This window comes from Paraburkholderia sp. A1RI_3L (genome assembly GCF_048957895.1).
Lineage (GTDB): Bacteria > Pseudomonadota > Gammaproteobacteria > Burkholderiales > Burkholderiaceae > Paraburkholderia > Paraburkholderia kururiensis.
The window spans coordinates 56,960-114,277 of sequence record NZ_JARCHA010000014.1 but is presented as its reverse complement, the minus strand read 5'-3'; the positions used below and the strand labels follow the sequence as shown (position 1 = coordinate 114,277).

General features: G+C 66.0%; 49 protein-coding genes and 1 pseudogene (2 of these 50 only partly in view). 31 read left to right on the top strand and 19 right to left on the bottom strand.

Features of this window, described 5'->3' with window-relative positions; translation table 11 throughout:
• On the bottom strand, positions 1-25 hold the 5' portion of the coding sequence (locus PXJ20_RS28085; protein ID WP_017774235.1) for a GntP family permease. The gene continues 1,379 nt to the left of window position 1, outside the view; only the first 25 of its 1,404 coding nucleotides appear in the window; its start codon is at positions 23-25; its stop codon lies off the left edge, out of view.
• A 387-nt stretch (positions 26-412) separates the two neighbouring features.
• On the opposite strand from PXJ20_RS28085, the gene PXJ20_RS28080 reads away from it, so the two are divergent.
• The 3 genes from PXJ20_RS28080 to PXJ20_RS28070 all read left to right on the top strand — a co-directional run bounded on the left by PXJ20_RS28080 (position 413) and on the right by PXJ20_RS28070 (position 3,013).
• Complete coding sequence (locus PXJ20_RS28080) at positions 413-1,915, top strand: sigma-54 interaction domain-containing protein (RefSeq protein ID WP_421032615.1); 1,503 nt, start codon at positions 413-415, stop codon at positions 1,913-1,915.
• Between the two features lie 144 nt (positions 1,916-2,059).
• Positions 2,060-2,635, top strand: a complete 576-nt coding sequence (locus PXJ20_RS28075; RefSeq protein ID WP_421057455.1) for a BON domain-containing protein — start codon at positions 2,060-2,062, stop codon at positions 2,633-2,635.
• A 141-nt stretch (positions 2,636-2,776) separates the two neighbouring features.
• A complete protein-coding gene (locus tag PXJ20_RS28070; protein ID WP_017774238.1) occupies positions 2,777-3,013 on the top strand; it encodes a hypothetical protein in 237 nt (78 codons plus the stop codon).
• 97 nt (positions 3,014-3,110) lie between these two features.
• Here PXJ20_RS28070 and PXJ20_RS28065 read toward each other — a convergent pair whose 3' ends face one another.
• Positions 3,111-3,953, bottom strand: a complete 843-nt coding sequence (locus PXJ20_RS28065) for a helix-turn-helix transcriptional regulator (protein WP_421031479.1) — start codon at positions 3,951-3,953, stop codon at positions 3,111-3,113.
• 816 nt (positions 3,954-4,769) lie between these two features.
• Between PXJ20_RS28065 and PXJ20_RS28060 the strand changes: the two genes are divergently transcribed.
• From PXJ20_RS28060 to PXJ20_RS28050, 3 genes are all read left to right on the top strand, one after another.
• Positions 4,770-4,970, top strand: a complete 201-nt coding sequence (locus PXJ20_RS28060) for a hypothetical protein (protein WP_017774240.1) — start codon at positions 4,770-4,772, stop codon at positions 4,968-4,970.
• A 125-nt stretch (positions 4,971-5,095) separates the two neighbouring features.
• The gene (locus PXJ20_RS28055) at positions 5,096-6,295 is read left to right on the top strand and encodes a serine hydrolase domain-containing protein (RefSeq protein WP_421031478.1); all 1,200 of its coding nucleotides are present in this window, start codon (positions 5,096-5,098) and stop codon (positions 6,293-6,295) included.
• Positions 6,296-6,427: 132 nt separating this feature from the next.
• A complete protein-coding gene (locus PXJ20_RS28050; protein WP_026121323.1) occupies positions 6,428-6,715 on the top strand; it encodes an H-NS family nucleoid-associated regulatory protein in 288 nt (95 codons plus the stop codon).
• Between the two features lie 3 nt (positions 6,716-6,718).
• Here PXJ20_RS28050 and PXJ20_RS28045 read toward each other — a convergent pair whose 3' ends face one another.
• Positions 6,719-6,967 carry a hypothetical protein gene (locus PXJ20_RS28045; protein ID WP_126875584.1) on the bottom strand — a complete coding sequence of 83 codons (249 nt, stop codon included), beginning with the start codon at positions 6,965-6,967 and terminating at the stop codon, positions 6,719-6,721.
• Positions 6,968-7,289: 322 nt separating this feature from the next.
• Here PXJ20_RS28045 and PXJ20_RS28040 point away from each other — a divergent pair.
• The 3 genes and pseudogenes from PXJ20_RS28040 to PXJ20_RS28030 form a co-directional block, all read left to right on the top strand.
• A pseudogene (locus PXJ20_RS28040) lies at positions 7,290-7,468 on the top strand (formaldehyde-activating enzyme); the annotation flags it as partial.
• Positions 7,461-7,781 (top strand): hypothetical protein, encoded by a 321-nt coding sequence (locus PXJ20_RS28035; RefSeq protein WP_421032692.1) that lies wholly within the window; start codon positions 7,461-7,463, stop codon positions 7,779-7,781. The pseudogene PXJ20_RS28040 and the gene PXJ20_RS28035, both read left to right, overlap by 8 nt.
• A gap of 56 nt (positions 7,782-7,837) precedes the next feature.
• Positions 7,838-9,439, top strand: coding sequence for a peptide chain release factor 3 (locus PXJ20_RS28030; protein ID WP_277599040.1), 1,602 nt, complete (start codon positions 7,838-7,840; stop codon positions 9,437-9,439).
• 74 nt (positions 9,440-9,513) lie between these two features.
• On the opposite strand, the gene PXJ20_RS28025 is transcribed toward PXJ20_RS28030, so the two are convergent.
• Positions 9,514-10,035, bottom strand: a complete 522-nt coding sequence (locus tag PXJ20_RS28025; protein ID WP_421031477.1) for a hypothetical protein — start codon at positions 10,033-10,035, stop codon at positions 9,514-9,516.
• A gap of 179 nt (positions 10,036-10,214) precedes the next feature.
• Here PXJ20_RS28025 and PXJ20_RS28020 point away from each other — a divergent pair, with 179 nt between their 5' ends.
• Together PXJ20_RS28020 and PXJ20_RS28015 are read left to right on the top strand one after the other, a co-directional pair.
• Positions 10,215-11,444 (top strand): MFS transporter, encoded by a 1,230-nt coding sequence (locus PXJ20_RS28020; protein WP_421031476.1) that lies wholly within the window; start codon positions 10,215-10,217, stop codon positions 11,442-11,444.
• Between the two features lie 40 nt (positions 11,445-11,484).
• On the top strand, positions 11,485-13,914 hold the full coding sequence (locus PXJ20_RS28015) for a GNAT family N-acetyltransferase (protein WP_421031475.1): 2,430 nt from the start codon (positions 11,485-11,487) through the stop codon (positions 13,912-13,914).
• A gap of 115 nt (positions 13,915-14,029) precedes the next feature.
• Here PXJ20_RS28015 and PXJ20_RS28010 read toward each other — a convergent pair whose 3' ends face one another.
• The gene (locus tag PXJ20_RS28010) at positions 14,030-14,572 is read right to left on the bottom strand and encodes a hypothetical protein (protein ID WP_199540685.1); all 543 of its coding nucleotides are present in this window, start codon (positions 14,570-14,572) and stop codon (positions 14,030-14,032) included.
• A gap of 183 nt (positions 14,573-14,755) precedes the next feature.
• Positions 14,756-15,631 (bottom strand): IclR family transcriptional regulator domain-containing protein, encoded by an 876-nt coding sequence (locus PXJ20_RS28005; RefSeq protein WP_017774248.1) that lies wholly within the window; start codon positions 15,629-15,631, stop codon positions 14,756-14,758.
• Between the two features lie 215 nt (positions 15,632-15,846).
• On the opposite strand from PXJ20_RS28005, the gene PXJ20_RS28000 reads away from it, so the two are divergent.
• From PXJ20_RS28000 to PXJ20_RS27975, 6 genes are all read left to right on the top strand, one after another.
• Complete coding sequence (locus tag PXJ20_RS28000) at positions 15,847-16,170, top strand: UxaA family hydrolase (RefSeq protein ID WP_017774249.1); 324 nt, start codon at positions 15,847-15,849, stop codon at positions 16,168-16,170.
• Between the two features lie 33 nt (positions 16,171-16,203).
• Entirely contained in the window at positions 16,204-17,550 is a 1,347-nt protein-coding gene (locus PXJ20_RS27995; RefSeq protein ID WP_421031474.1) for a UxaA family hydrolase, read from the top strand.
• A gap of 20 nt (positions 17,551-17,570) precedes the next feature.
• Positions 17,571-18,617, top strand: a complete 1,047-nt coding sequence (locus PXJ20_RS27990; protein WP_126875590.1) for an aldo/keto reductase — start codon at positions 17,571-17,573, stop codon at positions 18,615-18,617.
• Positions 18,614-19,513: an amidohydrolase family protein gene (locus PXJ20_RS27985; protein ID WP_421031473.1), complete on the top strand. Its 900-nt coding sequence runs from the start codon at positions 18,614-18,616 to the stop codon at positions 19,511-19,513. The genes PXJ20_RS27990 and PXJ20_RS27985 overlap by 4 nt, the downstream gene beginning before the upstream one ends.
• Before the next feature lie 71 nt (positions 19,514-19,584).
• Positions 19,585-20,328 carry an SDR family oxidoreductase gene (locus tag PXJ20_RS27980; RefSeq protein WP_421031472.1) on the top strand — a complete coding sequence of 248 codons (744 nt, stop codon included), beginning with the start codon at positions 19,585-19,587 and terminating at the stop codon, positions 20,326-20,328.
• An 82-nt stretch (positions 20,329-20,410) separates the two neighbouring features.
• Positions 20,411-21,259 (top strand): ureidoglycolate lyase, encoded by an 849-nt coding sequence (locus tag PXJ20_RS27975; protein WP_421031471.1) that lies wholly within the window; start codon positions 20,411-20,413, stop codon positions 21,257-21,259.
• A gap of 133 nt (positions 21,260-21,392) precedes the next feature.
• Here PXJ20_RS27975 and PXJ20_RS27970 read toward each other — a convergent pair whose 3' ends face one another.
• Positions 21,393-21,830, bottom strand: a complete 438-nt coding sequence (locus PXJ20_RS27970) for a PaaI family thioesterase (RefSeq protein WP_199540689.1) — start codon at positions 21,828-21,830, stop codon at positions 21,393-21,395.
• A gap of 258 nt (positions 21,831-22,088) precedes the next feature.
• On the opposite strand from PXJ20_RS27970, the gene PXJ20_RS27965 reads away from it, so the two are divergent.
• Positions 22,089-23,711, top strand: a complete 1,623-nt coding sequence (locus PXJ20_RS27965; protein ID WP_421031470.1) for a methyl-accepting chemotaxis protein — start codon at positions 22,089-22,091, stop codon at positions 23,709-23,711.
• A gap of 177 nt (positions 23,712-23,888) precedes the next feature.
• Here PXJ20_RS27965 and PXJ20_RS27960 read toward each other — a convergent pair whose 3' ends face one another.
• Positions 23,889-24,971, bottom strand: a complete 1,083-nt coding sequence (locus PXJ20_RS27960; protein ID WP_421031469.1) for an AGE family epimerase/isomerase — start codon at positions 24,969-24,971, stop codon at positions 23,889-23,891.
• Between the two features lie 358 nt (positions 24,972-25,329).
• On the opposite strand from PXJ20_RS27960, the gene PXJ20_RS27955 reads away from it, so the two are divergent.
• The 3 genes from PXJ20_RS27955 to PXJ20_RS27945 all read left to right on the top strand — a co-directional run bounded on the left by PXJ20_RS27955 (position 25,330) and on the right by PXJ20_RS27945 (position 28,104).
• The gene (locus PXJ20_RS27955) at positions 25,330-26,748 is read left to right on the top strand and encodes a hypothetical protein (RefSeq protein ID WP_421031468.1); all 1,419 of its coding nucleotides are present in this window, start codon (positions 25,330-25,332) and stop codon (positions 26,746-26,748) included.
• Positions 26,749-26,838: 90 nt separating this feature from the next.
• On the top strand, positions 26,839-27,078 hold the full coding sequence (locus PXJ20_RS27950) for a DUF2442 domain-containing protein (RefSeq protein ID WP_017774259.1): 240 nt from the start codon (positions 26,839-26,841) through the stop codon (positions 27,076-27,078).
• A 360-nt stretch (positions 27,079-27,438) separates the two neighbouring features.
• Positions 27,439-28,104 (top strand): hypothetical protein, encoded by a 666-nt coding sequence (locus tag PXJ20_RS27945; RefSeq protein ID WP_421031467.1) that lies wholly within the window; start codon positions 27,439-27,441, stop codon positions 28,102-28,104.
• Positions 28,105-28,218: 114 nt separating this feature from the next.
• Here the strand turns inward: PXJ20_RS27945 and PXJ20_RS27940 are convergent, their stop codons facing one another.
• Positions 28,219-29,304: a DMT family transporter gene (locus PXJ20_RS27940; protein WP_421031466.1), complete on the bottom strand. Its 1,086-nt coding sequence runs from the start codon at positions 29,302-29,304 to the stop codon at positions 28,219-28,221.
• A gap of 335 nt (positions 29,305-29,639) precedes the next feature.
• Here PXJ20_RS27940 and PXJ20_RS27935 point away from each other — a divergent pair, with 335 nt between their 5' ends.
• Positions 29,640-29,795: a hypothetical protein gene (locus PXJ20_RS27935; protein ID WP_017774262.1), complete on the top strand. Its 156-nt coding sequence runs from the start codon at positions 29,640-29,642 to the stop codon at positions 29,793-29,795.
• Between the two features lie 599 nt (positions 29,796-30,394).
• Positions 30,395-30,697, top strand: coding sequence for a hypothetical protein (locus PXJ20_RS27930; RefSeq protein WP_126875596.1), 303 nt, complete (start codon positions 30,395-30,397; stop codon positions 30,695-30,697).
• A gap of 119 nt (positions 30,698-30,816) precedes the next feature.
• Here the strand turns inward: PXJ20_RS27930 and PXJ20_RS27925 are convergent, their stop codons facing one another.
• From PXJ20_RS27925 to PXJ20_RS27915, 3 genes are all read right to left on the bottom strand, one after another.
• A complete protein-coding gene (locus tag PXJ20_RS27925; protein ID WP_017774264.1) occupies positions 30,817-31,974 on the bottom strand; it encodes a porin in 1,158 nt (385 codons plus the stop codon).
• 206 nt (positions 31,975-32,180) lie between these two features.
• A complete protein-coding gene (locus PXJ20_RS27920) occupies positions 32,181-34,202 on the bottom strand; it encodes a Cache 3/Cache 2 fusion domain-containing protein (RefSeq protein WP_421031465.1) in 2,022 nt (673 codons plus the stop codon).
• A gap of 274 nt (positions 34,203-34,476) precedes the next feature.
• A complete protein-coding gene (locus PXJ20_RS27915) occupies positions 34,477-37,092 on the bottom strand; it encodes a heavy metal translocating P-type ATPase (protein ID WP_421031464.1) in 2,616 nt (871 codons plus the stop codon).
• Positions 37,093-37,479: 387 nt separating this feature from the next.
• On the opposite strand from PXJ20_RS27915, the gene PXJ20_RS27910 reads away from it, so the two are divergent.
• Together PXJ20_RS27910 and PXJ20_RS27905 are read left to right on the top strand one after the other, a co-directional pair.
• Positions 37,480-38,901, top strand: coding sequence for a DUF1254 domain-containing protein (locus tag PXJ20_RS27910; RefSeq protein WP_126875599.1), 1,422 nt, complete (start codon positions 37,480-37,482; stop codon positions 38,899-38,901).
• Between the two features lie 358 nt (positions 38,902-39,259).
• The gene (locus tag PXJ20_RS27905; RefSeq protein ID WP_421031463.1) at positions 39,260-43,207 is read left to right on the top strand and encodes a DUF748 domain-containing protein; all 3,948 of its coding nucleotides are present in this window, start codon (positions 39,260-39,262) and stop codon (positions 43,205-43,207) included.
• A 64-nt stretch (positions 43,208-43,271) separates the two neighbouring features.
• Here the strand turns inward: PXJ20_RS27905 and PXJ20_RS27900 are convergent, their stop codons facing one another.
• Positions 43,272-45,059, bottom strand: coding sequence for a PLP-dependent aminotransferase family protein (locus tag PXJ20_RS27900; protein ID WP_421031462.1), 1,788 nt, complete (start codon positions 45,057-45,059; stop codon positions 43,272-43,274).
• 140 nt (positions 45,060-45,199) lie between these two features.
• On the opposite strand from PXJ20_RS27900, the gene PXJ20_RS27895 reads away from it, so the two are divergent.
• The 4 genes from PXJ20_RS27895 (at position 45,200) to PXJ20_RS27880 (ending at position 49,668) form a co-directional block, all read left to right on the top strand.
• On the top strand, positions 45,200-46,300 hold the full coding sequence (locus PXJ20_RS27895; RefSeq protein WP_126875602.1) for an ABC transporter ATP-binding protein: 1,101 nt from the start codon (positions 45,200-45,202) through the stop codon (positions 46,298-46,300).
• A gap of 53 nt (positions 46,301-46,353) precedes the next feature.
• Positions 46,354-47,403: an ABC transporter substrate-binding protein gene (locus tag PXJ20_RS27890; protein WP_017774271.1), complete on the top strand. Its 1,050-nt coding sequence runs from the start codon at positions 46,354-46,356 to the stop codon at positions 47,401-47,403.
• Positions 47,404-47,533: 130 nt separating this feature from the next.
• Positions 47,534-48,805 carry an ABC transporter permease gene (locus PXJ20_RS27885; RefSeq protein WP_421031461.1) on the top strand — a complete coding sequence of 424 codons (1,272 nt, stop codon included), beginning with the start codon at positions 47,534-47,536 and terminating at the stop codon, positions 48,803-48,805.
• 23 nt (positions 48,806-48,828) lie between these two features.
• Complete coding sequence (locus PXJ20_RS27880; protein ID WP_017774273.1) at positions 48,829-49,668, top strand: ABC transporter permease; 840 nt, start codon at positions 48,829-48,831, stop codon at positions 49,666-49,668.
• A 51-nt stretch (positions 49,669-49,719) separates the two neighbouring features.
• On the opposite strand, the gene PXJ20_RS27875 is transcribed toward PXJ20_RS27880, so the two are convergent.
• The 3 genes from PXJ20_RS27875 to PXJ20_RS27865 form a co-directional block, all read right to left on the bottom strand.
• Positions 49,720-49,926, bottom strand: coding sequence for a ChaB family protein (locus PXJ20_RS27875; RefSeq protein ID WP_017774274.1), 207 nt, complete (start codon positions 49,924-49,926; stop codon positions 49,720-49,722).
• 132 nt (positions 49,927-50,058) lie between these two features.
• Positions 50,059-51,282: a YncE family protein gene (locus PXJ20_RS27870; protein WP_233411362.1), complete on the bottom strand. Its 1,224-nt coding sequence runs from the start codon at positions 51,280-51,282 to the stop codon at positions 50,059-50,061.
• 72 nt (positions 51,283-51,354) lie between these two features.
• Positions 51,355-52,176: a creatininase family protein gene (locus tag PXJ20_RS27865; RefSeq protein ID WP_421031460.1), complete on the bottom strand. Its 822-nt coding sequence runs from the start codon at positions 52,174-52,176 to the stop codon at positions 51,355-51,357.
• A gap of 633 nt (positions 52,177-52,809) precedes the next feature.
• Between PXJ20_RS27865 and PXJ20_RS27860 the strand changes: the two genes are divergently transcribed.
• Positions 52,810-54,564 (top strand): ABC transporter permease, encoded by a 1,755-nt coding sequence (locus tag PXJ20_RS27860; RefSeq protein WP_421031459.1) that lies wholly within the window; start codon positions 52,810-52,812, stop codon positions 54,562-54,564.
• Between the two features lie 23 nt (positions 54,565-54,587).
• Positions 54,588-55,937, top strand: coding sequence for an AAA-associated domain-containing protein (locus PXJ20_RS27855; protein WP_421030543.1), 1,350 nt, complete (start codon positions 54,588-54,590; stop codon positions 55,935-55,937).
• 9 nt (positions 55,938-55,946) lie between these two features.
• Here PXJ20_RS27855 and PXJ20_RS27850 read toward each other — a convergent pair whose 3' ends face one another.
• The 3 genes from PXJ20_RS27850 to PXJ20_RS27840 form a co-directional block, all read right to left on the bottom strand.
• The gene (locus PXJ20_RS27850; protein ID WP_233411937.1) at positions 55,947-56,375 is read right to left on the bottom strand and encodes a lytic transglycosylase domain-containing protein; all 429 of its coding nucleotides are present in this window, start codon (positions 56,373-56,375) and stop codon (positions 55,947-55,949) included.
• A 139-nt stretch (positions 56,376-56,514) separates the two neighbouring features.
• A complete protein-coding gene (locus tag PXJ20_RS27845) occupies positions 56,515-56,970 on the bottom strand; it encodes a hypothetical protein (RefSeq protein WP_017773220.1) in 456 nt (151 codons plus the stop codon).
• A gap of 14 nt (positions 56,971-56,984) precedes the next feature.
• Positions 56,985-57,318: the 3' portion of a hypothetical protein gene (locus tag PXJ20_RS27840; protein WP_017773221.1), read on the bottom strand. 44 nt of this gene lie beyond the right edge of the window; only the last 334 of its 378 coding nucleotides appear in the window; the start codon falls outside the window, past its right edge; its stop codon occupies positions 56,985-56,987.

The window sequence follows — 57,318 nt, the reverse complement described above, 5'->3', positions numbered from 1 at the left end:
CGGCAAGGACGATGACAAAGGACATTGAGTCTCCTGGTTGTTTTACGTGTACGCGCCGGCTTCGCGGGTGCGGTGGGGCATGTTGCGGCGCGATGAAGCGCGCCGCTGTATGCAGGTTCCGTGCCTGTCGGCCTGTAAACGGTGCCGCTGGCATTCGGGTACCGTCGGGCCACCCCGCCTGAGGCGGCTGTGCGGTGTTTGGCACAGCGAGCCACCCGTCACGTCGAGCGGCGAGTCACATCGCTGACCGTACCAGGTTGTCTCCATAGAGAGACGCCGCGGAGCATACGCGGGCCACAGATTACACCGATATCCGTGTATTTACGGGCTTGCTGCCTGTCTCCGCTGCGGGATACGATTTTCTCGAACTGGAGACAACGGGACATCCAGCATGCCGGGAGACGCTGACAGCATGATGAACGACTGGGCTGGCCTGCCTGCCACCTACGGCGATGTGCTGCGCCGCGCCATGGATTCGCTTTTCCGCACCTTCGAAAACTTCAGCGAAGGCACGTTCATCGTGGATGCTGATGCGCGCGTCGTGTGGATCAACAAGCGCTACGCCGCGCGCTTCGGTTTTGCGGACCCGCAGCAGGCCATCGGCCTCGACTGCGAGACCGTGATTCCCAACAGCCTCATGCGCGAGGTCGTGAACACGGGCAAACCGATTCTGCTCGACATCCTCGAGACGGACCGCGAACCGCTCGTCGTCACGCGTCTGCCGCTGAAGGACGATGCGGGCACGACCATCGGCGCCGTGGGTTTTGCGCTCTTCGACGAACTCAAGGCGCTCACGCCGCTCTTTTCCCACTATTCGAGGGTCCAGCAGGAGTTGATCGCGACGCGCCAGTCGCTCGCCCAGGCGCGGCGGGCCAAGTACACGTTCGCGAGCTTTGTCGGCACGAGCCCCGCGAGCCTCGAGGTGAAGCGTCAGGCGAGGCGTGCGGCGCAGGTCGACTCGCCGGTTCTGCTGCTGGGCGAAACTGGCACGGGCAAGGAACTGCTTGCGCATGCCATTCACGGCGCGTCGTCGCGCGCCGACAAGCCGCTCGTTACGGTAAATGTGGCCGCCATTCCGGACACGCTGCTCGAAGTCGAATTCTTCGGCGCGGCGCCGGGCGCGTACACCGGCGCGGATCGAAAGGGCCGCGTCGGCAAGTTCGAGCTTGCCGACGGCGGCACGCTGTTTCTCGACGAGATCGGCGACATGCCGTTGGCGCTGCAAGGCAAGCTGCTGCGCGTGCTGCAGGACCGCGAGTTCGAACCGCTCGGCTCGAATCGCATCGTGCGCGCGGACGTGCGGATCATCGCGGCAACCTCGGCCGACTTGCCCGCGCTCGTCACGGCCGGACGCTTTCGCGCCGATCTCTTCTATCGCCTCAACGTGCTGACCATCCACGCGCCGCCGCTGCGCGAACGGTTGTCGGATATCGAGTCGCTCGCTTACGCGATTCTGGAGGACCTTTCCACGGCGGGGCGCGGCGGTCATTTCGAACTGCAGGAGGACGCGTTGCGGCTGTTGTGCTCGCATGCGTGGCCCGGTAACGTGCGCGAGTTGCGCAACACGCTGGAGCGGGCGGTGATGCTGTCGGACAGCGAGCGCATCGATGCGCGGGCGCTCGCGCCGTTCATCGCCGTGGCCGGCGCTTCGCATGGCGCGAGCGCCGCGCCGGCCGCCGCGGCTAATGTGGCGGCTGGCGGTCGCGATGCTGCCGCGGCAACGGCAACGGCCGCGGCCGTGGCCGAAGCGCCCGCCCAGCCGTCATGGGCCGACGCGATGGCGACTTTCGAGAAGCGCTTTCTGGGCGAGGCGCTTGAGGCATGCGACGGACACGTCGCGGCCGCGGCCGCGCGTATCGGCATGGGACGCGCGACGCTTTACAAGAAGATTGCGGCATACGGCATCGAAGTGTGACCGGCGGCGTTTCCTTGCCGCCATCGGGAGACAGCGATGAGGCGAGCAGCGGCGTTGCAACGAAATGGGCAAGCGAGCGCGATTGAGCGGGGCGGGGTGAGGTCTCGTACGCGGCATCGACGACCGGGCGCGGTGGCGAACGCAATGCCGAAATCCATGGTCGCGGTGGCGCTCGTTGCGAGCGCGCTATGGGCGGTGTCTGCCGCGGTTGCTCAGGTGCCCCTTCAGACTCCCCCTCAGACGCCTGCCGCTATTTCCAGCGTTTCGGCGGCACCGTCCATCACCGAGCGCAAGAACTGGTACAACGATCCATTCTTCGCGCTCTCCCAGGACGTGCGTGGTTGCCCTCTGCCGCTTGGTCCGCTCATGACCAAAGCGGAGGCCGAAGACGACGCTCACTACCGCGTAGAACGCGGCACGACGTGCTGGCTTGCCCATAAGTGCACGAAGCCCAACTCCTATCTCTACGACGCGCCCATTGCCGACGCGATTCGCGCTTATTTCAAGGGCTCCGCGGCCCATTCGCTGGCGGGCACGAGCGTCTGGATCACCGTGCAGCGGCGCTTTGTGTACGCGGAGGGTTGCGCCCCGGCATCGTTCAACCGGCAAACGCTACAGCGCGAGCTCGAGGCCATACCGGACGTCGAACAGGTCTTCATGCGCGTGACCGATACCCCGAATGGCCCGCTGCCGTACAAAACCCTGGCGGCGCCCGAATGATGCGGTGCAGTGCGCGCGGGGCACAACGTGGCAAAATCTGCGTCGAATAACAACGAGCAGACCGGGGTCTGACATATGGCACGCAATCGTTCGTTTTGCCCACGCTGGATCAAGAGAAAGCCCACTGCAAGGATTGGCGCATTGGCAACTGCCGCGGCGCTGAGCACCCTTGCCCTGCTTGCCGGGTGCAGCAGCGGTCCGCCGCTTTTCCTCTCGGACGGCCGGCCCACCACGCAGGTGGACTGCTCGGGCACGGGTACCTGGGACTCGTGCGAGCAGCAGGCCCGCGCCCGCTGCGGTGGCGGCGCGTTCGACGCGTTGGGCCGCTCCATCGAAGGCCAAACGCGTACGCTCGTATTCGCCTGCCAGGCGAAATAGCGCGCTTCGCTTCAGCCTCTTCAGCGTTTCAGTTCAAAACTTCCGGTCAACGCTTCGGGCCATGACGTCGGTTCGAAGCGTCGTATCAAAGCTTTCGTCATAGTTTCCAGTCACGTGCGGCCTGCACGTACCCGACCGCGCTTGCGCCCGGCAGATGGAGCAGCAGCCGGACGAGATCCGGTTGGCGATTCGTGCCCGTCTTCTGGTAGATGGACTGCATCTGCTTGCGCACCGTGTCGGGCTGCACGCCCACGCGCGTGGCGATGTCCTTGGGCGTCAGGCCGTCGGCGAGCAGGTGCGCGATGCGGCTTTCCGCGGGCGTCAGATCGAAGGCGGCGGCGAGCAGATCTTCGTCGACAGGGGGCGCCGAGCGAGGGTGATAGAAGATCAGCATCGCGATGGTGCGCAGCCCGAAGGTGGCCGACACCTCGCCGGGCACGATCAGGTTGTAGAAGACGTAGAGCATGTCGCTGCTGTCGGCGCCCGGCTCCACTGCGGGCAGGCCGCTGTGGGCGGCGTCCGTGCCGCCCTGGCTCGTCATGGCGCCGTGGCCGTGGCCCTGGCATCTTGCCGGCGGCGCCGCTTCGCCGGGAATGCGCATGACGCGATAGTGGGCGGCGTCTTCATAGGCGCGCGGCTCACCGCTGCGCACGCGCCTTTCGGTTTCCGCGCAATCTTCCAGAAAGCGGCTATAGAACGGTTCGGGCAGCACGATACGCCGGCCGGCAATGCGCACGAGGGACGTGCTTTGCAGCAGGTGCTGCGCCGGTTCGTTGTGGCGCAGGAGTTCGCCTTCCGTGGAAGTCAATATGACGGGCTGCCTCGACCGGTTGACGAAAGCGTGCCCCACGAGCGCGTCAGTCGAAAACACATAGCGCTGGGCCTGCAATTGCGCTGCCCGCTCCAGATGCGGCGTGAGCCGTTCGAGAAATGCCGCCATTGCAGGAGGAAATGGTCCCTGCGCCGCTGTACGAAGACACGCGAAAATGACAGTTACCGTTTCATTTTCCAGGATTTTGCAAGCAGAGACATAGCGCCGTCCCACCGGAATCACGAATTCCTGAAAAAACCGGTTTTGCTGCACGAATACATCGTCAAAATGTTGATGACAATGGAACCATTTGCCGACCGGATACGACCAGAACAGTTCGAGTCTTGGATCGATTCGGTGATATCGCTGGATATATAGGATTTCACCGGCGGGCGGCAAGTTAAATCCGTCGCTGAATGACAGTGCCTGATGGCGTTTGTCAAACGCGAGCACGTGGATAGTGGTCGCGTCAATGAGCGCAGCAAGCTGCGCGTAAAACGCCTGCCAGGCCTGTGGATGGCCTACGGTGTCATAAATCCGGTGCAGCAGGCGATCATATTCAACCTCGCTTGGCTCCACGGTTCCCCCGATGTTGATGGCGGTCCGGCGAACACGTGCATTCCGTGCTGCTCATATTTTCCCCAAATGAGGAATATACAAGGAAATTACCGCCCGTTAATCTCTCCGCTCCTTTCCGCACATTTCCCGGCCAGTTTGGCGGAGAAAACGAGAATTTCGGTGCGGAGGCCAACGTTTGTCGCGGGGGCGCCGTTTTATAGTGGCTTACACGTGCGCCGGCAAACACAGAGAGGGCAGGTTTTTCCGCATCGCAGTTGCGGCTAAGGACAAAACGGCACAGTTTTCCGCTACGAGGGCACGGCCGAAACCTCACGAACGCACGTGAGCGTGTGTGCAGCGGTCTTGATTGCAATTCCGGGGAAAGCAATGAATCACCATCAACTCGAAAAAGACATTGAGCATCTGGAGCAAGTCATCGCAAGAATCTCGGCGGAAGACCGTATTCCGCTGTCCTACTGGCGCAATCGTCTCGCGCGGGTGCAGTCGGCCGATCTCGTGCCGTCGCAGGCGAGCCGCATCCGGCGGCTGAACGAGGCGCTTCAGGCGCTGGAAGCACGAACCAAATAGGCCGGCACGCCGCGCACCTGTGCCACCCGCGCGGCGTTGAAGACTGCACGGCCGACAAGCATCGCAGCCATACTGAAGAAAATGCCGGCCTTAGGTCGGGCGACTGGAACACTCAGGGGGCCTCGATGAGACGAGCAGGATTTTCCGCTGCGCGACTGGAAAAACTCGGCACTGTCATGCAGGGCTACGTCGACCGGGGCGACGTGGCCGGTGTCGTCACGCTCGCATGGCGGCATGGAGAAACCGCGTGGTTCGACGCGCGCGGCTCGCGCGACGAATCGTCGCAGGCGCCCATGGAGCACAGCACGCTGTTTCGTATCGCGTCGATGACGAAGCCGGTCGCGAGCGCGGCCGTGATGATGCTCGCGGAAGAAGACCGGCTCGCGCTCGACGATCCGGTGTCGCGCTGGCTGCCCGAACTCGCGTCGCCCCAGGTGTTGCGCGATCCCGCGGGCCCGCTCGACAACACCGAACCGGCGCGCACGCCGGTCACCGTGCTGGACCTGCTCACGCACCGGGCGGGCTACGCCTATCACTTCACGTCGATGGGGCCGCTCTCCGAGGCCTACAAGACGCTCTTCGATCGCCGCGATGCCTTCGCGAATGCCGATGCATGGCTTGCCGAGGCCGCGCGGCTGCCGCTGATCTTTCATCCCGGCACGCGCTGGAACTACAGCATCGCCACAGACATTCTCGGGGTACTGATCGAGCGCGTGAGCGGCACGACGCTGGAGGCATTCCTGCGCGAACGCATCTTCGTGCCGCTCGGCATGCGCGATACCTCGTTCTGGGTGCACGAGACGCAGCTGCCGCGCCTTGCCACGGCTTACGGCGTCACGCCGGGCACGATGCGGCGTGTCGTCGAAGATCATCCGTCGCGCAGCCGCTGGGCCAACCCCGCGCGCTTTCAAAGCGCCGGCGGTGGGCTCGTTTCGACGGCGCAGGACTATCTGATGTTTGCGCGCATGCTGCTGGAGCGCGGCCGTGTGGACGACATTCGTCTGCTCTCGCATCGCTCCGTGGACCTGATGCGCTCGAACTTCCTCACGCGCGACCAGCGCCGTATTCCCGCGTTCGGGCACGTGCATTGGGCCGGCCAGGGGTTCGGGCTGGGCCTCGCTGTCGTGGACGATCCGGCTCAGCAGTTGCCGCTCGGTTATCGCTCCACGGGCTCTTTCGGCTGGCCTGGCGCTTATGGCACCAGCTGGTTTGCCGATCCCGTGGAGAACATGATCGGCGTGATGCTGATCCAGTTGCGCACGGTCGAACCGTTTCCCATGGCCGCCGACTTCGAACGCCGCCTTTACGACGCAATCGACGATTGACGCGCGTTCTACCGCATGCCAATTGGTGGCTTAGCGGCGCTTAATCGTTTACGATCCGGTCCATGCCGCTTTATGGCGTACATTTGTGCGACGCATCGCGGCACTTACCTTGCAGACCGGAGATAAATGCTCATGCCAAGCTATAAGCAACTGACCGCCCAACTCGAAAAGCTCCATAAGGAAGTTGCCGTTGCACGCGAAAAGGAACTCGCGCAAGCCATTGCCGAAATCAAAGAAAAGATTGCGGAATATGGCATAACTGCCGAAGAACTTGGCTTTTCGGGCAAACGTTCGGTGGCACGCAAGCGCCCTCTGCCCGCCAAGTACCGCAATCCCAAGACCGGCGAGACCTGGAGCGGCCGTGGCCGCGCCCCCGCGTGGCTGGTCGGCAAGAATCGCGATCGCTTCCTTATCGAATAGTCTTCATGAGACGGGTTCACTCGCATGATTGCCCTGCGAGCGAATCTTGCCGGTTTTCGTCAGCAGATTTGAAGGTCCGCCGCTCGGCGAGCGAATGCGGCGGACTGTCTTTCGCGGGTTTTCCGTTATCTCGCGTAGTTTTCTCGCCTCTTTTACCCATTCTTTCCATTTCATTCTTTTCCTTTCGGGCGGATTGACCGACGTAATGGTCGATTGAGCATCAAACGGTGCGCCTCGGATGGCGTTCAGCATATTCGGGCCACGTGCGCGGAATCCCCGATTTGGTTCCCGCAAACTCTCACCTTTCGAATTCTTTCGTGATATCGCATCGCCTTTCCACCGCGCCATTTATGCGGATCATGGGGAGTTTGGGCTGATTTTCAGGCCGAATTTCGTATGGCGTTTCCCTATGCGCTGCATAGGCGCCACTCTCCCGCAAACCCTCACCTTTCGCGTGGCTGCGGGCAAACCCGGTGATGAGCGCGCCTCATAACGCGATGAGAAAACATCGATTCCTCTGGGCTCAGGGGGGAATAGCACAATCCGCGCATTCCTCTGAATTGCGGATATGACCATGAGCGCCAATACGGAAACGCAGCTTTATATCGGCGAAGGATTTGAAGGGCCCGGCGCTAATCTCGCCCCTATCAACGGGCTGGTGGGGCCGCGCGATGGCCCGGCATGCCAAAGGCGTTTGCCACGGCGCTGGCGACGCCTTCGGCTGGGCATGCGCCGTTTGTCGTGATTGCGCGCGCCGCATCAGGAAAACCGCCTCATGGAATACGTTCGTCCTGGCTGGTCCGGCCTCGAGGTGTCGCGCCTGTGCCTCGGCACGATGAACATGGGCACGCCGCGCTTGTGCCCGGACCCCGCCTTCGCTCCCCAAAATGCGTTTTCCGGCCCCACGGCGCTGTGGCTTCAGGCGCCCATGGTTTTTGCAGAACCGGCGGCCAATGACGTGTATCATCGCGCCTTTCCGGCGAATTTTCGCCGCTGGCGGCATCGTCCGGTCATGCCGCCGCCTCTTGTGCCGCAAGGCTCGCGGAGCCTGCGCCAGAACCCGTGATGCCCAAGGCCGCCCGCGCACCGGACGCGAGCGCGCCCCCGTCGCTTCCTTTGCCGATGTCACTCTCCGAACTCAAACGTCGCCGCACGTTCGCGGTCATTTCGCACCCGGACGCGGGTAAAACCACGCTGACAGAAAAGCTGCTGTTGTTTTCGGGCGCCATTCAGATTGCCGGCACCGTGAAAGGCCGCAAAAGCAACCGCTACGCGACGTCCGACTGGATGGAAATCGAAAAGCAGCGCGGCATTTCGGTGGCGAGTTCCGTGATGCAGTTCGAGTACGGCGACGCCGTGATCAACCTGCTCGACACGCCGGGCCACGAAGACTTTTCCGAAGACACGTACCGCGTGCTGACGGCCGTGGACGCGGCGGTCATGGTGATCGACGGCGCGAACGGCGTGGAAGCGCAGACGCTCAAACTGCTCGAAGTCTGTCGCAGCCGCCGCACGCCTATCGTCACATTCATCAACAAGCTGGACCGCGAAGTGCGCGAGCCGCTCGAACTGCTCGACGAGATCGAGCAGCACCTGGGCGTGGCGGCCGTGCCGTTCACCTGGCCCATCGGCATGGGCAAGGAATTCCAGGGCGTCTACGACATTCAGCGCGACCAGGTGCGGCTCTTCCGCGCGGGCCAGGACACGGCGGGCGGCGCGGTGGAAACGCTGCAGGCCATCAGCAACGAGGAAGGCGAGCGCCGCTTCGGCTTTGCATGGAACCGCGCGAAGGAAGAGATCGATCTGATCTCGGGCGCCACGCCCGCGTTCGACCGCGAGGCGTTCCTTGCCGGCCAGCAGTCGCCTGTGCTGTTCGGCTCCGCGATCAACAACTTCGGCGTGAAGGAAGTGCTGGACGCGCTCGTCGACCTCGCGCCGCCGCCGTCGGCCCGCATGACGGTGCAGCGCGCCGTGGATCCGAGCGAACCCAAGTTCACGGGTGTGGTGTTCAAGGTGCAGGCCAACATGGATCTGGCGCACCGCGACCGCGTGGCGTTCATCCGCGTGTGCTCGGGCCGCTTCGAGCGTGGCATGGCGCTCAAGGTGACGCGTTCGGGCAAGACCTTCCGCGCGAACAACGTGGTGAGCTTTCTTTCGCAGCGGCGCGAGACGGTGGCCGAGGCGTATCCGGGCGACATCATCGGCATTCCGAATCACGGCACGCTGAGTCTGGGCGACACGCTGACTGAGGGCGAAGACCTGCAGTTCGTCGGTCTGCCGTTCTTTGCGCCCGAAATTTTCCAGACCATCGAAGTGGTTGACCCGATGCGCGCGAAGCAGCTTGGCGAAGCGCTCAAACAGCTGGGCGAAGAAGGCGCGATCCAGGTGTTCCGGCCGCTGCACGGCGGGTCAATGATCCTGGGCGCGGTGGGCCAGCTGCAGTTCGAGGTGGTGTCACACCGGCTCTCGGCCGAGTACAAGGTGGACGTGCGGATCATGCCGGCGCGTTACCGCATGTCGCGCTGGGTGACCTGCGAGGACGCCGGCGAATTGCGCCGCTTCACGGACGCCTACGCGGCCCGAATGGCATTCGATGCATCGAATGCGCCCACGTATCTGGCGTCGCACGTTTCAGAGATCGAGGTGGCCCAGAAGGCGTGGCCGAAGATCGTGTTCAACGAGCTGCGCGAACACTCGGGCGCGCCGTTCAAGAAGGCGATGTAGGCGCGAGTGCCTCGCGTTGTGGGCGGCGGCATGCCGCCGCCCACCGCTGTCTGCTGCCGCAGCCCGCGTGCGTTTCAGCGCACCGCCAGCAGATTCACCTGCACGTTCCCCCCACCCGCGGCCACGTTCACACCGATGTTGCCGCTCGCACCCGCCAGCGCGCCCGCGCCGAGCGAAGCCGCCAACGCCGCGGATTTCGCCGCCGTCTGTTCGAGCCGCATGGCCGCTTCTGTCTGCTGCTTCGTATCCACTTCGACCTGCGGGCCCGACATCAGCGCGATCTGATTCGCCTGCACATTGAGCGCGCCCGCGGCCACGTTCACGCCGACGTTGCCGCTCACGCGGCTCAGGGCGTCGGCGCCCACGGCGGCAAGCGTTGGCTCGCTCCACGTGTTCCACGTAGCACTTCCCGCGCTTTCCTGCGTGACCGAAAGCCGCGTTGCGCCGAATAGCGCCTGACTGTCGGCGCCGGCGCCGGCGTCGGCATCGGAGACCGTTGCCGTTGCTGCTTGCGACGGAGTCTGCGCAAAGGCGGACGGCACACTGGCCAGACCGGGCGCGAGCGCCAGCATAAGCACGAACGTACGAATCTTCATGAGCAGTACCCCGCGTGAGCGCGTCCATCGAGGACGGATAACCGGGGTAACGGCCTCTTTCAGCACAAAGTTGAGCTGCTGCGCGACTCCGTCGCAGGGCGAACCGCGGGCGCCAGAACCGCAGCACCGGAATGCGATACTGCGCGTTCCCGTTCACGCCCAACGAGGACCGCCTTCCGATGACCCAGCCGCCCCACGCCACCGAGTCGCCCCAAGCGTCGCCCTTGCAGCGCCACGTGCCGCGCGCCATCTGGACGCTCGGCTTCGTGAGCCTTTTCATGGATGCATCGTCGGAACTCGTGCACAGCCTGCTGCCGATGTTCCTCGTGGGCAGCCTGGGTGCGAGCGCGACCATCGTGGGCGTGATTGACGGCATTGCCGAGGCGCTCACGCCGCTCATCAAAACGCTGTCCGGCCTCCTGAGCGACTACCTTGGCCATCGCAAATGGCTCGCGGTGGCGGGCTACGGACTGAGCGCGCTCAGCAAGCCGCTCTTCGCGCTGGCGCCCACCTCCGGCGTGGTGCTCGCAGCGCGCATCGCCGACCGAACCGGCAAGGGCATTCGCGGCGCGCCGCGCGACGCACTGGTCGCCGACATCACGCCGCCGCATCTGCGCGGCGCCGCGTACGGACTGCGCCAGGCGCTGGATACCGTCGGCGCGTTCATCGGCCCGTTGCTTGCCGTCGTCATCATGGAACTATCGGCGGACAACTTCCGGCTCGCGTTCTGGCTGGCCGGCATTCCGGCGCTGGCATCCGTGGCGCTGCTCGCTGCCGGCATACGCGAACCGGCCGCCACGCAGCGCGCGCCGCGCGTCAATCCGTTCGCGCGCAGCAGCCTCGCCAAACTGGGCGGCGCGTACTGGTGGGTCGTCTTCGTCGGCGCCGCGTTCGCGCTGGCGCGCTTTTCGGAAGCGTTCCTCGTGTTGCGCGCCATGAAGAGCGGCGTGCCGGTCGCGTTCGTGCCGCTCGTGCTGGTGGCCATGAACATCGTCTACGCGTTGGCGGCCTACCCGTTCGGCAAGCTCGCCGATTCCATGAGCCACACGAAGCTGCTCGCCTGGGGCTTGCTCGTCCTGATCGCCGCAGACATGGTGCTCGCGCACGGCACGCAGTGGCCCGTGGTGCTCTTCGGCGTGCTGTTGTGGGGCCTGCATATGGCGATGACGCAAGGGCTGCTCGCCACCATGGTCGCGCAGACCGCGCCCGCCGACCTGAAGGGCACCGCGTTCGGCTTCTTCAATTTGATGAGCGGCGTCGCGCTGCTGATCGCCAGCGTCGTGGCCGGCGAGCTATGGGACCGCCTGGGACCGCAGGCCACCTTTTATGCGGGCGCTGCATTTGCGTTGTTGACGCTCGCCGCCCTGGCCGCGAAAGGGTATGTACGCCACAGGGCGGATGGCTCATGATCGGGCATCGTATCGAGCCAGCCAGCGACAAGGAGAGGCCGTGACTGTACGCAATCTCGATGCCGTCTTCCGGCCGAAGTCCATTGCCGTGATCGGCGCTTCGTTGCGGCCCGGTAGCGTGGGCGCCATGGTGTGGACGCGCGTCTCCGAGGGCGGCTTCACGGGGCCGCTCTGGCCCGTCAATCCCAAATACACGGACAGCGGCAGCCTGGGCGGCCATACCGCGTTCGCCGATGCCGGCGACCTGCCGGAGGCGCCCACGGTGGCCGTGATCTGCACGCGTCCCGCCACGTGGCCCGGCATCGTGCACCGGCTGGGCGGCATGGGCACGCGCGCCGCGATCATCGTCGGCGAAGCAACCACCGACGACGACCGCGTTCACGTGCGGCACACGTTGGCTGCGGCGCGTCCGCACCTTTTGCGTATCGTCGGGCCGGGCAGCCTTGGCGTCGTGTCTCCCGCGCTGGGCGCGCACATGGGCGCGCCGTCGTGCCAGGTGAAGGCGGGCGGCGTGGCGTGGGTCTCGCAATCGAACGCGCTCACCAACGGCGTGCTGGGCTGGGCGCGTGCGCGCGATCTCGGTTTCTCGCACGCTATCGCACTGGGCGGCGAAGCGGACGTGGACGCCGGCGACGTGCTCGACTACCTCGCGAGCGACCCCGGCACGCGCGCCATCCTGCTGGAACTGGGCACGGTGCACGCCGCGCGCAAGTTCATGTCGGCGGCGCGCGCGGCGGCGCGCAATAAGCCCGTGCTCGCCTTGCGCACGGGCCGCGCCGATCCCGCAGACGCGATGTACACCTCCGCGTTCCGCCGCGCCGGCATGGTGCGCGTGGATGCGCTCGACGACCTGCTCGACGAAATCGAAACGCTCGGCGTGGGCCGCGTGGCGGCGAGCGATACGGCCACGTTGATCGCGAGCGACAGCGGCGTCGCCACACTCGCCTGCGATGCCTTCGCCGCCGCTGGCGGCACGCTCGCGCGCTGGCCCGAGGCGGCGCGGGCCGCGATCGCCGACGTCCTTCCGCACGCGAACGCGGGCAACCCGCTCGTGCTCGGCAACGACGCGCGCCCCGAGCATTTCGGCGCCGCGCTCAAGGCGCTGGCCGTGCATCGCGAGACGGGTACGGCGTTCGTCGTGCATGCGTCCACGCACAGCGCGCCCGCATCGCAGGTGGCGCAGGCATTGATGGAGAACCAGCGGCACGCCTATCGCGGCCTGCTCGCGTGCTTCTTCGGCGGCGTGGATGCCGCCACGCGCAACGCGCTGCACGCACATGGCATTCCGGTGCACAGCACGCCGGCGCGGCTCGCGCGTGCGTTCGCCCGTCTCGTGGATTACCGGCTGGGCCGCGAGCTGCTCATGCAGACGCCCGAGAGCGCACCCATTCACCACCCGGGCGCAGTGGACGCCGCGCTGCGCGAAGCGCGCGCCGCGCTGGCTGCGGGCACCACCGAGCTGACGGGCGAAGCCGCGGCGCCATTGCTGCGCTGCTTCGGCCTCGACGTGGAGGCCACCGATTCCGGGGAAGCGCAACAGAACACGCGCGACGCCACGACATCGCGTGCGTCGAGACCCATCGTGGACGTGGCCGTTTCCCTGCACGACGACGACAACTTCGGTCCCATCTTCCGCTTCGATACGCCTTCCATCGACGGCGTCTCGCCGCCGCTCTGCGTGTACGGCCTGCCGCCGCTGAATCCGGTGCTGGCGCGCGACATCGTGTCCCGCACGCCATATGCGAAGCGCGTGCCGCCGGAGCCTACGCTCGCGGCGCTCACGCGACTTTCGCAGGCCGTGTGCGACGTGCGCGAGATCGTCGGTCTGCAACTCACGCTGCGCGTGCTGCCCGAACGCACGGTGATTCTGGCGCCGCGCATCGTGCTGGCGGGCAAGCGCAGCCGCCTCGCTATCGTGCCGTATCCGCGGCGGCTGGAAGAGACCATCGACTGGCACGGCGAGCGCCTCACGGTGCGGCCCATTCGTCCCGAAGACGAGGCGGCGCATCGCGAGTTCGTGGAGTCCATGACGCCCGAAGACTTGCGGCTGCGTTTCTTTTCGGCGGTGGGGAGCTTCGATCACTCGCAGCTTGCCCGCATGACGCAGATCGACTACGACCGCGAGATGGCGTTGATTGCCACCGAGACCAAGCCCGACGGCTCGATACGCACGCTCGGCGTGGCGCGCGCCGTGGCCGACCCCGACAACGAGACGGCCGAATTCGCCGTGGCGGTGCGCTCGGACCAGAAGGGCAAGGGGCTGGGCCGGCTGCTGATGGAAAGGCTGATTGCCTATGTGCGCTCGCGCGGCACGCACTGGATTGTGGGCGAGGCGCTGCGCGAGAACACCGGCATGATTGCGCTCGCGAAAGCGGTGGGCTTCACGGTGACATCCACCGACGACCCCGGCGTGGTCGCCTTCAGACTGCCGCTGGACGAGCCGGAACAGGCGGCCCAGCCAGCGGCGTGAATGTGGCGGGGGCGGCCGGGGCCGCTTACATTGCGGCGCGCGTTACGGCCCTGGGTTACGCCGTGAGTTACGCAGCGAATCGCGCCGCAAATCGCGCCGTGGATGACGCCATGGATTACGCCGCGAGCTTCGCCGCGGCTTCGTTCACCTGGCCGCGCGTAATGGCCAGTTCTTCGAGCCATGCCGTGGCGTACTCGACGCCCGTTTCGCGCTCCAGACGCGCGATGGTCGCGGCGCAGCGCGCGCCGTCCTTCGGCGTGGCGATGAACGACTTCACCGATTGTCCCGTCTTGAACGCCTCGAAGAGCGGCTCGCGCACTTCGTCGGGCAACGCGCGCACCCACTGATACGGCTTGCCGTTGAACGTGAGCGAAGGCGGTAGCACGCGCTCCTTCTTCGCGGCCGGAATCAGGCCATAAGTGCGCGCGGCCTCGCCGATCTGCTCGGGTGAAAACAGTTCGTCGGGCGTGATCTCGAATTGCTGGATGTACGTTTCGATGGCCTGCATCGCGGCGGCGCGGTCGTCACGCTTCTTCTGCGCGCGGGCGACGATGTCGCGCAGCTCGTCCGCCTCTTCGGACGTGATCGTGAAGCTGGCCTGTTTCTGCTGGAGTTCGGAAAAGCGCTGGAATTCGTGGTCGGTGAGAAGTTTCGCCATGTCTTACGAGATGAGGCGCGCTGCCCGGCAAGGCTGCCCGGCGCGGCGCGGTTTTGGGAGGGGCGACATTCTAACCGGATTCGATGGGGCGTCGGGACGTGAAACGGCGCGCGGCGCAGGCGAGGCTGCCGATGACCGGGCGCGGCGAGCGGAACGGCCCGACGCCAGGCTCTGCGCCCCGCGCTAACCTGCCGCCGGCGCGTCCTGCTCGCGAAACATCGAAAGCGCCTCGGCCGTTTCGCGCAGCAGATTCGTGGCGTCGTCGAGCGAGGGCGCCACGTATTCGTCGATCCGCTTCAGGAACGGGCACGTGAGCGCCGCAATGGCCTGGCCCGAAGGCCCGAGCAGCGGAAAGGTGACGTCGGTCACGCCGAAGATCTGCTGGCTTTCCTTGCGCAGGAAGCCCGCGGCACGCACGCGTTCGCACGCGGCTTCCAGGGCGTCGTGGTCGATGGTTACTTCGCCCTTCACCTTGGTGTGCTCCGCAAGCATATGCGCGCGCTGCTCCGGCGCCTGAAACGCGAGCATGGTGCGGCCCGAGCCGGTGTCCACGAGGCCCACGCGCGAGCCGAGCCGCACGGCGATGCCCCACGTGCCGGGGCCGTCCACCTGCGCGATCACGAGTAGATTGCCGCGATCGTAGACGGCGAGGTGGCACGACTGCTCGGCCGTGTTCGCGAAGCGGTGCATGAGCGGCTGCGCGTAAGCGATCAGCCGCTCCATGGGCGGATGCCGGTGCGCGAGCGCGAAGAGCTTGAGCGAAAGCGAATAGCGGTCGCCGCCTTCGGATCGCACCACGTACTGGCGCGCCACGAGCCGCTCGAGCATGCGATACATCTCGCTCGCGTTGCGGCCCAGCAGCTTCGTGATCTCGGCGCGCGTGAGACCGCCGCGCTGGTCCGAGAGCAGCTCCAGTATGTCGAGCCCTTTGTCGAGCGCCGGCGCGCGGTAGCGGTCGGACTCGTCTTTCGGCTCGTCCCGCTGGTTCCTTTCCTCCGGCAGATCCCGTTCATCCCGCTCTGCCGCGCCTTCGCTGTCCTTCCCGTCCCCGTTGTTCATCGGTTGCGTTCCCGTTGCCTTGCTCATCGGATTATCCCGGCGCGTGAGTGTAGAGGCGAGGCGTCAGGCCGCCGCCAGGGAAAACACGGACGCATGGTGCGGTGCACTTGCCTTGACGTCCATAGGTTCGCCTATGAATAATAGATTCATTAATGAATTCACGCACTCATGTCCAACGTAGAGCCAAAGCGCACCCGAGCATCACGGAGAAACCCTTGAGCGGCCCACTGCCTACCGACCCGCGGCTGATCCTGCTGAGCCCGGAGGACAACTGCCTGATTGCGGGGGCGCGTCTGGAAGCGGGCACGCAGCTGGATATAGAAGGCGAGCGCGTCACGCTCGCGAAGACCATCGACGTGGGCCACAAGGTGGCCCGCCGCGCGCTGGCGAAAGACGAAAAGGTGGTGCGCTACGGCGCGCCCATCGGCCATATGACCGCGCGTGCCGAGCGCGGCGAGCACTTGCATACCCACAACCTGGAAAGCGACTACCTGCCCACTTACACCCACGACTCGGGTCACGAGTTCGTGAACCACTGACCGAATGCGGCCCGTGCCGTGCCGGATCGAATCATGAGCGATAGAGACGTAATCGAATCAGCGTCGGGCGGCGGCCCGGGCGAGGCGCGCCCCGTGCTGCAGGGCTGGCTGCGCAGCGACGGCCGCAAGGGCGTGCGCAACGTGGTGGCCGTGGCCTATCTTGTGGAGTGCGCGCACCACGTGGCGCGCGAGATTGCCGCGCACTTCCGCACGCCGCTGGGCGGCTTCGACGTGAGCGAGGCGGGCTCGACAGATGCGGCGGCCGGGGAACCGCCCGTGCATCTGATCGGCTTTCCCGGCTGTTATCCGAACCGCTACGCGGAAAAGATGATGCAGCAGCTCGCCACGCATCCGAACGTGGGCGCGGTGCTGTTCGTCTCGCTGGGCTGCGAGAGCATGAACAAGCACTATCTGGCCGACGTGGTGCGCGAAAGCGGCCGGCCGGTGGAGGTGCTGACCATCCAGGAGAAAGGCGGCACGCGCAGCACGATCGAATACGGCGTGGATTGGGTGCGCAACGCGCGCCGGCAACTCGCGGCGCAACGCACGGTGCCTATGGCGCTCGACGAACTCGTGATCGGCACCATCTGCGGCGGCTCGGACGGCACGAGCGGCATCACGGCGAACCCCGCCGTGGGCCGCGCGTTCGACCACCTGATCGCACACGGCGCCACCTGCATCTTCGAAGAAACGGGCGAGCTGGTGGGCTGCGAGTACCACATGAAGAACCGCGCGGCCCGGCCCGAACTCGGCGACGCGATCGTGGCCTCCGTGGAGAAGGCCGCGCGCTATTACACGGTGCTGGGCCACGGGTCGTTCGCGGTGGGCAATGCCGACGGCGGGCTCACCACGCAGGAGGAGAAGTCGCTGGGCGCGTATGCGAAGAGCGGGGCGTCGCCTATCGTCGGCATCGTGAAGCCGGGCGACGTGCCGCCCACGGGCGGCCTCTATCTGCTCGACGTGGTGCCCGACGGCGAGCCGCGCTTCGGCTTTCCCAACATTAGCGACAACGCCGAGATTGCCGAGCTGATTGCCTGCGGCGCGCACGTGATCCTGTTCACGACAGGGCGCGGTTCGGTGGTCGGGTCCGCGATTTCGCCGGTCATCAAGGTGTGTGCAAACCCGGTCACTTACCGTAATCTGTCGGGCGACATGGACGTGGACGCTGGCCGCATTCTGGAAGGCCGCGCCACGCTCGACGAAGTCGGGCGCGAGGTGTTCGAACAGACGCTGGCGGTGGCGCAAGGGGCGCCGTCGAAGTCCGAGGCGCTCGGTCACCAGGAATTCATCCTGACCTACAAGACGTTCGAGCCGGTTGGCCCCGCATGCCTGCCCGCCAGTGCGCAGCCGCGCGGCGCGTTTGCCGTCGCGCCCAACTGATCGAACCCGGAGGAGACACCATGACAGCAGTGCTGCACCCCAAAGTGGCCGGCACGCGGCGCATCGGTCGCCGCGACGTGGAGGTCACCGGGCTCAGCCTCGGCACCGCGCCGCTCGGCGGCCTGTATCGCGATCTTTCCGACGAAGAGGCGCAAGCCACCGTGGATGCCGCCTGGAACGCAGGTGTGCGCTACTTCGATACGGCGCCGCACTACGGACACACGAAGGCCGAGCATCGGCTCGGCACGGCGCTGCGCCGCTACCCGCGCGCGGACTACGTCGTCTCCACGAAGGTGGGCCGCCGCTTCGTGCCGCGCACCACGCCCTATGACGGCAGCGAAGGCTGGCAAAACCCGCTGCCGTTCCAGGCCATCTACGACTACACGCACGACGGCATCCTGCGTTCGTTCGAAGACAGCCAGCAGCGGCTCGGCATGGTCGATATCGACATCGTGCTCGTGCACGACATTGGCCGCTACACGCACGGCGAGCGCAACGCGCACTACTGGAAGCAACTGACCGAAGGCGGCGGCTTTCGCGCGCTGGACGAACTGCGTTCGTCCGGTGCGGTGAAGGCCGTGGGACTGGGCGTGAACGAAGGCCAGGTCATTCTCGAAGCGATGGCGGAGTTCGACATCGACTGCGCGTTGCTCGCGGGCCGCTACACGCTGCTGGAGCAGGGCACGCTGGAAGACCTGCTGCCCGCCTGCACCGCGCGCAACGTGAGCATCCTGCTGGGCGGCGCGTTCAATTCGGGCATTCTCGCGCGCGGCGTGCAGGGCGACCTGAAGTTCAATTACGGCGATGCACCGCCCGAAGTGATCGAACGCGTGGCGCGGCTCGAAGCCGTGTGCCGCGCGCACGACGTGCCGCTCGCGGCGGCGGCGCTGCAGTTTCCGTACGCGCATCCCGCAGTGGCCACGGTGCTCACGGGCGCGCGCACGCCGGCCGAACTGATGGAAAACGTGGGCTCGTTCGAGCGCGCAATTCCCGCTGCGCTGTGGCGCGCGCTGCGCGAGGAAGGGCTGCTCGACCCGCGGGCGCCCGTGCCGGGGGACGCGCCGTGACGGCCGCATCGACGCCGCCCGCGCATTCGAGCGCGGTGCCGCGCATCGACGCCCATCAGCACTTCTGGAAGCCCGAGCGGGGCGACTACGGCTGGCTCACGCCGGAACTCACCACGCTCTATCGCACCTTCGGTCCCGCCGACCTCGCGCCGCTGCGCGAGCAGGCGCACGTGGCGCGCACGGTGGTCGTGCAGGCCGCGCCTACTGTCGACGAAACGCGTTATTTGCTGGATCTGGCGCGCGAAGAGGAGTCGGTAGCGGGCGTGGTGGGCTGGGTGCCGCTCGACGATCCGAACGCGCCACAGTGGATCGCCGAACTCGCACGCGAGCCGAAATTCAAGGGCCTGCGCCCGATGCTCCAGGACCTGCCCGACGACAACTGGATAGCCACCGCGCCCATCGCGCCCGCCATCGACGCGATGATCGAGCACGACCTCGCGTTCGACGCGCTCATCTTCACGCGCCACGTGGCGGCGCTCGAAACGTTCGTGCGCCGCCATCCGCGGTTGCGCGTGGTGATCGACCACGGCGCGAAGCCGCCCATCCGCGACGGTGCCGGCGATGGCAATGGCGACGCGGGCTTTCGCGCCTGGGCCGACGGCATCGCGCGGCTCGCGCAGCTTTCGCACGTGCAGTGCAAGCTCTCCGGGCTCGCCACCGAAGCGGCGCCGGGCTGGACCGAGGCCACGCTGCGTCCGTACGTCGATCATCTACTGGCCACGTTTGGCGCCGAGCGCCTGATGTGGGGTAGCGACTGGCCCGTGCTGAATCTCAACGGCGACTATCTGCGCTGGCACGACGCTGCGCAGACGCTGCTCGCCGGCCTTTCCGCTGCACAGCGCGACGCCGTATTCGGCGGCAATGCCGCTGCGTTCTATCGTCTGTCAGCTCGCTGACGTATGTCTCGCGTGGAGCGCGTGCTGCAATAGCCAGTATGTCGCGCGCGCAATTTCGAGTGGAGCCGTGCATGGTACAAAGACTCAACGGAAAGACAGCATTGATCACTGCAGCGGGCCAGGGCATCGGGCTCGCCACTGCCGAGCTGTTTGCGCGCGAAGGCGCGCGCGTGATTGCGACCGACATTCGCATCGATGGCCTCGCGGGCAAGCCCGTGGAGGCGCACAAACTCGACGTGCTGGATGCAGCGGCCATCGAAGCGCTTGCGCGCGACGTGGGGCCCATCGACGTGCTGTTCAACTGCGCGGGCTTCGTGCACGCAGGCTCCATTCTGGAAGCGAGCGAAGAGGACTGGGACTTCGCGTTCAACCTCAACGCGAAGGCGATGTACCGCACCATTCGCGCGTTCCTGCCGGGCATGCTGGAGAAGGGTGGCGGCTCGATCATCAACATGTCGTCGGCGGCGTCGAGCATCAAGGGCGTGCCGAACCGGTTCGTCTACGGCGCGTCGAAAGCGGCTGTGATAGGGTTGACCAAGTCCGTCGCGGCCGACTTCGTGACGCGCGGCATTCGCTGCAACGCGATCTGTCCGGGCACCGTGGCGTCGCCCTCGCTCGAAGAGCGGATCGCGGCGCAGGCCAAGGCGCAGGGCATCACGGTAGACGCCGCGCGCGCGGCCTTCGTCGCGCGCCAGCCGATGGGCCGCGTCGGCAAGGCCGAGGAAATCGCGGCGCTGACGTTGTATCTGGCTTCGGACGAATCGGGCTTCACCACCGGCCAGGCCCATGTGATCGACGGCGGCTGGGCGAATTGAGCGCTTGCCGTTTGCTTTCACGGACCACTCGCATTGACCGCACTGATCTCTTCTCATCACTGAACACACAGGACACGCAACGATGAAACTGCTTCGTTATGGGCCGAAAGGCCAGGAAAAACCGGGCTTGCTGGATGCCGATGGCAAGATTCGCGACCTGTCCAGCGTAGTGCCCGACATTGCAGGCGACGTGCTCACCGACGCGGGCCTCGCGAAGCTGCGCGCGGTCGACGTCGCCTCGCTGCCCGTGGTGGAAGGCAATCCGCGCATCGGGCCGTGCGTGGGCCGCATCGGCAAGTTCGTCTGCATCGGCCTCAACTATGCGGACCATGCGGCCGAATCGAACCTGCCTGTGCCCACGGAGCCCGTCGTCTTCAACAAGTGGACGAGCGCCGTGGTGGGTCCGAACGACGACGTGGAGATTCCGCGCGGCTCGAAGAAGACCGACTGGGAAGTGGAACTGGGCGTGGTGATCGGCAAGCCCGCGAAGTACATCGACGAAGCGAATGCGCTCGACTACGTGGCGGGCTATTGCGTGGTGAACGACGTCTCCGAGCGCGAGTGGCAGATCGAGCGCGCGGGGCAGTGGGACAAGGGCAAGGGCTTCGACACGTTCGGCCCCATCGGCCCGTGGCTTGTGACGCGCGACGAAGTAGCGAACCCGCAGAACCTGGACCTGTGGCTCGAAGTGGATGGCCATCGCTACCAGAACGGCAACACGCGCACGATGGTGTTCACCGTGGCGAAGCTCGTCTCGTATCTCTCGCAATGTATGAGCCTTCAACCCGGCGACGTCATCTCCACGGGCACGCCGCCCGGCGTGGGCATGGGCGTGAAGCCGAACCCCGTGTATCTGAAGGCGGGCCAGACCATGCGCCTTGGTATTCAAGGGTTGGGCGAGCAGCAGCAGCGCACGTATGCCGCTGAATGAGCGGCCGCAATAAGTAGCGGCACGCAGTCGAGCAAGTAATCGAGTAAGTGAGCGAACAAATAAGCGAGCAAGCGTTCGCGGCGTTCGCGGCAACTGTCGCGGTCACGTGAGCGGTCACGCGATGCATGGGCGCCTACGCCGAAGCGGCGAGGCGCCCGTTTTCTTCCGGCAGCCGATTAATGGTGCCTTGCGCGACGGCCACCAGTTTTTCCTCGCCCGCATCCACCACGAACACGCTGCACTGGCACGTCGCCTGTTGACGGCTGGCGTAGACGACCTGCGCACGCGCAAGCAGCACGCCGCTCACCGCGGGCCTCAGATAGTTGATCTTGTATTCGCCCGTCACGACCTTCGGCCCCAGCGCCAGCGCGCCCGCGAACGTCAGCGCGTTGTCCGCCAGATAACTCAGCACGCCACCATGCACGAAGCCGTGCTGCTGCCTCAATTCGTCGCGCACGGGAAGGCACAGCGTCAGATCCCTCGTCCCCACATGCGTGAGTTCGGCGCCGAGCAGCATGCTGAACGGTTGGGCATGCAGCGCGCCGCGCGCGCGATCCAGTAAATCGGTCATTGTCGTTCCTCGGGGCCGGTCCGTCCGCTGCGACGTCCCTCACACTGGCCCTGTTGACGTTCTCAGGACTATAGGAGGCGCGTTGCGATCGGACAAGGACGGCTTGGTCGCAGCGTCCGCTTCGCGCACTCTCCATGCCGCCCCGTTTTTTGCGCTCAAGCCAACGTTTGCGCGGCCGTAAACCAGGGCGTGAGCGCTGGTGGCGGGTCGCGCTGCGGCGTCTCACCGCTTTCCTATTTCTCGCAAGTCAGGTGTTCAATGTTCAGCAAGATCAAGGTCGCATCCGGCCTGTTATGTGTTCTGGCCGCTTTTTGCGTGTTGCAGGTGGTCACCGAGGGGCTGGGGTTCTGGTCGCTCACGCGCACGCACGATGACGTAGGCGATCTCTCCAACATCGCGCTGCGGCAGATGGATGCGGTGAACGAGACCACCCAGCATCTGATGGACGCACGCATCAACCTCTCGCGCGCGGGCACGCGGATGGTTCGCGGCGGGACCGAGCCCACCGAAATCGTTCAGCACGCGCGCGAGCAGCTCGCGCTCGCGGAAAAATCGTTCGCCACATTTACGGGCGCACGCAAGATGAGCGCCGAAAACAGCGCGCGCGCCGAGGCACTCGCCGAGCGCTTTCAGAAGCTGCATGGCGCGCTGACCGAACTCGCGCAGTTTCTCGACGCGGGCAACATCCAGGCGTTCCTCGATCAACCGACGCAGTCTTTCCAGGACGCGTATCTCGCCGAGCAACACAATTTCGTGCAGTTCAGCACGGCGGCGAGCCGCGCGTCGCTCGATTCCATCGACAGCCGTCTTGCGTTGTTCGACGGCGTGGGTCTCGCGATTCTCTTCATGCTCGTCGCGTTGACGGTTGCGGTCTACATCGCGTTGCGGCGCGGCGTGGTGGGTCCGCTCGAAGACGCGGGACGTCACTTCGAGCGCATCGCGCAAGGCAAGCTGAACGAACCGGTCGTGGCTCAGGGCACCAACGAGATCGGCCGTCTCTTCTCCGGGCTCGCGAGAATGCAGGCCAGCGTGGCGCGCACCGTGAAGGTGGTGCGTGAAGTGGCGGACTCCATCCATATCGGCGCCGACGAAATCGCCACGGGCAACGCGGATCTTTCGGCGCGCACCGAGAACCAGGCGGCATCGCTGGAAGAAACCGCCGCAAGCATGGAGGAGCTCACCTCCACCGTGCGCCGCAACGCCGACCACGCGCGCGAGGCGAACGAACTCGCGAACACGGCGCTCGACGCCACATCGCGCGGCAGCGAAGTCGTGAACGAAGTGGTCGACAAGATGCGCGGCATTGCGCGCAGCTCGGACAAGATCGCGGAGATCATCGGCGTGATCGACGGCATCGCGTTCCAGACCAACATCCTCGCGCTGAATGCTGCCGTGGAAGCGGCGCGCGCGGGCGAGCAGGGCCGCGGCTTTGCCGTGGTGGCCGGCGAAGTGCGCGGGCTGGCCCAGCGCAGCGCGCAATCGGCCAAGGAGATCAAGACGCTGATCAGCGAATCCGTCGCGCAGATTCAGGGCGGCTCGGAATTGGTCGAGCGCGCGGGCGAAGCGATGAGCAACGTGTCGGCGTCGATTTCGCGCGTGACGCAGATGATGGCGGACATCACCGCGTCGTCGATGGAGCAGAGCACCGGCATCGAGCAGGTCAACCAGGCCGTGGTGCAGATGGACGAGATGACGCAGCAGAACGCGGCGCTCGTCGAAGAGGCCGCGGCGGCTGCGGCGTCGCTGCATCAGCAGACGCAGCAGTTGAAGCAGGCGGTTTCGGTGTTCGAGATTTCGGAGGCCGTGCTGGGCGATGCGCGCAGCGGTGGGATGTCGGCGGGGCGGCGAGTGGAGCCCGCGGGCGCGTTCGCGGCGGCTTGAGCGCGAATGGCTGCACGCGTTTCGTTTGCGTGCGGTGGGCTCGTTTGGTTGACGCTCGCGGGCTTCAGCGGGGCGAGCTTGTTGCGTTGAATCGAAGCGCTGGCTTGAGTTTTAGTCCGCTAGATGAGGGCACTCGATAAGAGCGCCCTCATGTGACTGTCGTTGCGCTGACGGCGCTCAAGGCAGCGCGGCGTAAGCGGTGGCGAGATGGTACGGCGTGGTGGACGGCATGTCCGCGCGCGCGACGTCGCCTGCGGGCGTCTTGCACTCGAACCAGCCGCGCGCGTGCAGAAAGCGCTCGCGAAAGCGCTCGATCTGCTGCGGCAGCGCTGCGCGCACCGCGGCGTCGCTGTGCGTGGCGAGCGCGCGCAGATATTCGGTCTGCGCCCAGATGCGCTGCGTGGCATCGAGCATGCCGCCGTGTTCATCGAGCGCCGCGGCGACGCCGCCTGTCGACGCGTCCACGCCGTGCTGTTGCGCGAACGTGAAGGCGCGCGACATGGCCGCGTCGAGGCCCGAGTCGCCAAGCAGACCTTTCGCGCGCGAGACCAGATAGAACCATTCGAACTGATGTCCCGGCTCGAGGCGATTGCCCTCGGCGCCGACGGGCAACTCCGCGATGCAGCCCGTAGGCGCGTGCACGAAGGTGCGTGCGATGGCTTGCGTGAGGCGCGTGATGGCGCCGTCGAACGCGGCATCGCGCGTGGCTTCGCGCGCGGCAAGCCAGGCTTCCGTGAGATGCATCAGCGGATTCTGCAGCGGCGTGCCGGTGACGCTGCGAAAGTCTTCGCCCAGCGCCGCATTGAAGAGGCCGCCGTGCGCGGCGAAGCGCTCTTCGATCAGCGCGGACGTGCTGTGCACGACACCCAGCGCGTCGCGATTGCCGAACTGCGCGCCATACACGGAGCACGCGAAGACGACGAACGCGTGCGTGTAGAGGTCTTTCGTGGTGTCGAGCGGCGCGCCGTCCGGGCCGACGCTGTAGAACCAGCCGCCGTGACGGCGATCTTCGAACGTGTGGCGCAGGGCGTCGAAGAGCGTGTGCGCGTGGGCGGCGTCGTTGGCGAGCGAGAAGACGAACAGCTGGCGCGCGCACGCCATCGCGCGATAGCGGGTGACGGGCAGCGGACGGTGATCGTCCGCCGTCACCGCTTCGTAGGGCAGACGCAGCGCGGCGTTGAAGCCGGCGTTGCGCCACAGCGGCAGAATCACCTGAGAGAAATGATCGCGCAGCGCGGCTGCCGGCGTGGATGCGTTCATCTGGATTAGCGTCGCGTCGGCGCGTGCGTGGGAACTGCGCGCACGCATGCGGACGGCGGTAGATCGGGAAGGTTGCGATTGTACGCCGTTCGGTTTGCGCGTCTCATCGCGGGCATGGCGCGCGACGCCTGTGGGCGGGCCTCAGCGGCGTGGTGCTGGCGGTGTTTCGGAGGATGCTGGAATGCCAAACGAGTGGCAAACGACTGGCAAGCGAGTGCCGAATGAGGTCGGCAGAAGCGCGGCTACGTGCGACAATGCCGCCTTGAAATTGCAGCAAGTCCAGACAGCATTGCGGGACGGCCCAACCGAGGCATGGGCCACGGTGAGGCCGCCGCGCGGCGACAATCGCACGTTCCCTATGGCAGATTCCGCAGCACCCAGAACCACTCGCACCTCGCGCGCCGCGTCCACGAAACGGCGCGCTTCCACCGTTTCCACGGATACCGAAAACAAGCTCGCGCGCGCCGCCCAGTCGGTGCAGCGTCTGGCACAACTCACCGACGTGCCGCGCGACGACAGCACGCTCGACCTCTTTCCCGACGACCCCACGCGCGAACTGGTCGAAGCGATGCAGATCGACGTGAGGCAGGGCACGCTCTCGGGTTTCGAATTGCCGGAGGTCGTGCTGGCGGCGGTGACGGCGACCCAGCACGATGCATTGGCCGCTGTAACGGCCGAGCAGGCGAAGCCGGCACGGCGCTCGATGCGTGCGTCGAAAGCGGAAGCCGTTGCTGGGGAGCAGACCGATGGTGCCCAGGGCGAGCAGGTTGTGCCCGCCACGGTTGCCCCGGGTGCCGCAAATGAGGGGAGCGAGAAAGCCGCTGAGGATGAGGGCGCGGATGCGGTGACTGCCGCCCGGGCAAACGATACGACTCGCGGCGCACCTCGCAGCGAAGCTCCGGCGACGGCCACGCTCGCCGCCAGTACCGGACGACATGCAAATGAAACCGCGGTTGCCAATGATCGTGCGGCCACTGCGCCTGGCGATGCGGACCCCGAACCTTCTTCCCCCGACGAGCCGGCCGCCCACGCCCTCGAACGTTCTGCGAGCAAGGACGCGAGTAGTGCGTCGCCGCCGACCGTAACGCAACGCAATGCCTCCTCGCCTGCGCAGACGCTCGCTTCGATCGCGAACACCGCTGCGCCGGCGTCGGACGCATTGCGATCGGTGCTTCAGGCGCGTCAGCAGGCCATGGCCGCGAATGGGTCGACGACCGCCAAACCCGGTGTTTCGGCGCAGCGGTTCGCGGCGCCGCGCACGGCAAGTGCGCCGCTGGAGACAGTCGCGGGCAATACCGCGCATCACGTCAGCCCGGAACTGGACCGCGCCCGCACGACGGCGTTTGCCGATACGGTGGATGCGCTCTATGGCGTGATCGCCGATCAGCGCCGCGCCGCCGCAGATCATTCGCGGCGAATGAAGTGGATGCTTTCCATCGTGGTGGGCGCGCTGCTCGCAACGGTGGCGATCGGCATCGCGCAGACGCTGCTGCTGATGCGGCTCACGCGCGACACCACCGCGCAGCAGCAGCGCATGGAGCAAATGCTGATGAACCAGCAAGCGACGCTCGCTACGCTGCTCGATACCGATTCGGCGACGGTCGCCGTGCCACAGCCGGCCGCACTGACGGCTGCGCGGACGAACGCCACGACTGCGCCTTCCGTGGGAGCCGGTGGACCCGCGCAGGCCACGCAACATTCCGCCGCGACAAGCGCGCGGCACAGCGCGAAATCCCAGCACGCGCATAAGACGAAAGCGTCGTCGGCGACGCATTGACCCGGCCCGCGCCGCCACGCGATATTCGCCTTGAACCGCCCGCCGCTGCCGCCTATCTTTTAAGTCGCTTTCCTCCTTCCGGAGACGACCATGGGCGGCGACGCAGTCAATGTGCACTTCGACAGGACACACCTGGTGCTCGACCTGTTGGATGGGCGGGCCATTCAGTTTCCGCTGCACTGGTTTCCTGTGCTGGAGGCGGCGACCCAGGCGGAGCGCGAGCACTTCGCGATATCGATGGACCGCAAGCAGTTGTACTGGCCGGAACTCGACGAAGACGTGAACGTGACGGCGCTTCTCATGTCGATGGCGGAAGGCACGCGACATTAGATGTCTGTGGTCTATCGAGGCCGTGATCGTCGGATCGCTGGCACCTTTCGGTTTTCGGCTTGCGGCTTTCGGCTTTCGTGCTGGAAGGGTTGGCGCTCGCGTTGCTCCTTGCCTGCCTTGCCTTGACCGCCGATTGTGTCCGCCAGATGCCGCGCGACGCTTTCGCGTGGCGGTTTCTGCCTACCTCTCAATCGCGACTCGTCCCACGGGCTCGACGTGGCGAGTCCGTGTCGGCCTGCCATGCCTTTTCCGGTGCCTCGCGGATGATCCGACCCGCGTCGCCTGAACCGGACCTGGGCCGGAAAAGTTTGCGCCAGAAACCGTATATACTGTTTATACCAATTAACGACGGGGATCGTGATGAGCACACCGCAAAGCAAGCAGCCAACGAAGAAGGCGTTCCAGCTCCCGAAAGGCGCAGAGGAACCGGCAACGGGCAACAGCGAGCAGCCTGCCGCCAAGGCGAGCCGCCGCGCCGCCACGTCGAAGCCGGCGGCCGACGCCGCGACGGCGAAGCAGGCGACGTCGGTGAAGGCCGCGCCGGTGAAGGGGAAGAAGGCGCCGGCTACGGGGCAGAAGAAGGCGGGCAAAGCGGTCACTGAAGCGGTAGCCGAGGCTGCCGCGCAAGCCGTCGCGAAAAAGAACGCGGAAAAGGCTGCACAAACGCCGGCGAAGAAGAAGGCTGCCGAGGCCGCATCGAAGAAACCCACCAAAGCTGCCAGGACCACCGAAGCCACCAGAGCCACCAAAGCCACGAACGAACCCGCCGCGAAGGCGGCTGCAGAAGAGAAGGCGCGCCGCGCGAAGAAGGAAAAGGTAGTGCGCGACAGCTTCACGATGCCGAAGTCGGACTACGCGAAGATTGCCGAACTCAAGCAGCGTTGTTTGTCCGCGGGCGTGCAGGCGAAGAAGAGCGAGCTGCTGCGTGCGGGCTTGCTGCTGCTCGCTGCGAAAGATGAAAAGGGGCTCGTGGACGCCGTTTCCGCAGTCGAACTCGTCAAGACCGGGCGCCCCGCCAACGCGTAACGTTTCTTTCCGTCGATGCTGTTCCGAGGCCGCCGTGTGCGGCCTTTTTCAATTCCGCCAGCGGCCGATGTATGGCGAGTCACGCAGATACGCCGCTGCGCCAAACGGCCGTCCTCAGTGCGAATGCCGGTGATGGATATCCGGGTAGTGCGCATGCGTATGGGCGATCGCATCGTGCTGATGTGGGTGGGTATGCGGCTCGTTGCCGTCCCAGTCGAAGTCGTGTGTGTGCCGGTGATGTTCGTCGTGCCGGTGACGATGGCTGTGCTGCATCGGCTCATGCGCGTGAGCATGTTCGTGACGCTCGCGCAGATGCAGCCAGACGCCCAGCCCCATGAGAACGGCGGCGGCCCAGAACGGCCACGGCGGCATCTGTGGCCAGAAGATGAGGGCCAACGCCACGCCGAACAGCGGGGCAACCGAGAAATACGCGCCAGTGCGCGCGGTGCCGAGGTGGCGCAACGCCACAACGAAGAGCGCAAGGCTCACGCCATATCCTGCGAAGCCGGTGACCATAGCCGCGAGCGCCGTTGCGGCTTCGGGCAGATGGGCGCCTGATCCCAGCGAGATCGCCAGATTGACTGAGCCGGCCACCAGTCCTTTGAGGCAGGCAATCATCGTTGCGTCGTGGGCGGAGATTTTGCGGGTGAGGTTGTTGTCGATGGCCCAGCAGGCACACGCGGCCGCCACGAAGAGTGCGCCCGTCGTCATGCCGCCGGCGCCCGGGTGCCAGGAGAGCAACAGGCCGCCCGCCACGATGGCGACCATACCCAGAAAGACCGACAGATCGACGTTCTCGCGGAACACCACCCACGCGATTACCGCGGTGAACACCCCTTCCAGGTTCAGCAGCAGCGACGCCGTGGCGGCCGGTGTCGTGGTGAGGCCGAGCATGAGAAGGGCGGGGCCGGCCACACCGCCCGCGGCGATCGCGCCCGCCAGCCATGGAATCTCAGCGGACGCGATGTGGTCGTTACGTGCGGCTTCCTTTGCCTGCCGCCTTGCTCGCTGTATCGACATGACGGCGGCGAGCCCGATGCCGCTGCCCAGATAGAAGAGCCCCGCCACCATGAACGGAGAAATCGACCCGAGCAACGCCTTGGCAAGCGGAGTCGTGGCACCGAAGAGCGCAGCGGCCAAAAGTGCCGTGAATGCGGCATTCAGGTGAAGACTCGGGCGGGAATTCGGAGGGGCTTGCATGAGACTGAGGATCCATTGAAACGGCAATTGGGCGGCGAGACGCAACGATACATCGACGGCGTGACGTGACGACAGTCGGCCATTCGGTGGAGTGCAGACCGTCTGGAAAAAGGGCGCGAAATAAAGAGATTTGTCCCTGTTTCGGATGCGCGAGCCCAGCCGCGATCCATGGTGCCTGTATGTTGTATCGCTGCAACGCGTCAATCTCGTCTACGCCGGCTTTTTCAAGGATCTCCAAAAAAATGCTGCGGCGCACTAGCGTCTAACTAGGGAAAACCCTATACTTCATAGGTCAGGGAAAACCCTTAATCACTCAGCACCAACCGGGAGTCGCCATGAGCTTTATCCTCGCACTGTTCCAGAAGGTGAGCGATCTCTTCGCGTCGCCGCACCTGCCGATGGACTCCGACTATTCGTACGAAGCGCGCCACCGCGAAGCCGAGCGCCTGCGCCGCTCGCAGGTCTCGCTGTTCGGCATTCTTGGCGACTGATCGAATCGATTCTCCGTTTTGCGCGGGCGCATTGGCTTTCGCGCAGCCGTCTTTGTCGAACTGCGCGTTTGGCTCACCGTAGGGCCGGGTAGATAGACACGGCAAGAACAACGCCGCAAGGCCGGCTTTCCCGCTGAGGGAAAGCCGGCCTTTTTAATTGTTGGTCCCTTCCGGTGTCTTCAAATCGAACCGCCTCGTGTGGCTGCTCGCGAGACACGCCGTCGGCACGTTCGCTTACAGTTCATACACTTGCGGTCGCTGTGCCCAGGTTTTCCACACCCTTGCCAACAAAATATGTGGAAAACCGGCATGCGCCGGGTGGAGGCGCATTTTCTTCCGTACGTCGAGTGGTGCGGCTGCGTCCAAAACCCGTCAGCGCTTGCCGTCTGCTGCCTCTTGGCGACCGTCTGCCCGTCGCTGCAACGCGACACGAAAATCGTTGCCCATCAGTGTCTTGCCCGGCATATCCGAGCGTTTTCCACAGCCTTGCCAACAAAAAATGGGGATAACTCCATTGGCCGTTGGGCCGATTGTCGGTGACGAACGGGCGCACCGATAATCAGGCCGTACCTTCCTGCGGCCCCATCACGGAGGCGTCCATGCAATTTCCCACGGGATCTGTTGTCGCGCTGAGCTCGGCGGCATCGACGGTGTTTTCCATCGGCATGATTTCGCTCACCTGGTGGGGCATTCACGAACCCACGCCGTGGCGTGCCGGCGACGTGGTGGTCACGCTGCTCGCGCTCTTCGGGTTCGCGTGCCTCGGTTTCGTGCCGTGGCTGGCCACCTCGCCTATGCGGCATGAGGCCGACGAGTCGCGGGTGGCGATTGCGCGTCGCGCGTTTCTGGCGGGCGTGATCGCGATGTGGCTGTCCATCGTCGCCGCGATCGTCGTCGCATGAAACGCGGCGGACGAGGTCATGCGAGGCACCGGCAAGCCGGCGCCTCGCAACCGGTCGCCGCGCGCAGGCGTCGCGATACTACCCATCGCACAAGCCTGCGCTGCGGTCGCCCACAACGATCAGAACCGCGTGCGCATGCCCACCGTGCCGACCACCTGGTTCGCCGTCGAAGACGCGCCGCCGGCCGTATTGATGAATGCCACGTAGTTCTTGCCCGACGCGTGCTGGTACATCGCTTCGAGGTAGACGTCCGTACGCTTCGAGAGCTTGTAGACCGTCTGGAAGTCGACCTGGTGCCACTTCGGATCTGCGCCGAACGTCGACGTGTTGTCCACGTGCCCGTTCGTGTACGTGTATGCGAGGCCGAGGCTCAGCGCCGGCGTGACAGCGTACTTGCCGTTCACTTCGAAGTTGTTGAAGCTCACCGTGCCGCCCGTCGAACCGAACGAGCCCGAGTTCTCGTACTCGCTGCGGGTGTAGACGAAGCCCGTCACGAACGGTCCGAACGCATAGTTGATGCCGCCGCCGAACGAACGCATGCGGTCCGCGCCGAGCGCGAAGCCGCCCTTGCCGTTCGCCGCCGATTCGGCCAGGTCCACGGCACCCGGGCTGCTCGCCGTGGCGCCCTTCGAGCCATTGATCTGCAAAAAGCCGCCGGCTACCGAAAGCGGGCCGTTCGTATAGCTCGCGCCGAAGCTGTAGGCGCGGTTCATCGCGAAGTCCGTGTTGTTCGAGAACGCGTACAGGCCGCCGAACTTGATGCCCGCGTAGTCGTTGCTCGCGAACTTGACCGCGTTGCTGATACGCAGCGAGTGGTTCAGGTTGTCGTTGTCGAACGGGTGCGCAAAGCTCGCGTCGCCGAAGGTGCCCGCGGTAGCCGAGAGCGGCGCCACGTAGTCAACCAGCGAGTCGTACTGGCGGCCCAGCGTGAGCGTGCCGAGCTGGCTGCTCGAAAGACCGACATAGGCCTGGCGGCCAAAGAAGCGACTGTCCTGGCCCAGCTTGCCACTTTGCACGTTGAAGCCGTTTTCGAGGACGAACAGCGCCTTGAGGCCGCCGCCCAGGTCTTCGCTGCCGCGCACGCCGAAACGGCTGCCGTTGATGTTGCCGCTCGTCGCTTGCCAGAGCGGGCCGCTCGTTTTGCCGCTCACCACGTTGTTCGTGTACATGATGCCGGCGTCGATCAACCCGTAGAGCGTGACCGAGCTCTGTGCGTGCGCGGCCGATGCGGCGAATGCGCCCGCGGTCGCAAGCGCAAACGAAATCTTTTTCTTCACTGGAATAGCTCCTGAACTGTGCTGCAGGGGAAATGAAACTGCGTCAGGAGTGTAAGAAGGCGGCCGCGCGAGAAAAGCCGCTGTGCATGGAGAACAGTCTTGCTCAGGTTGGAACGAAGATGTCATCGCCTTGTCATGTAGCGGCAACGGACAAGACCGTGCGCGGCCCGAAGCCGCCGCGCACTATATTGATGTGGAGAATCGAATCAGCCGCGTGCCTGCGGATCCACCTTGAACACGCTCACCAGTTGTGCAAGCTGCGCAGCCTGGTCGCGCAGGCCGGCGGCCGCATTCTCCGCTTCGGAGACCATCGACGCATTCTGCTGTGTCGCCTCGCCGATCTGCGTGACCGCGAGGTTCACCTGCTCGATGCCGCCCGACTGCTCGCGCGAAGCGACACTGATGTCCGCAATGATCTGGCGCACTTCGTCCACGCGCTCGACAATGCCCTGCATCGTCGTGCTCGCCTCTTCGGCGATGCGGTAGCCGCTCTGCACCGTGGCGGTGGATTCGGCGATGACCGCGTCGATCTCCTTCGCCGCCGCCGCGCTGCGTTGCGCGAGCGCGCGGACTTCCGCGGCGACCACCGCGAAGCCCTTGCCGTGATCGCCCGCCCGTGCCGCTTCCACGGCTGCGTTGAGCGCGAGGATGTTGGTCTGGAACGCGATGCCTTCAATCATGTTCGTGATGTCGGCGATCTTCTGCGACGAGCGGTTGATGTCGCTCATCGTGGCCACCACGCGTTCCACCGCGCGGCCGCCGTTCAGCGCAGCGTCGGCGGCGGTGCTCACCACGGAATTCGCGCGCGCCGCGTGGTCGGCGTTCTGCTGAACCGTCGACGTGATCTGTTCCATGCTTGCAGCCGTTTCTTCCACGCTGCTCGCCTGGGTCGCGATGCGCGAAGCGATCTCGCCGCTCGTGGCCGCGATGCGCGTGGTGCCGTCGGCCATATCGGACGATGCGTGGCGCACCTGCGTGACGATGCGCGCGAGTCCTTCGCCAATGCCGTCGATGGCATGCATGAGCCGCCCGATCTCGTCCGCGCGAGCGTGCGAAGCGTCGGCATCGCCGGCAGTGAAGCCTCGCTCCGCGCGGCCCTTGCCATGTGCGAGACGCACGCTCAGGTCCCCCGCCGCGAGGCGTGCCGCAGCCTTGGCCGCTTCGTCAAGCGGCCGGCTCACGAGTCGCCGCGCCGCCACGAGGAAGATCACCGCGAACGCGATCACGAGCGCGAAGCCCAGCGCGGCGAAGCGGTCGCGCGTCGCGGTCACGTCGGCCATCACTTCGTCGTGAATCGCGACGCCGCCCACGAGCCACTGCCATTCCGGCACGGTGATGAACGAGACGCTCTTTTCGCGCGGGCTCGTTTCGCCGAGCGTTGCGTCGGCGGAGGTGTAGGTGATGCGGCCTTCCTTCGCCTCCAGCATCTGCGAGTAGGGCGCGTTCGCGTCGTCGAAGTGCTGGCCGGCGGCGGCCGGATGAACGATGAACTTGCCGTTGTTCGGCCCCTTCGACGCGTCCACCACGAAGTAGTAGCCGCTGTTGCCGATCTTCATCTGCCGGATGCCGTCTTCCACAGACTGAATCTGCGCGCCCACGTCCACGCCCACGAACAACGCGCCGATCACGCGACCCGCGGCATCCATGACCGGTTTGTACTGCGTGATATAGCGCTTGCCGAAGAGCGGCGCGAGCCCGGTGAAGGTGCGGCCCGCGAGCACAGGGCCATACGCGGGGCCCTTGCGGTCCAGCAGTGTGCCGATGGCGCGCGAGCCGTCCTGCTTCTTGAGCGAGGTGGTCACGCGCACGAAGTCGTCGCCGCTGCGCACGAAGAGCGTGGCGATAGCGCCGCTCTTCGCGAGGAACTGGTCGGGAATCGAGAAATCGAGGTTCAGCACTTTGTCGCCGGCCTTCATCGTCGGCGTGGCGACACCGTTGATGTCCACTTTCTGGGATTCGTCGACGCTGATCTCGCCGGGCAAAAAGCTCGCGAAGAGCGACATCGCGCGGCCCACTTCGGCGGAAAGGGCGTCGTCGAAGAGATGGATCATCGCGGCGACGGAGCGGTCGCGGTCGTCGATACGGGCCAGCACCTGGCGGCTCACCTGCTGGCCAGCCGTGTGGGTGAGCGCCCACGTGAAGACGACGAATATCGACGCCACCAGAACGCAGGACAACGCGGCAAGCCGCGCACCGACACTCATGCCGCGCGGGAACAGAACTTTCATGGGCCTCCTGGGCGCTCGGAAGACGCGGGGAGCGGCGGGCGCCGCATGGCCGCGCGGCGCCCAGTACGTCGGCCCGGTGGTTGGGCCGACGGCGCGCGCGGCAGCCCCGCAGGGTTACGTCACGATCTTGTCAATTACGGCAGACCGCAGCGGTTCTTGAATGCGGGACCGACCAGGGGCAGGGTGGAAGCCTTGGCCACAACCAGGGCGACGACCAAAGCAAGCCAGAACCTCGCCTGGTTCTGGCCGGAACCAGGCGAGCCCAGGCGAGCCCTTACCCCCGGCTCCTGGGACGCCAGGCGCGCAGCAGCAAGGCGTTGGTGACGACGCTCACGCTCGAGAACGCCATTGCGGCGCCCGCGAGCATCGGATTGAGCAGCCCGAAAGCGGCGAGCGGAATGCCGATCAGGTTGTAGACGAAGGCCCAGAAGAGGTTCTGCTGGATCTTGCGCCAGGTGCGCCGCGAAATGTCGATGGCGGCGGCGACGAGCAGCGGGTCGCCGCGCATCAACGTGATGCCCGCTGCGTGCATGGCGACGTCCGTGCCGGTGGCCATGGCAATGCCGAGGTCGGCGGCGGCGAGCGCGGGCGCGTCGTTGATGCCGTCGCCGGCCATGGCCACGATGCCTGCGGTGCGGATTTTCAGGTCGCCGATCACGCGTGCCTTGTCGTCGGGCAGCACGCGCGCGTGCACTTCGTCGATGCCGAGATTGTTGGCCACCGCCGCCGCGCTGCCCGGGTTGTCGCCGGTAATCAGCACGCTGCGAATGCCGAGGCGCCGCAGTTGCGCAACGGCGGCGCGCGCGGACGGCTTCACGGTATCGCCGAAGCCGATCAACGCGAGCACGGCGGCGGGCTGCGGCCTGGGCGTTGGCGTAGAAGGCGACGGCGCTGCCGAAGCCGCGTCGTGCGCGAAGAGCCACGAGACCGTCTGACCCGCATGCTCGAGTTCGGCCGCACGCGCGGCAAGCTGTGCGGGAATCGCGATGCCGAGTTCATCGAGCCAGACGCCGCTGCCGATGGCGATGCGCCGTCCGTCCACCTCGGCTTCCACGCCGCGGCCGGGCACAGCGCGGGCGTGGGTGGCCGGCAGAGGTGTGGCCGTCAGAGGCGCGGCGGTCAGAGATGCAGCCGTCAGAGGCGCCGCCGTCAGAGACGCGGCCGCCCGGAGCGCGACCGCCGAAGACGACTCGTGCGCGCCGCCAACGGCCTCTTCCCAGCGCCGCACCACCGCTTTCGCGAGCGGATGGTCGCTCTGGCGCTGCACGGCGGCGGCGAGCGCCAGTGCTTCGTCGACCGAAGTGTCGGGCGCGGGTTCGAAGACCGTGACGCTGGGTTGTCCCACGGTCAGCGTGCCGGTCTTGTCGAACGCGACCACGTTGATGCGATGCGCGATTTCGAGCGCCTCGGCGTCTTTGATCAGCACGCCCTGGCGCGCGGCGACGCCGGTGCCGGCCATGATCGCGGCCGGCGTGGCGAGCCCGAGCGCGCACGGGCACGCAATCACGAGCACCGCGACAGCATTAAGGATCGCAGTCTCCGCGGACGCGCCGGCGAGCAGCCAGCCGCCCAGTGTCACGGCGGCCACGACGAGAATCGCCGGCACGAACACGGCGCTCACGCGGTCCACGAGCCGCTGAATGGGCGCCTTGCCGGCCTGCGCCGTTTCGACCAGACGGATGATGCGGGCAAGCGTGGTTTCCGCGCCAATCGCCGTGGTTTTGACCGCGATGGCGCCTTCGCCGTTGATCGACCCCGCCGTGACCGGATCGTCGGGCTGCTTCGGCACGGGCAGGCTTTCGCCCGTGATCAGTGACTCGTCGATATGCGTGCGGCCTTCCAGCACGGCGCCGTCCACCGGCACGCGTTCGCCGGGCCGCACCACGACCACCGTGCCCACCCGCACCTGCGCGAGCGGCACCTCGCGCTCCTCGTTGCCTGTGCGGATGCGGGCGCGGTCGGGGCGCAGCGCGTTGAGCGCGCGGATGGCGTCCGTGGTCTGGCGCTTCGCGCGCGCTTCCAGCCATTTGCCGAAGCGCACCAGCGTGATGACCACCGCGGAGGCCTCGAAGTACAGGTGCATGGCATCGTCCGGATGGACCACCATCTGGTAGACGCTCACGCCATACGCGGCAGACGTGCCGAGCGCGACGAGCAGATCCATGTTGCCGGCGCCGGCGCGCACGGCTTTCCAGGCGGCACGGTAGAAACGCGCGCCGAACACGAATTGCACGACGCTCGCGAGCGCCAGTTGCAGCAGGGCGGGCAGCATCACGTCCGCGCCGAGCGACGCGGCAATCATGGGAACGACCAGCGGCAGGGTCAGCAGCGCCGACATCAGGACCCAGGCAAGTTCGCGACGCACGGCGGCGCGTGCCCGATCGGTGCCGTCGGCGGCGGGTGCCGCTTCGGTTTCTACGACCGGCGTCGCCTCATAGCCCGCCTTATGGACGGCGGCGACCAGCGCGTCGAGTTCGCTCGCGCTGGCCGGTCCGCGCAGATTGACCGTGGCGCGTTCCGTCGCGAGGTTGACCGAGGCGCCCGCCACGCCCGGCACCCGCGCCAGTGCCTTCTCGACGCGCGTGGCGCAGCTCGCGCAGGTCATGCCGCCGATGGCCAATTCGGCGACGGCGGTGGAGAGCGGAACGGCGCCGTAGCCCGCCTTCGTCACGGCCGCTACGAGCGCGTCGGGCGCAACTTCGCCGTTGGTCTCGACGGTGGCTTTTTCCGTGGCGAGGTTCACCGACGCACGCGTCACGCCCGGCACCTTCGCCAGCGCCTTCTCGACGCGCGTGGCACAGCTCGCGCAGGTCATGCCGGTAATTTCCAGTTCTGACACCGTGGGTTCGGCGCGCGCCTCGGTGGGAAGTTCGGCGGAGAGGTCGGTCATGGCGATTGGAGGGTGGCAATGCCACAGTAGCAAGCGGTGTTGGCCGCTGAGCGCGCAGACGGGAAACCGCCCGCATGAACAGCACATAAAACGCAAGTATCGACCTTCCAGTCATGGGAAGGTCAAGCCGGGTCGGTCAACCTAACTGACGCATGGATAGCAGGTAAGTGGGGACCCACATGCCGGGAGCGCCTCATTTTTGCGCTGGCGAGGCAGGGATAATTCCGTATTGACGCCTTTTCATGCCTGGTCGCGAGGGATACGATACAACCCGGCGCGATGGGGAGAAGATCGAGGCGAGGCGAGGAGACGGCCGCGGGGCCGCGCGGCGCAGCCTGTTTCCATCGGCGTCATCTCATGGACCAGACTGATCCGCACAATCAACGAATGATAAAAAATCGTCGCGAACCCTACTCGTTTCAATGGACCTGCGCTGCGCTCGCAGGTTTTGCCTTTCTGGCGGGATGCGCTTCCGCGCCCGCGCCCACCGAAAAAAGCACTGGCTGGGTCAAGGACGAAGTGTCCGACTCTTATGTGTTCGGCTATCCGCTCGTCGTCATGGACATTGCGCGCGACGCCGCCGTCGGCAGCGGGCCGGGCCAGGCGGCGGTCAACACGCTGCGCCATGCCCAGGCGCTGCCGCCCGTTGGCGCAGCGAATCCGACCATGCCGAGCCTGGATACCTTCGATTCCACAGGTTGGCTCGACGTCGCAGACGAGCCCGTGATCGTCTCCCTGCCCGACTCGCGCGGCCGCTACGTGGATGCCCGCGCGCTCGACATGTGGACGAACGTGGTGTGGTCCACTGGCGACGCCGGTACCACGCGGGTGACCGGCATCAAGGCCCAGACGGTCGCCTTTGCGGCGGCGGGCTGGAAGGGCGACCTGCCGGCGGGCGTCAAGCGCATCGACGTGCCGACCCGCTACGTGTGGCTCTCCGTGCGCATCCAGACTGCGCGTGGCCGCGACCTTGCCGCCGTGCGCAAGCTCCAGCGCGCCATCCGCGTGGCGCCGCTTTCGGCGTACACGGGCGACGCGCGTCCCGCACCCCAGGTGGCGCGCAACAGCGGGGCCGGCACAGATTCGGCCGCCACCGTGAACCCGGTGGCCCGCGCCGCCGCGCTGGACGCGAACGGGTTCTTCAGCCGCCTTGCGCAGGCGCTGCCCGACAATCCGCCCGCCCCCGACGACCCGCACGCGCTCAAGATTCTCTCGGACCTCGGCGTGACGCCGGGGCAGCCGGTGGCGCTGCCCGCTGCCGCGAGCGACGCCGTGGCCGCCGGCTTCAGCGATGGTCGCGACCGCGTGGCAACGGCGCCGTCGAATCTGCTGTCGGCCAACGGCTGGAGCTGGGCCAGCGACAACGCGGGTGCGTACGGCTCGGATTACGCGCTGCGTGCCTACACGGCTTTCACGGAACTGGGTCTCGGAACGAAAGACGACGAAGTGCGAGCGGTAGTCTCGCAGGACAGCGACGGCCACGCGCTGAACGGCGCGAACCGCTACGTCATCCACTTCGCCGCGAAGCAGCTGCCGCCGGTGCGCGGCTTCTGGTCCATTACGGCGTACACGAAGGACGGCGCGCTCGGCGAAAGCGCGCCGGCGCACGTTTCGCTGAGCGACCGCTACGGCCTGCGACGCAGCCGCGACGGGTCCGTGGACGTCTACGTTTCCGCGGTGGGCTCGAAGAAAACGCCCAACTGGGTTCCCGCGCCGCGCAGCGACTTCAAGCTCGTGCTGCGGCTCTACGCGCCGAAGCAGCAGGCGACGGACGGCAGTTGGGAGCCGCCCGCCGTCGAGCGGCAATAAGGCGCGCGACGACGGAACGCATACTGCAACAGACAGCCGGGTAAATAGCCCAGTACACGGCGCCCGGCGCGCTTGCTCGCCCGCCGCGCTGTCCCGGCCACCGCTCGCCTCGGTGGCCGGCTCCCCCTTCCGGCTTGCGTTTTGCATTTATTCACAATGCTCACGCTGTCCCCCTGCAAGCCCGCGACATATACTTCCACGAACCTGAACCACCAACGGTTTGCCCTGGTTGCGACATGTCTGCCGCCGCCGTGCGGCGAGCCTCGCTGGCTCGCCGGCCTGGCCGGCGCGGCTGTCTTCGCGGACCCGCCCTTCGCGGGCAACGCCCACGCGTTCCACCTGTGACCACATCCGAGGCATGGCAAGCATCAACAAAGCATCTCTCACTTCCTCGCTGCGCGCCGTGCGCGATGCAGCGCACAGCCGGCGCGCCCGGCGTATCACGATCGGGCTCGTCGTCTTTCTCGTGCTGTTCGGCCTGCTCGGCTTCTTCGCGGCGCCGCCGCTGATCCGCAATATTGCCGCCCAGCAACTGAGCAAGCAGCTCGACCGGCCGGTTTCCATCGGACGTATTGCGCTCAATCCGTACACGCTGCGATTCGAGGCGGACCGCGTGCATATCGGCGAGCGCGGCGGCTCGGGCGATTTCGCGGACGTGGAGCGGCTCATCGTGAAGCCTTCCTGGACGTCGCTCTTTCGCGGCGCCGCGATCGTGGACGAACTCCAGATCGATTCGCCGCGTTTTCACATCGTTCGCTATGACGCCCAGCGCTTCAATTTCAGCGACCTGATCGAGAAGTTCTCCACGCCGTCGCAGCCCTCCAGCAAGCCCACGCCGTTTTCCATTTCCAACATTCATCTGGAGAACGGCCGGGTCGAGTTCGACGACCGGCTGCTTGGCGAGCAGCACGTGGTGGACCGCTGGTCGCTCGGCGTGCCGTTCATTGCGACGCTGGCCTCGAAGACGGACATCTTCGTGGAGCCGCTGCTGCGCGCGCGTATCGACGGCAGTCAGCTCGCCATCGACGGCAAGACGCTGCCGTTTGCGGCGTCGCGCCAGTCGCAGGTGTCGCTGCGGCTCGATGCGCTCGACGTGCCGCGCCTCATCTCGTACGTGCCGGCCAAACTGCCGGTGACGGTGCAGTCCGGCAAGCTTTCCACGGACCTCAAGCTCAACTTCCTGATGTCGGGCGATACGCCTTCGCTCACGGTTTCCGGCACGGTGGACCTGGACGACGCCAACGTGCTGGACCTGAACAAAGCGCCGTTCTTCGCGGCGCGCGCGGTGCACGTGGCGGCGTCCACACTCGAGCCGCTCAAGAGCGTCTATCACTTCGACGAGATCCGGCTGGACGGCGCGGACGCAACGCTCACGCGCGACAAGTCCGGCGTGCTGAGCGTGCAGCGGATGTTCGCGGGCTCGCCGCAGACGTCGGCGAGTGCGCCGCGTAGTGCCAGCGCGCCTGCTGCGGGGGCGCCGCCGGGGACAGCGGCTACTGCTACTGCGTCGGCTTCCGCTTCTACTTCTACTGGCGCTTCGGGTGCGTCCGCGTCGTCGGGCGCTGCTTCGGCCGCTGCAGCCGCGTCTGCACCGAAATCCGAAGCGGCCACCACCACCGCCGCGCCGCTCGACCTCGCCATCAAGCGCTTCGCGCTTAACGACAGCATCCTGCGCTTCACCGACGAAACGCCGTCGAGGCCTGTCGTGTTCGGGCCTACCCAAGTCTCGGCCACGCTCACGGATTTTTCGACGCTCGCCAAAACGAACGCGCACTACGGGCTGAACCTGGCATTCGACGGCGGCGGCTCGCTCGCCGTGAGCGGCGCGTTAGGCCTCGTGGCGAAGACGGCGGACGCCAGGATCGACGTCAACGCATTGCCGCTCGCCCCGCGCCAGCCGTATCTCGACAGTGTGACGGCCGCTCAGGTGCTGGACGGCACGCTTACCGCCAACGCGAACGTCAGCGCGAACTGGAGCGCCACGCCGTTCCAGCTCCAGGTAGGCGCGAGCGACATGCAACTGAAGTCGCTGAAGGTTGCCATGCGAGGCGCTGGACGCGGATCAAGCGGCACGAGCAACGAGCCGGTCATCGCACTGGCAGACGGCCGCGTCCAGGTGAAGAAAGTGGATCTGGCCGCCCAAACAGCGGACATCGACGCCGTCGACCTCAAGGGCCTGAAGGTGAACGCTGAGCGTCGCAAGGACGGCAGCATCGACCTGGCCGACCTCGCGGGCACGCACGAAACCGCGCATGAAGCGGCCCCGGCGCATCCCGCGGCCCACGCAACCGGAAAGACCGCCCAACCGGCTGCGCCCGAATGGCACTACCGCATCGGCACGCTCTCGCTCGCGGATTCCGAAGCGAACTTCACGGACAGCACCACCGCGCGCCCGGTGAAGCTCAACGTCGCGCCGCTGCAACTCAAGGTCCAGCAGATCACGGACAACATGAGTCACGCGCTGCCCGTTGAACTGCATGCCACCGTGAATCGCAAGGGCACGCTCGGCGTAACCGGCGACGTGACGCCCACGCCGCTGAAAGCCGCGGTGCGCGTGAATGCCGACCGTCTCGACGTGGCTGCGCTGGAGCCGTACTTCGGCAACGTGCTCAACGTGACGATTGCGAGCGCGTTCGTCACCGCGAACGGCGACCTAGCCGCGACGCAGGGCAAGGCCCTCAAGGCGTCGTATCGCGGCGACGCGGCGCTCGTGGACGTGCGGATGCTGGACAAGGCGACGTCGGACCCGTTCGCGGGCTGGCGCTCGCTCGCGCTCACGAACCTGAAGGCGAACTACGACGAGCGCGGCACCGACGTGGACGCCGCGCGCGTCACGTTCTCGAACTTCTATGGCCGCGTGCTGCTCGATGCGCAAGGCAAGCTCAATCTCAAGGACGTGGTGGCGCATCAGACGGGCGAGGCGCAGTCGCTCACGCGCGACAACAGCGGCAAGGCGCCCGTGCCGCTCTCGCCGCCCACGGCGGCGGAAGCGGCGGCGGCATCGGCTGCCGCGGCAACGACGGCGGCTACGGCGGCAACGGCAAAGCAGGCCTCGGGCGCGCGTCCCGCGTCGGCGTCGCCGGTTACCGTGGTGGCGGCGAAAGAGCCGGAAAGCCCGGTGCGCATGCACTTCGGCGAACTGCTGCTGCGTAGCGGCCGCGTGACCTACACGGACAACTTCGTGAAGCCGAACTACACGGCGAACCTGGTCGACATTCAGGGCAAGGTGGGCGCGTTCGGCACACAGTCCACCACGCCCGCGCCCGTGGACGTGGCCGCGAAGCTGGCGGCCAACGGGCCGGTGGCGATTCGCGGCTCGGTGAATCCGCTCATCGAAAAACCGCAGCTCGACCTCACGGCCACGGCGCACGACGTGGAACTCACGAACCTCACGCCGTATTCCACGAAGTACGCGGGCTATCCGATCACGAAGGGCAAGCTCAACGTCGATCTGCACTACACGCTCGAGAACAACCAGTTGACTGCGAACAATCACCTGTTCATCGACCAGCTCACGTTCGGCGACCACGTCGAGAACGACACGGCGACGAAGCTGCCGGTGCGCCTTGCCATCTCGCTGCTCAAGAACTCGAAAGGGCAGATCGACGTGAACATTCCGGTGTCGGGCTCGCTCGACAATCCGCAGTTCAGCTTTGGCAGCCTGATCTGGCATGCCGTGCTCAACCTTTTGCAGAAGGCCGTGACGTCGCCGTTCACGCTGCTCGCGAACGCGTTCGGTGGAGGCGGCGAGGAACTGGGCTACGTCGAATTCGCGCCGGGGTCGGCGGATCTCACGGAGGCCGACAACCAGAAGCTCGACAAGATCGCGAAGGCGCTGGCAGACAAACCGTCGGTGAAGATCGATCTGATTGGCCGTGTCGATCCGGCCGTGGACGAGCCCGCGCTGCGCAACCTGTACGTGGACCGCCTCGTGCGCCAGCAGAAGCTCAAGGACACGATCGGTAAGGGCGAAAGCGTGGACCCGATGTCGATCAAGGTGGACCCGGCCGAGTACGAAAGCTATCTCGCGAAGGTCTACAAGGCGGCGGACTTCAAGAAGCCGCGCAATTTCATCGGTCTCACGAAGTCCCTGCCCGCCGACGAGATGAAGAGCGCGCTCGCCGAGCACGCGCCCATCAACGAGGCCAGCCTGCGCGATCTCGCACAACGTCGCGCACAGAGCGTGCAGCAGTATTTCGAAGGCAAGGTGGATTCGAGCCGCGTGTTCATCGTCGCGCCGAAGCTCAACGCCGACGGTATCAGCGACAAGGGCGCGCCTACGCGTGTGGACTTTGGTTTGAAGTAAGTCCGACCACGAAGCGAGGCGAAGCATCGCGCCGCACGGGCCACTGCCCGGCGGCGCGATTTTTTCATGCCGAGCCGGTTTGGGCTTCGGTCGGCGCTTCGGTTCTTACGGCTTCGTTTTCGGTGTTGTCGTGCCTCGCCGTTGCCTGGGTTGTTCGGCCCGACGTCCGATTCGACGCTGCTCGCGTGCGTCCGAACGCATGCTGTTCGATCACGCCCGCAAGCGTGGCGAAGGCAGGATCGATCTTCTCGTTGGGCACGCACGCGTAGCCGAGCAAGAGGCCGCGCTGCGGTGCAGAGCCGCTGCCGCCTGCATCGCGCTTGCCGGCGCCGCTCATGTCGCCGTTGCCGCTGTAATACGCCGCGAGCGGACGCACGATCACGCCCGCGTCGAACGCGGCGGCGGCCACTGCGCGGTCGTCGGCGTGGTCGGGCAGGCCGAGTACGAGATGCAGTCCGGCTTCGTCGCCCATCACGGGCAGCGCGTCGCCAAAGTGCCGCGTAATGGCGTCGATCAGCATCTGGCGACGCTCGCCGTAGAGCGCCCGCATGCGGCGCACGTGCGAGGTCAGATAGCCGTCCATGATGAACTCGGCGAGCACGGCCTGCTGCATCAACTGACCTTCGCGATAAAGCTCGGCCACGCCCGTGCGGAACACGTCGACGAGGTGCGGCGGCGCGATCATGTAGCCGATGCGCAGGCCCGGAAACAGCATCTTGCCGAGGCTGCCCACGTAGATCACCTGGCCCGCTTCGTCGAGCCCTTGCAGCGACGCGAGCGGACGGCTGCCATAGCGGAACTCGCTGTCGTAATCGTCTTCGATGATCCACACCTTGTGCTGCCGCGCGTATTCGAGCAGCGTGCGGCGGCGCGCGAGGCTCATCACCATGCCGAGCGGATACTGGTGCGAAGGCGTGACGAGCGCGAGCCGCGGCGGATCGAGCAGATCGGATTCGCGCGGATTCAGCCCTTCGCTGTCCACGGGCACCGGCACGAGCGTGAGCCCCGACGATTGCAGCACGCTGCGCGCGCCCCAGTAGCAGGGCTCTTCCACCCACACGCGGTCGCCCACGTCGGTGAGCAGGCGCACGGCAAGGTCCATCGATTGATGGATGCCGGTCGTGATGATGATCTGGTCCGGTGTGCAGTTCACCGACCGCGCCACGCGCAGGTAGTCGGAGAGCGCGCGCCGCAACGGCCGATAGCCGCCGCCGGGCGCATAGGTGAGCAGGTCGGCGTTCGCCTCTTTCCATAGCCGCGCTTGCAGGCGGCTCCACGTGCGCGCGGGAAATTCGGCGACGTCGGGCACGCCCGGCATGAAGGCGCCCCACTGCTTGGGCGAGACGCCGGCCTGGTCGATCAGACGTTGCCCGCGCATCGACATGGCGCCTGGCTCGTGGCGCACGGCGGCTTGCGGTGTGCATGGCGTTGCAGTCGTAGCGTCTGTCGAGCGTTCGGTGGCGGTGCCTGGGGCGGGTGCTGCCTTGCTTGCCGTTCCTGCTGCTGGCGCTGTGGAGCCACTTGCCGAAGCCGGCCCGCCTGCAGTCCCTTGCTCCCGCCGCACGTTCACCGCGGCTTTGTCCGGCCGCGTGTCCGCCACGTACGTGCCGCTGCCCGTCGTCGAGATCACGTAGCCCTCGGCGGTGAGCTGGTCGTACACGTGCAGCACCGTGTTGCGCGCAATGCCGAGGTCGGTTGCGAGCGTGCGCGAACTCGGCAGCTTGGTGCCCGGCGCGAGCTGGCCCGTGAGGATGGCCTGCTGCATGAGCCGCAGCACCTGGCGATACATCGGCTCTCCGCATGCGCGGTCGATCCGCGCCGACAGCCAGTCCGCGAGAATGATCGTGTCCAAGTGGCTCTATCCAGAATAATGAAATGGTTCCATATTGTAGAACCGTAAGCGGCTATAGTGGATCACGCCATTAGCTCAAACCCGCCTTGCGGAGGGAGCCAATGGTAAGGAAACTGCATTGTGAGGAGGAGACTGGGGCAATGAAAAAAGGGGACGTGATCGTCAGCTTTCGCGGTGTGCGAAAGACCTATGACGGCGAATCGCTCGTGGTCAAGCAACTTGACCTCGACATCTACCAGGGCGAATTCCTCACGCTGCTCGGCCCGTCGGGCTCGGGCAAGACGACCTGCCTGATGATGCTGGCCGGCTTCGAATTTCCGACCGGCGGCGAAATCTGGCTTGACGGCAAGCTGCTCAACAACGTGCCGCCGCACAAGCGAAACATCGGCATGGTGTTCCAGAACTACGCGCTGTTCCCGCACCTGACCGTCGAGCAGAACGTGGGCTATCCGCTTTCGGTACGCAAGGTATCGGCGGAAGAACGCGCGCAGCGCGTCAACAACGCGCTGAAGATGGTGCGCATGGAAAGCTTCGCAAAACGCTATCCGGCGCAGCTTTCGGGCGGCCAGCAGCAGCGTATTGCGCTTGCCCGCGCGCTCGTGTTCGAACCGAAGCTCGTGCTGATGGACGAACCGCTCGGCGCGCTCGACAAGCAGCTGCGCGAGCACATGCAGTACGAACTCAAGTCGCTGCACGAGAAGCTCGGCGTCACTTTCGTCTACGTCACGCACGACCAGGGCGAGGCGCTCACCATGTCCGACCGCGTCGCGGTGTTCGACAAGGGCGTGGTGCAGCAGCTCGATACCGTCGACCGCCTCTACGAATCGCCCTGCAACGAATTCGTCGCGAACTTCATCGGCGACAGCAACCGGCTGCGCGGCACGGTGGAAAGCGTCGACGGCGAGTTCTGCGCGTTCCGCCTTGCAGACGGCACGCGGCTCGTGGGCCGCAACGTGGGCGGTGCGAAGGCTGGCGTGCCCGCGGTGGCGTGCATTCGCCCCGAGCGCATGAAGCTCGCTTCCGGTATTGCAGGTGCCGCAGGCCAGAACGGCAACACGCTCGCCGGCGAGGCGCGCGGTCTCATCTATTTCGGCGACCACGTGCGCATGCGCTGCGGCCTGCCGGAACAGGACGAGTGCTTCGTGAAGGTGCCGCTCGGCACCGATGCGCTCGACGCTTTTGCGCCCGGCCGCCCGGTCGCACTCGAATTCGCGCCGGAGCATCTGCGCGTGTTCGCCTGAGTCCCAGTTGTACACAACAACCCTGTACCAAAGACCACCAGAGAGGAACTGACATGAAAACGATCGGGATGACGCGCTTCGCGGCAGCCGCCGCTACGCTTGCCCTGGCATTCGGCGCAACGGCCGCCGCTGCGGCGGAAGTGACTGTCGTCAACTTCGGCGGCGCCAATGGCGACGCGCAGAAGGCCGCCTTCAACCAGCCGTTCGAGGCGCAGACGGGCAACAAGGTGACCGCCGTCGAATACAACGGCGAGCAGGCCAAGGTGAAGGCCATGGTCGAAGCGAAGCACGTGAACTGGGACGTGGTGGAAGTGGAATCGGGCGACCTGGGCCGCGGCTGCGACGAAGGCCTCTACGAGAAGCTCGACTGGTCGAAGATCGCGAAGAAGTCGGATCTCATTCCCGAAGCGCCGCAAACGTGCGGCGCCGGCATTTTCGTGTGGTCCACGGCGCTCGCCTATAACGCCGACAAGCTGAAGACCGCGCCCGCCAGCTGGGCCGACTTCTGGGACGTGAAGAAATTCCCGGGCAAGCGCGGCATGCGCAAGGGCGCGCGCTACAACCTCGAATTCGCGCTGATGGCCGACGGCGTGGCACCGAAAGACGTCTACAAGGTGCTCGCCACGAAGGCTGGCCAGGACCGCGCGTTCAAGAAGCTCGACGAGCTGAAGCCGAACATCCAGTGGTGGGAAGCCGGCGCGCAGCCGCCGCAGTTCCTCGTGGCCGGCGACGTGGTGATGTCCACCGCCTATAACGGCCGCATCAGCGCCGCGCAGAAGGAAGGCAAGAACCTGAAGGTGGTGTGGAACGGCAGCATCTACGACCTGGACTACTGGGCCATTCCCAAGGGCTCGCCGAACAAGGATCTGGCTGAGAAGTACATCGCCTACTCGCTCTCGCCGAAGCCGCAGCAGGAATACGCGAAGCACATCGCGTACGGTCCGGTGAACGTGGCCGCCATCAAGGCGCTCGACGAAAAGACGCTGGAGAACCTGCCGAACTCGCCCGCCAACGGCAAGAACGCAGTGCTGCAAAACATCTCGTTCTGGACCGACCATGGCGACGAGCTGGAGCAGCGCTTCGCGTCGTGGGCGTCGAAGTAAGCAGCCAGTCGTGACGAAGGACCGGGCGCGGCCGCGGCCGCGCCGCGCGCTGCGCCCGGGAAGCAACAGTGCGAACCCTCGCTGAAAGGCGAACGGTTCGCGCAGTGAAGAGCAAGAGAGGAGTCAGGGTGTGACGACGATGACGATGCCCGCCGACGAGGCCGGCGGATCGACTGCGCGGCTCAAGCGCGAGCTGAAGGCTGCCGAGGCGCGCAAGCGGACGATGGCGCTGCTGCTCGTGGCGCCGCTCGCAATTTTTCTGCTGCTGATTTTCGTCGTGCCGATTGCCGCGCTCTTGACGCGCGCCGTGCAGAACCCCGAAGTGGCCACGGCCCTGCCGCACACGATTGGCGTGCTGCACGATTGGGACCGCAAGAGCCCGCCATCCGACGCCGCCTACGCCGCGCTTGCCACCGACCTCACCGCGATCCAGGACGGCGAGGCGATGGGTGCGCTCGCGCGCCGGCTGAACACCGAGATTCCCGGCTTCCGTTCTCTGGTCGCGAAGACCACGCGCGCGATGCCGCTCACCGACGACGCCGGCCATGCGCTCGCGCCCGCCCAGGTCCACGCGAAAATCGCGGAAATCGACGACCGCTGGAACGACGTCACGTACTGGCAGGCCATCGCGAAGAACAGCAGCATGTACTCGCCGTTCTATCTGCTGGCCTCGCTCGACCATCGCCAGGACGCGTTCGGCGACATCATTCCCGCGGACCCTGATCAGCAGATCTACCTCACGGTGTTCACGCGCACCTTCACGATCAGCGTGGCCGTGACGCTGCTCGCGCTGCTGCTCGGTTATCCGCTCGCGTACTGGATCTCCACGCTCTCGGAACGGCGCGCGAACCTCGTGATGATTCTCGTGCTGATCCCGTTCTGGACGTCGATTCTCGTGCGCGTGGCCGCATGGATCGTGATCCTCCAGGGCGAGGGGCTCGTCAACAAGGCGTTGATGGGCAGCGGCCTGATTTCTTCGCCGCTTTCTTTGCTGTTCAACCGCGTGGGCGTCTATATCTCGATGACGCACATCCTGCTGCCATTCATGATCCTGCCGCTCTACAGCGTCATGAAGTCGATTCCGCCCACCTATCAGCGCGCGGCGGTTTCGCTCGGCAGCCATCCTTTCGCGGCGTTCTGGCGCGTGTACGTGCCGCAGACGTACCCGGGCATCGGGGCCGGCGCGCTGCTCGTGTTCATTCTCGCGATCGGCTACTACATCACGCCGGCGCTGCTCGGCGGGCCGAACGACCAGATGGTCAGCTACTACGTTGCGTACTTCACGAACGTGACGATCAACTGGGGCATGGCGTGTGCGCTCGGCGGGCTGCTGCTTGCGGCCACCACCGTGCTGTACGTGATCTACGGACGCTTCACGCGTTCGCAGCTGAGCCTCGGCTGAACCCGGCGACGGAGAACCATGCAATGAAACTCGCCAGACCCCTGTTCGCGCCGCATACGTCGCTGGTTGAACGCGTGTGGTATTTCGTGCTGCGCGGCATGGCCGTGCTCACGCTGCTGTACCTCGTCATGCCGGTGCTCGCCATCGTGCCGCTGTCGTTCTCGTCGAGCACGTTCCTCGTTTATCCGATGCCGGGCTGGTCGCTGCGCTGGTACGAGAACCTGATCACCTCGGACGACTGGCGCATGGCGGCGAAGAACAGCTTCATCATTGCGCCTTCCGCCACCATCGTGGCGACGGTGCTCGGTACGCTCGCCGCCATCGGTCTCACGAAGGCCGAGTTCCGCGGCAAGGCGCTGCTCATGGCCATCCTCATTTCGCCGATGATCGTGCCGGTGGTCGTGGTGGGCGTCGGCATGTACCTCTTCTTCGCGCCGCTCGGTCTCGCGAATACGTACACGGGGCTGATCCTCGCGCATGCGTCGCTGGGTGTGCCGTTTGTGGTGACTACGGTGGCCGCGACGCTGCAAGGCTTCAATCACAACCTCGTGCGTGCCAGCCTTTCGCTGGGTGCGAATCCGGTGAAGACGTTCTTCCGCATCACGCTGCCCGTGATCGCGCCGGGCGTGATTTCGGGGGCGCTGTTCGCGTTCGCGACGTCGTTCGACGAAGTGGTGGTCACGCTGTTCCTGGCCGGCGCGGACCAAACCACGCTGCCGCGTCAGATGTTCACCGGCATTCGCGAGAACATCACGCCGACCATTGCGGCGCTCGCGACCATCCTGATTCTTTTTTCGACGTCGCTGCTGCTCGCGCTCGAATGGCTGCGTGGCCGCAACGCGGCACGCGCCGTGCGGGCTTGAGGGCCCGCGCTGTCTGCATTGATGGCCTGACCGGCAGCGGCACGACGCCGGTCAGCGTCGCACCCACACATCTCCGTCTTTGACGTACGAGCGCTTCACCGCAGCCCACGCGATGCGGTGCGCGATCTCTTCGTGATCCGGGTCGCCCGCGTGCGCGGCGAAGGCGTGATTGAAGGCCTCGCGATAGATGTCCTGCGCGTGAGGCGGCAAGTGATTGCGCACGGATGGCGGAAGGTCGTCGTTCGAGGCGTACGGCATGGCGTGCTCCGTTGGCGAGGGTTGCCTTCCGCTTTGGCGCAACAAGCGCGCCTGAGGCCGCGGCGTAATCGCGAAGGCGGACACGCCGTTTCAGCGCTTCCGCCTTCGGCCGAGGGTTGCCGCCTGTCCGGGTCAGCGCATGTTGCCCGTGTGGCCCAGCGAATAGCGGCCGGGCTGCGGCCACACCGTGAGGCCGTGCGGCTCCATGCCCACGGGAATCGACTTCACCGCGCCCGTGGTCGTGTCGAACGCATAGACCACGTCGTCGAAGCGGCCCGAGAGCCACAGCGTCTTGCCGTCTGCACTGACGTTGCCCATGTCGGGACTGCCGCCGCCCGGAATCGGCCAGTTCGCGACGACCTTGCGCGTGGCGAAGTCGATCACAGAGACGCTGCCCTTGCCGTGACGCGGGCCGTGCACGAGGTTCGATCCGCGATTGGCCACATAGAGCTTCGTGCCGTCGCGGCTCGGATAGAGCCCGTGCGTACCCACGCCGGTTTTGACGAAGCCGACCTTCGTGAAGCTGTCGCCGTCTACGACGAATACGCCGTCGGCCATCATGTCGGCCACATAGAAGACCTTGCCGTCGGGCGAGATGCGGATGTCCTGCGGCATGCCCTTGCGGTCCAGTTCCAGGTAACCCACCACCTTGCGGTTCACGAGGTCGATCTTCGCGAGCTTGCCGCCGAATTCGCAGGTGAAGAGCGCGTACTTGCCGTCGATGGAAAAGTCCGCGTGGTTGATGCCCTTGCACTGCGGCACGTCGAGGCTCGATTTGAGCGCCATGGTGTGCGCGTCGCGGAAGTCGAGGCGCGCGTGCGCTTCGGCTACCACGATGGCTTCCTTGCCGTCGGGCGTGAAGTACATGTTGTACGGGTCGTCGACCAGCACGGCCTTGCCGGGCTTGCCCGTTTTCGGGTCGATGGGCGTGAGGCTGCCGTCGTTGCGGCCTTCGGCATTGTTGGCGACCCACAGCGTCTGCAAGTCCCACGAGGGCACGACGTGCTGCGGGCTGCGGCCTACCGGGAATTTGTCCACCACCTTGTAGGTAGCGGGGTCGATCACGTAGACGTCGTTGGAGCGCAGGTTCGGCACGTAGACGCGCGCGAGCGCACCGGCAACGGCCGAACTCATGTGACCGGATTCCGCTTCGCTGTAGAGATTGCCGGCGTTCGGCACGGGCGGCATGCCGGGCACAGTGGTGACGGCCGAAGTGGCCGACGTGGCCGAAGCTGTGGACGCCGCGACGGCATGGCCGGCTCCGAGGCCGGCGAACGAGGCGGCGGCGAAAGCGGTGAACGCGGCGAAGGCAATGAGCCGGGACCGACGGGGAAAGAAAGGTTGACGCAATTGCATGGTGGAGTCCGTTTGTCGGTTGTTGGATGGGTAGACGGTAGATAAACGGGCGCGTGTGTGCGGCGCAGGGCTTCAGTGGCCCGCGGTGTCTTTCTTGATCGCTTCGATGGTGCGCGAAACGATGGCGTCGGTGCCGAGCTGTCCGAGTTCGACGCTGGAGCGGCGCGGGTCGCCGCCGTAGACGCCGTCGGCGGCGCTGGGTTTGGGCGCGGCGCGCAACTTGTCGAGCCGTACCATCTGAGGCGCGACCGCGAGCAGCAGCGACGTGTCCGCGAGCCCGGCGTGCGTGCCGATCTCGGCATCCGTGACGCCGTGCTGACGCAGGATCTGCGCGTAGCCGTCCGAACTCGTGCCGTAATACTCGGGCGGCACGAAGGCGCGCGCGGAGCCGGCCCACGACTTGTTGAGCTGCGCAACCGCGCGCCGGATGTCGTTCTGATACCCACCGTGATCGCCGAGGAACACGATGTTGGTGAAGCCGTGCACCTTGAAGCTGTTGGCGGCGGACTCGAGCGTCTTCTCGAACACGTCGTCGGGCACGGTGATGGTGCCGGGAAAGCGCATGTGCGAGGTGGTGGGCGCATAGCCGCCTTCGGGCACGTAAGCGATCACGGGCGCGACGATGGCGTTGCCGAGACCTTGCGCGATGCGTTCGGCGAGTATCTTCGCGCGCACGTTGTGCTTGCCGAGCGCGACGTAAGGCCCGCTCTGTTCCGTGCCGCCAATGGGAATCAGGATCGTGGTCTTGCCGGCGCGAATCTCGTCGCGCAACTCGGTCCACGTGAGGTCTTCGAGCTGTACCGTTTTGGGCACCTGTGCCACGGCCATGTGCGCAGCGGCGAACGCGAGCGCGGCGGCAATTGTGGCGAGAGCGTGTCGAACTTGAAAGCGCATGAAAAGTCCTTGCGAAGAGGCCTGGGCCGGCGAGGGCGGGGCCGGTCCGATGTCCTGCGACGTTATCACAGTGGTGTATTCGAGCGGACGCCCTGCGGGCTTGTTCGAGATCAAGGGTTGTGCAGGTGGTGGCGCGCTGCGTTCGGTGCCGGAACGGCCTGCGGTGAGCCGCGCCGGGGCTGAATCGCGTGTTGACTTCCCGTTCGCGGAATGTCTAGAATTCCGGCTTCGTCACAAAAGGGGCCGATGCCTTGGACAGTAGCAGTTGTCGATCTTCGAACGGTTTTATCGCCTGACCGGCAAGACGTCCGCGCTCCCTTTTTCCGGCCGCCGTCTTGCCAGCAGGCAGACGGTGCGCGTCGCAGTCATTCTCCCCGTGCACCTTTGATTCGCGCCATCTGGCGTTGCGCTCGCATGCTTGTTTGCTGGCTTGCGTGCCGCGTCGCCTGAATGGTCCGGCTGCGAGTCCGTTCGTTCGCACGTATCGCGCTTGCCTGAGCGCGTGCTCCGTGCGTATGGACTCTCGCGGAAAACATCAGCCAGCAGCAAGGATCCGGCAAAACGCAACCGCGAGGGCTCGACGCGAGTCCACGCCAGCGTGGCCAGTTCCTGGGCGATTGTCTTTATTGAGTCATGGTGGATTTTCGTTTCAACCTGAACCGCACGGCGAACGCGTCGGCGTGGCGGCTGCTGCCGAACGGCTGGGACTTTGTGGCGTTCCCGCTGATCCTGTGCCTGATTGCGATGGCGGCGATCGGTTTTCACCAGACGCTGGCGCCGATGTCCACGCTGCAGACCCAGGCGATCGTGCTGGAGCCGTCGATGCTGCCCGAGTACGCCATGCGCACCACGCTGCGCATGCTCGCGGCGATGGTGGCGTCGCTGGCGTTCACCTTCACCTACGGCACGCTGGCGGCCAAGAGCCGGCGCGCCGGCATGGTGCTGGTGCCGGTGCTCGACATCCTGCAGTCGGTGCCGGTACTGGGCTACATCTCGTTCACCGTGACGTTCTTCCTCGCGCTCTTTCCGGGGCGCGTGCTGGGTGCGGAGCTGGCGGCCATCTTCGCCATCTTCACGAGCCAGGCCTGGAACATGACGTTCAGCTTCTACCAGTCGCTGCGCACCGTGCCGCGCGACCTGGACGAGGTCTCGCGCGGCTTTCACCTGACCGCCTGGCAGCGCTTCTGGAAGCTCGAGGTGCCGTTCTCGATGCCCGGGCTGATCTGGAACATGATGATGTCGATGTCGGGCGGCTGGTTCTTCGTGGTGGCTTCCGAGGCCATCACGGTGGGCAACAGCACCATCACGCTGCCGGGCATCGGCGCGTACCTGGCGCAGGCCATCGCGCAGAAGAACCTGCACGCGGTGGGCTGGGTGATTCTCGCCATGACGGTGGTGATCCTCGCCTACGACCAGCTGCTGTTCCGCCCGCTGGTGGCCTGGGCCGACAAGTTCCGCATGGAGACCACCAGTTCGGGCACGGCGCCCGGCTCCTGGCTGCTGGACCTGATCCGGCGCACGCGGCTGATCCACCGCATGCTGGTGCCGTTCGGCTGGCTGCTGGCGCGCCTTGCGCGCGTGCCGCTGAAGCTGCCCGCGTTCGAGCGGCCCAACCCGTTCGGCGTGACGCGCACGCTGGGCACGCGCACGGCCGACATCGTGTGGGGCATCGTCGTGGTGCTGCTCACCGCCTACGTGCTGTACCGGGTGATCGCGTACGTGCACACGGGCGTAGGCATGGACGAGGTGCTGCACGTGTTCGTGCTGGGCTTCATCACGCTGCTGCGGGTGGTGGTGCTGATCGCGCTGTCGTCGCTGGTGTGGGTGCCGCTGGGCGTGCTGATCGGGCTGCGCCCGGCGCTGGCCGAGAAGATCCAGCCGCTCGCGCAGTTCCTCGCGGCGTTTCCGGCCAACCTGCTGTTTCCGGTGTTCGTGATGGCGATCGTGCGCTTTCACCTGAACCCGGACATCTGGCTCTCGCCGCTGGTGGTGCTGGGCACGCAGTGGTACATCCTGTTCAATGTGGTGGCGGGGGCGAGCGCCTACCCGAACGACTACCGTGAGGCGGCCACAAACTTCCGCATCCGCGGCTGGCAGTGGTGGCGCCAGGCGATGCTGCCGGGCATCCTGCCGTACTACATCACGGGGGCGATCACGGCCTCGGGCGGGGCATGGAACGCGAGCATCGTCGCGGAGGCGGTGCAGTGGGGCGACACGAAGCTGGTGGCGCACGGGCTGGGGGCGTACATCGCGCAGACCACGGCCGACGGGGACTTCCCGAAGATCATCCTTGGGGTGGCGGTGATGTCGCTGTTCGTCACCCTGTTCAACCGGCTGTTGTGGCGTCCGCTGTACGCGTACGCCGGGTCGAGGCTGCGGCTCGACTGAATGGGCGAAGCGGAGAGCGAATCATGCAGGAACCGAAAACTGTAACGGCCGCAGGCGGACAGACCGCTGCGGCGAACGTGGCGCCGGTGCCGGGCGCCGAGATCCTGAGCGTGAAGCACGTGAGCCGTGGCTTCAACAAGGCGCAGGGCGAGCTGCTGGTGCTCGACGACGCGAACCTGACGCTGCGCGAGGGGGAGATCGTGGGGCTGCTGGGCCGCTCGGGCTCGGGCAAGTCGACGCTGCTGCGCATCATCTCGGGGCTGATCGAGCCGACCTCGGGGGAGGTGGAGTACCTGGGGCGGCCGCTGAAGGGTCCGGCCGAGGGCGTGGCGATGGTGTTCCAGACGTTTGCGCTGTTTCCGTGGCTGACGGTGCTGCAGAACGTGGAGGCGGGGCTGGAGGCGCGCGGGGTGGCGGCGCGCGAGCGCCGGGAGCGGGCGCTGGCGGCGATCGACCTGATTGGTCTGGACGGGTTCGAGAACGCGTACCCGCGGGAGCTGTCGGGGGGCATGCGGCAGCGGGTGGGGTTTGCGCGTGCGCTGGTGGTGGACCCGACGCTGCTGCTGATGGACGAGCCGTTCTCGGCGCTGGACGTGCTGACGGCCGAGACGCTGCGCACGGACCTGCTGGACCTGTGGACGCAGGGTCGGCTGCCGATCCGCTCGGTGCTGATCGTGACGCACAACATCGAGGAAGCGGTGTTCATGTGCGACCGGATCCTGGTGCTGTCGTCGAACCCGGGGCGGGTGCTGGCGGAGATCAGGGTGCCGTTCAGACATCCGCGCAACCGGCTGGACCCGGCGTTCCGGCGGCTGGTGGACGACATCTACGCGAAGATGACGGCGCGGCAGACGGGCGGCTGGGGCAAGAAGGAGCTGGAGCTGGGCAGCTGGCTGCCGCAGGTGTCGACGAACCTGATGGCGGGGCTGATCGAGACGCTGGCGATGCCGCCGTACCACGGGCGGGCGGACATGCCGGAGATTGCGCGCTCGCTGCACCTGGAGGTGGACGACCTGTTTCCGATCGCGGAGATGCTGCAGCACCTGGGGTTTGCGGACGTGCGCGAGGGGGACGTGTTCCTGACGCCGCCGGGGCGGGTGTTCGCGGAGTTCGGCACGCAGGAGCGCAAGATGATGTTCGCGGAGCACCTGCTGCGCAACGTGCCGCTGGCGGCGCGCATCCGGAAGGTGCTCAACGAGCGGCCGGGGCACCGCGCGCCGCGCGTGCGCTTCGAGCAGGAGCTGGAAGACTTCCTGTCGGACCAGGCGGCGGAGGAGACGCTCGATACGGTGATCGACTGGAGCCGTTATGCGGAGATCTTCTCGTATAACGACCAGACCGAAATCTTCAGTCTGGAGGATGTGGAGGCTTGATGGGGAGGCTTAATCCGACATCCCCCACGAGACCAGTACCGAATGAATGTTGCGCGCGTACTGGTCGCGTAGCTGCGGCGTTTCCGAGTGGTAGGCACCAATCGCCTGCCACGTGTTTCCGTGGCGAATCATCTTCTGCTTGAGCATCCACGCCGCTACGTAGATGTTCACGCACGCGTCCTTGAGCGCATTGGGCGGCACGCCATAGCGGCGCAACTCGCCGAAGTGCACGGAATTGATCTGCGTCTGGCCTACGTCCACGCTGCCGTCCGCATTTCGATGCACGGCATTCGGATTGCCCTTCGATTCGAACCACGCGATGGCGCGCAGGATGAGCGGGTTCACGCCTTGATAGGTGCCGGCGCGTTCGAAGCAGTTGTCGTCCGCGTGGTTGTCGTCCGCATGTGCGGCGGCGGGCGACAGCACGGCGACGGTCATGGCGAGCGAAACGAGACTGGATGCGGCGAAGCGCTTCGCCGCGAACAGAACGTGTTGCATGGCAGGGACCCCCAATATTGCCTGACGGTTTCTTGCCGTCGATGATTTCTTGCCGCTAACGAACGGCCACCCTCCACCCTCAGCGCGTCATGGCGACCGAAACGCCTTCGGTCGCAACCGACCGCTTGTCGTGCGGCCGTTCCAGCAACGCGGCGTCCAGCTTCTTTTCCATCGCGGCAAGCTGCGTGCGCGATTCGTCGGTGACGACGACACGCACCTGGACTTCCGGCGCCTTCTTCGCGACCACATGGCGCGATTTCTTCGAACGACGCGACGAGCCTGTGGTGGCAACCGGCGCCGACGTGTCTTCGTCGTCGCTGGCCGAGCCCGAGCCCGGCAGCGAGGCGAGCGACGGCACCGGCGGAAAGAGCTGGTTCGGCGCGGCGGCGGCCGTGGTCGGCTTGATGACGAAGGCCGACGACGAGCCACCTGACGCGGCCTGCGTCTGTGAAGGCGGCGCGCTAACGTTTGCAGGGTCGGCCGCGAATGCGGTGCCGCATGCGAGTGTGGCCGTGCAGATCAGGAATCGAAGCATAGGTCGGCCTCCGGTTACTCGGTCGGTTTGAGCTGGATGCTGTAGGGCTGGCAACTGCCTACGGCCACGTTTTCCATCCGCACTGACCCGGCCCGCTGCGAAGCAATGCCGCGCTTCACGGACTGGTTCAGATACGCAAAGTCCTGCGGCAGCGCGGAAACGACAATCGTCGTGGGCTGCAACTGTTTCGACGCGAGCGCGCCGACCTTCGTGAGTACCGAAGTCAACTGCGGATCGCGGGCGCCGAGAGCATCCGGTGGTATGACGAAATCGACGAGCTTTGGCGGCGCGGCAGGCGTGTGGATGTCGGTACGCGCACTGGCGTCCTGATTCGGTCCCTGGAGCTGG

Coding starts and splice junctions, on each gene's coding strand:
- PXJ20_RS28080 (WP_421032615.1), top strand. CDS start 413: ATGATGAACGACTGGGCTGGCCTGCCTGCCACCTACGGCGATGTGCTG.
- PXJ20_RS28075 (WP_421057455.1), top strand. CDS start 2,060: ATGCCGAAATCCATGGTCGCGGTGGCGCTCGTTGCGAGCGCGCTATGG.
- PXJ20_RS28065 (WP_421031479.1), bottom strand. CDS start 3,953: ATGGCGGCATTTCTCGAACGGCTCACGCCGCATCTGGAGCGGGCAGCG.
- PXJ20_RS28060 (WP_017774240.1), top strand. CDS start 4,770: ATGAATCACCATCAACTCGAAAAAGACATTGAGCATCTGGAGCAAGTC.
- PXJ20_RS28055 (WP_421031478.1), top strand. CDS start 5,096: ATGAGACGAGCAGGATTTTCCGCTGCGCGACTGGAAAAACTCGGCACT.
- PXJ20_RS28050 (WP_026121323.1), top strand. CDS start 6,428: ATGCCAAGCTATAAGCAACTGACCGCCCAACTCGAAAAGCTCCATAAG.
- PXJ20_RS28045 (WP_126875584.1), bottom strand. CDS start 6,967: ATGCTGAACGCCATCCGAGGCGCACCGTTTGATGCTCAATCGACCATT.
- PXJ20_RS28030 (WP_277599040.1), top strand. CDS start 7,838: ATGTCACTCTCCGAACTCAAACGTCGCCGCACGTTCGCGGTCATTTCG.
- PXJ20_RS28025 (WP_421031477.1), bottom strand. CDS start 10,035: ATGAAGATTCGTACGTTCGTGCTTATGCTGGCGCTCGCGCCCGGTCTG.
- PXJ20_RS28020 (WP_421031476.1), top strand. CDS start 10,215: ATGACCCAGCCGCCCCACGCCACCGAGTCGCCCCAAGCGTCGCCCTTG.
- PXJ20_RS28010 (WP_199540685.1), bottom strand. CDS start 14,572: ATGGCGAAACTTCTCACCGACCACGAATTCCAGCGCTTTTCCGAACTC.
- PXJ20_RS28005 (WP_017774248.1), bottom strand. CDS start 15,631: ATGAACAACGGGGACGGGAAGGACAGCGAAGGCGCGGCAGAGCGGGAT.
- PXJ20_RS27995 (WP_421031474.1), top strand. CDS start 16,204: ATGAGCGATAGAGACGTAATCGAATCAGCGTCGGGCGGCGGCCCGGGC.
- PXJ20_RS27990 (WP_126875590.1), top strand. CDS start 17,571: ATGACAGCAGTGCTGCACCCCAAAGTGGCCGGCACGCGGCGCATCGGT.
- PXJ20_RS27980 (WP_421031472.1), top strand. CDS start 19,585: ATGGTACAAAGACTCAACGGAAAGACAGCATTGATCACTGCAGCGGGC.
- PXJ20_RS27975 (WP_421031471.1), top strand. CDS start 20,411: ATGAAACTGCTTCGTTATGGGCCGAAAGGCCAGGAAAAACCGGGCTTG.
- PXJ20_RS27970 (WP_199540689.1), bottom strand. CDS start 21,830: ATGACCGATTTACTGGATCGCGCGCGCGGCGCGCTGCATGCCCAACCG.
- PXJ20_RS27965 (WP_421031470.1), top strand. CDS start 22,089: ATGTTCAGCAAGATCAAGGTCGCATCCGGCCTGTTATGTGTTCTGGCC.
- PXJ20_RS27960 (WP_421031469.1), bottom strand. CDS start 24,971: ATGAACGCATCCACGCCGGCAGCCGCGCTGCGCGATCATTTCTCTCAG.
- PXJ20_RS27955 (WP_421031468.1), top strand. CDS start 25,330: ATGGCAGATTCCGCAGCACCCAGAACCACTCGCACCTCGCGCGCCGCG.
- PXJ20_RS27950 (WP_017774259.1), top strand. CDS start 26,839: ATGGGCGGCGACGCAGTCAATGTGCACTTCGACAGGACACACCTGGTG.
- PXJ20_RS27945 (WP_421031467.1), top strand. CDS start 27,439: ATGAGCACACCGCAAAGCAAGCAGCCAACGAAGAAGGCGTTCCAGCTC.
- PXJ20_RS27940 (WP_421031466.1), bottom strand. CDS start 29,304: ATGCAAGCCCCTCCGAATTCCCGCCCGAGTCTTCACCTGAATGCCGCA.
- PXJ20_RS27935 (WP_017774262.1), top strand. CDS start 29,640: ATGAGCTTTATCCTCGCACTGTTCCAGAAGGTGAGCGATCTCTTCGCG.
- PXJ20_RS27930 (WP_126875596.1), top strand. CDS start 30,395: ATGCAATTTCCCACGGGATCTGTTGTCGCGCTGAGCTCGGCGGCATCG.
- PXJ20_RS27920 (WP_421031465.1), bottom strand. CDS start 34,202: ATGAAAGTTCTGTTCCCGCGCGGCATGAGTGTCGGTGCGCGGCTTGCC.
- PXJ20_RS27915 (WP_421031464.1), bottom strand. CDS start 37,092: ATGACCGACCTCTCCGCCGAACTTCCCACCGAGGCGCGCGCCGAACCC.
- PXJ20_RS27910 (WP_126875599.1), top strand. CDS start 37,480: ATGATAAAAAATCGTCGCGAACCCTACTCGTTTCAATGGACCTGCGCT.
- PXJ20_RS27905 (WP_421031463.1), top strand. CDS start 39,260: ATGGCAAGCATCAACAAAGCATCTCTCACTTCCTCGCTGCGCGCCGTG.
- PXJ20_RS27895 (WP_126875602.1), top strand. CDS start 45,200: ATGAAAAAAGGGGACGTGATCGTCAGCTTTCGCGGTGTGCGAAAGACC.
- PXJ20_RS27890 (WP_017774271.1), top strand. CDS start 46,354: ATGAAAACGATCGGGATGACGCGCTTCGCGGCAGCCGCCGCTACGCTT.
- PXJ20_RS27880 (WP_017774273.1), top strand. CDS start 48,829: ATGAAACTCGCCAGACCCCTGTTCGCGCCGCATACGTCGCTGGTTGAA.
- PXJ20_RS27875 (WP_017774274.1), bottom strand. CDS start 49,926: ATGCCGTACGCCTCGAACGACGACCTTCCGCCATCCGTGCGCAATCAC.
- PXJ20_RS27870 (WP_233411362.1), bottom strand. CDS start 51,282: ATGCAATTGCGTCAACCTTTCTTTCCCCGTCGGTCCCGGCTCATTGCC.
- PXJ20_RS27865 (WP_421031460.1), bottom strand. CDS start 52,176: ATGCGCTTTCAAGTTCGACACGCTCTCGCCACAATTGCCGCCGCGCTC.
- PXJ20_RS27860 (WP_421031459.1), top strand. CDS start 52,810: ATGGTGGATTTTCGTTTCAACCTGAACCGCACGGCGAACGCGTCGGCG.
- PXJ20_RS27855 (WP_421030543.1), top strand. CDS start 54,588: ATGCAGGAACCGAAAACTGTAACGGCCGCAGGCGGACAGACCGCTGCG.
- PXJ20_RS27850 (WP_233411937.1), bottom strand. CDS start 56,375: ATGACCGTCGCCGTGCTGTCGCCCGCCGCCGCACATGCGGACGACAAC.
- PXJ20_RS27845 (WP_017773220.1), bottom strand. CDS start 56,970: ATGCTTCGATTCCTGATCTGCACGGCCACACTCGCATGCGGCACCGCA.